The 54,274-nt window shown below is 61.8% G+C and carries 65 protein-coding genes, 3 tRNA genes and 1 pseudogene (2 of these 69 running past the window's edge); 49 read left to right on the top strand and 20 right to left on the bottom strand.

Going from position 1 to position 54,274, the window contains the following annotated elements; all coding sequences use genetic code 11:
- From gatA to recJ, 7 genes are all read left to right on the top strand, one after another.
- A protein-coding gene (gene gatA, locus PU133_RS13470; protein ID WP_404862117.1) for an Asp-tRNA(Asn)/Glu-tRNA(Gln) amidotransferase subunit GatA crosses the window boundary here: on the top strand, positions 1-1,046 show its 3' portion. It extends 436 nt beyond the left edge of the window; the window shows 1,046 of its 1,482 coding nt (coding positions 437-1,482); its start codon lies off the left edge, out of view; its stop codon occupies positions 1,044-1,046.
- Complete coding sequence (locus tag PU133_RS13465) at positions 1,040-1,579, top strand: GNAT family N-acetyltransferase (protein ID WP_404862116.1); 540 nt, start codon at positions 1,040-1,042, stop codon at positions 1,577-1,579. Before gatA ends, PU133_RS13465 begins: the two co-directional genes overlap by 7 nt.
- Before the next feature lie 114 nt (positions 1,580-1,693).
- Positions 1,694-3,196, top strand: coding sequence for an Asp-tRNA(Asn)/Glu-tRNA(Gln) amidotransferase subunit GatB (gatB, locus tag PU133_RS13460; RefSeq protein ID WP_404862115.1), 1,503 nt, complete (start codon positions 1,694-1,696; stop codon positions 3,194-3,196).
- 4 nt (positions 3,197-3,200) lie between these two features.
- On the top strand, positions 3,201-3,692 hold the full coding sequence (locus PU133_RS13455; protein ID WP_126010617.1) for a GNAT family N-acetyltransferase: 492 nt from the start codon (positions 3,201-3,203) through the stop codon (positions 3,690-3,692).
- Positions 3,693-3,811: 119 nt separating this feature from the next.
- Complete coding sequence (locus tag PU133_RS13450) at positions 3,812-5,032, top strand: LL-diaminopimelate aminotransferase (protein ID WP_404862114.1); 1,221 nt, start codon at positions 3,812-3,814, stop codon at positions 5,030-5,032.
- Between the two features lie 58 nt (positions 5,033-5,090).
- The gene (locus tag PU133_RS13445; RefSeq protein WP_404862113.1) at positions 5,091-6,416 is read left to right on the top strand and encodes a homoserine dehydrogenase; all 1,326 of its coding nucleotides are present in this window, start codon (positions 5,091-5,093) and stop codon (positions 6,414-6,416) included.
- 59 nt (positions 6,417-6,475) lie between these two features.
- Positions 6,476-8,278 (top strand): single-stranded-DNA-specific exonuclease RecJ, encoded by a 1,803-nt coding sequence (recJ, locus tag PU133_RS13440; protein ID WP_404862112.1) that lies wholly within the window; start codon positions 6,476-6,478, stop codon positions 8,276-8,278.
- A 95-nt stretch (positions 8,279-8,373) separates the two neighbouring features.
- Here the strand turns inward: recJ and PU133_RS13435 are convergent.
- From PU133_RS13435 to PU133_RS13425, 3 genes are all read right to left on the bottom strand, one after another.
- Positions 8,374-8,448: transfer RNA gene (locus PU133_RS13435), tRNA-Glu, on the bottom strand.
- Positions 8,449-8,599: 151 nt separating this feature from the next.
- Entirely contained in the window at positions 8,600-9,841 is a 1,242-nt protein-coding gene (locus PU133_RS13430; protein WP_404862111.1) for a D-Ala-D-Ala carboxypeptidase family metallohydrolase, read from the bottom strand.
- Positions 9,842-10,031: 190 nt separating this feature from the next.
- On the bottom strand, positions 10,032-10,472 hold the full coding sequence (locus PU133_RS13425; RefSeq protein WP_404862110.1) for a VOC family protein: 441 nt from the start codon (positions 10,470-10,472) through the stop codon (positions 10,032-10,034).
- A gap of 187 nt (positions 10,473-10,659) precedes the next feature.
- Here PU133_RS13425 and PU133_RS13420 point away from each other — a divergent pair, with 187 nt between their 5' ends.
- The gene (locus PU133_RS13420; protein WP_126010611.1) at positions 10,660-11,238 is read left to right on the top strand and encodes a cold-shock protein; all 579 of its coding nucleotides are present in this window, start codon (positions 10,660-10,662) and stop codon (positions 11,236-11,238) included.
- A 15-nt stretch (positions 11,239-11,253) separates the two neighbouring features.
- Positions 11,254-11,760, top strand: a complete 507-nt coding sequence (locus PU133_RS13415; RefSeq protein ID WP_126010610.1) for a DUF192 domain-containing protein — start codon at positions 11,254-11,256, stop codon at positions 11,758-11,760.
- A gap of 56 nt (positions 11,761-11,816) precedes the next feature.
- Here the strand turns inward: PU133_RS13415 and PU133_RS13410 are convergent, their stop codons facing one another.
- Entirely contained in the window at positions 11,817-12,584 is a 768-nt protein-coding gene (locus PU133_RS13410; protein ID WP_404862109.1) for an EAL domain-containing protein, read from the bottom strand.
- Positions 12,585-12,769: 185 nt separating this feature from the next.
- On the opposite strand from PU133_RS13410, the gene PU133_RS13405 reads away from it, so the two are divergent.
- The 7 genes from PU133_RS13405 (at position 12,770) to PU133_RS13375 (ending at position 18,074) form a co-directional block, all read left to right on the top strand.
- Positions 12,770-12,846 (top strand) — tRNA-Pro (locus PU133_RS13405).
- A gap of 47 nt (positions 12,847-12,893) precedes the next feature.
- On the top strand, positions 12,894-13,199 hold the full coding sequence (locus tag PU133_RS13400) for an ETC complex I subunit (RefSeq protein ID WP_126010608.1): 306 nt from the start codon (positions 12,894-12,896) through the stop codon (positions 13,197-13,199).
- Positions 13,200-13,220: 21 nt separating this feature from the next.
- Positions 13,221-13,297 (top strand) — tRNA-Arg (locus tag PU133_RS13395).
- A 194-nt stretch (positions 13,298-13,491) separates the two neighbouring features.
- Positions 13,492-15,015 carry a DGQHR domain-containing protein gene (locus tag PU133_RS13390; protein WP_404862108.1) on the top strand — a complete coding sequence of 508 codons (1,524 nt, stop codon included), beginning with the start codon at positions 13,492-13,494 and terminating at the stop codon, positions 15,013-15,015.
- The gene (locus PU133_RS13385; protein WP_404862107.1) at positions 15,015-16,280 is read left to right on the top strand and encodes a hypothetical protein; all 1,266 of its coding nucleotides are present in this window, start codon (positions 15,015-15,017) and stop codon (positions 16,278-16,280) included. Before PU133_RS13390 ends, PU133_RS13385 begins: the two co-directional genes overlap by 1 nt.
- Positions 16,277-17,416 (top strand): DNA adenine methylase, encoded by a 1,140-nt coding sequence (locus tag PU133_RS13380; RefSeq protein WP_404862106.1) that lies wholly within the window; start codon positions 16,277-16,279, stop codon positions 17,414-17,416. Before PU133_RS13385 ends, PU133_RS13380 begins: the two co-directional genes overlap by 4 nt.
- Before the next feature lie 97 nt (positions 17,417-17,513).
- Positions 17,514-18,074, top strand: a complete 561-nt coding sequence (locus PU133_RS13375) for a hypothetical protein (RefSeq protein ID WP_404862105.1) — start codon at positions 17,514-17,516, stop codon at positions 18,072-18,074.
- A 3-nt stretch (positions 18,075-18,077) separates the two neighbouring features.
- Here the strand turns inward: PU133_RS13375 and PU133_RS13370 are convergent, their stop codons facing one another.
- The 10 genes and pseudogenes from PU133_RS13370 to PU133_RS13325 form a co-directional block, all read right to left on the bottom strand.
- Positions 18,078-19,184, bottom strand: a complete 1,107-nt coding sequence (locus PU133_RS13370; protein WP_404862104.1) for a hypothetical protein — start codon at positions 19,182-19,184, stop codon at positions 18,078-18,080.
- Positions 19,177-19,446 (bottom strand): hypothetical protein, encoded by a 270-nt coding sequence (locus tag PU133_RS13365; protein ID WP_404862103.1) that lies wholly within the window; start codon positions 19,444-19,446, stop codon positions 19,177-19,179. The genes PU133_RS13370 and PU133_RS13365 overlap by 8 nt, the downstream gene beginning before the upstream one ends.
- 85 nt (positions 19,447-19,531) lie before the next feature.
- A pseudogene (locus PU133_RS13360) lies at positions 19,532-19,860 on the bottom strand (HNH endonuclease signature motif containing protein).
- Between the two features lie 10 nt (positions 19,861-19,870).
- Complete coding sequence (locus PU133_RS13355; protein WP_404862102.1) at positions 19,871-20,158, bottom strand: hypothetical protein; 288 nt, start codon at positions 20,156-20,158, stop codon at positions 19,871-19,873.
- Entirely contained in the window at positions 20,155-20,772 is a 618-nt protein-coding gene (locus PU133_RS13350; protein ID WP_404862101.1) for a hypothetical protein, read from the bottom strand. Before PU133_RS13350 ends, PU133_RS13355 begins: the two co-directional genes overlap by 4 nt.
- Positions 20,772-21,056, bottom strand: coding sequence for a hypothetical protein (locus PU133_RS13345; protein ID WP_404862100.1), 285 nt, complete (start codon positions 21,054-21,056; stop codon positions 20,772-20,774). The genes PU133_RS13350 and PU133_RS13345 overlap by 1 nt, the downstream gene beginning before the upstream one ends.
- Positions 21,053-21,319, bottom strand: a complete 267-nt coding sequence (locus tag PU133_RS13340) for a hypothetical protein (RefSeq protein ID WP_404862099.1) — start codon at positions 21,317-21,319, stop codon at positions 21,053-21,055. Before PU133_RS13340 ends, PU133_RS13345 begins: the two co-directional genes overlap by 4 nt.
- Before the next feature lie 424 nt (positions 21,320-21,743).
- Entirely contained in the window at positions 21,744-21,938 is a 195-nt protein-coding gene (locus PU133_RS13335; protein WP_404862098.1) for a hypothetical protein, read from the bottom strand.
- 97 nt (positions 21,939-22,035) lie between these two features.
- Positions 22,036-22,317, bottom strand: a complete 282-nt coding sequence (locus tag PU133_RS13330) for a hypothetical protein (protein ID WP_404862097.1) — start codon at positions 22,315-22,317, stop codon at positions 22,036-22,038.
- 18 nt (positions 22,318-22,335) lie between these two features.
- Positions 22,336-23,085, bottom strand: a complete 750-nt coding sequence (locus PU133_RS13325; protein ID WP_404862096.1) for an XRE family transcriptional regulator — start codon at positions 23,083-23,085, stop codon at positions 22,336-22,338.
- A gap of 20 nt (positions 23,086-23,105) precedes the next feature.
- Between PU133_RS13325 and PU133_RS13320 the strand changes: the two genes are divergently transcribed.
- From PU133_RS13320 to PU133_RS13290, 7 genes are all read left to right on the top strand, one after another.
- Positions 23,106-23,360 (top strand): hypothetical protein, encoded by a 255-nt coding sequence (locus PU133_RS13320; RefSeq protein WP_404862095.1) that lies wholly within the window; start codon positions 23,106-23,108, stop codon positions 23,358-23,360.
- A 271-nt stretch (positions 23,361-23,631) separates the two neighbouring features.
- Positions 23,632-24,135, top strand: a complete 504-nt coding sequence (locus PU133_RS13315; protein WP_404862094.1) for a hypothetical protein — start codon at positions 23,632-23,634, stop codon at positions 24,133-24,135.
- On the top strand, positions 24,132-24,368 hold the full coding sequence (locus PU133_RS13310) for a hypothetical protein (protein WP_404862093.1): 237 nt from the start codon (positions 24,132-24,134) through the stop codon (positions 24,366-24,368). Before PU133_RS13315 ends, PU133_RS13310 begins: the two co-directional genes overlap by 4 nt.
- Positions 24,361-24,861, top strand: coding sequence for a GcrA family cell cycle regulator (locus PU133_RS13305; RefSeq protein WP_404862092.1), 501 nt, complete (start codon positions 24,361-24,363; stop codon positions 24,859-24,861). The genes PU133_RS13310 and PU133_RS13305 overlap by 8 nt, the downstream gene beginning before the upstream one ends.
- A gap of 2 nt (positions 24,862-24,863) precedes the next feature.
- Positions 24,864-25,196 carry a helix-turn-helix domain-containing protein gene (locus PU133_RS13300; protein ID WP_404862091.1) on the top strand — a complete coding sequence of 111 codons (333 nt, stop codon included), beginning with the start codon at positions 24,864-24,866 and terminating at the stop codon, positions 25,194-25,196.
- Positions 25,196-26,374, top strand: coding sequence for an MT-A70 family methyltransferase (locus PU133_RS13295; RefSeq protein ID WP_404862090.1), 1,179 nt, complete (start codon positions 25,196-25,198; stop codon positions 26,372-26,374). The genes PU133_RS13300 and PU133_RS13295 overlap by 1 nt, the downstream gene beginning before the upstream one ends.
- The gene (locus PU133_RS13290) at positions 26,367-26,693 is read left to right on the top strand and encodes a hypothetical protein (protein WP_404862089.1); all 327 of its coding nucleotides are present in this window, start codon (positions 26,367-26,369) and stop codon (positions 26,691-26,693) included. Before PU133_RS13295 ends, PU133_RS13290 begins: the two co-directional genes overlap by 8 nt.
- A 74-nt stretch (positions 26,694-26,767) precedes the next feature.
- On the opposite strand, the gene PU133_RS13285 is transcribed toward PU133_RS13290, so the two are convergent.
- Complete coding sequence (locus tag PU133_RS13285) at positions 26,768-27,832, bottom strand: hypothetical protein (RefSeq protein WP_404862088.1); 1,065 nt, start codon at positions 27,830-27,832, stop codon at positions 26,768-26,770.
- Between the two features lie 68 nt (positions 27,833-27,900).
- Here PU133_RS13285 and PU133_RS13280 point away from each other — a divergent pair, with 68 nt between their 5' ends.
- From PU133_RS13280 to PU133_RS13270, 3 genes are read left to right on the top strand one after another with little or no spacing between them, the layout of a single operon-like run.
- Positions 27,901-28,797, top strand: coding sequence for a DNA adenine methylase (locus PU133_RS13280; RefSeq protein ID WP_404862087.1), 897 nt, complete (start codon positions 27,901-27,903; stop codon positions 28,795-28,797).
- Positions 28,794-30,149: a hypothetical protein gene (locus PU133_RS13275; protein WP_404862086.1), complete on the top strand. Its 1,356-nt coding sequence runs from the start codon at positions 28,794-28,796 to the stop codon at positions 30,147-30,149. Before PU133_RS13280 ends, PU133_RS13275 begins: the two co-directional genes overlap by 4 nt.
- Positions 30,130-30,783: a transcription termination/antitermination protein NusG gene (locus PU133_RS13270; RefSeq protein WP_404862085.1), complete on the top strand. Its 654-nt coding sequence runs from the start codon at positions 30,130-30,132 to the stop codon at positions 30,781-30,783. Before PU133_RS13275 ends, PU133_RS13270 begins: the two co-directional genes overlap by 20 nt.
- Positions 30,784-30,952: 169 nt before the next feature.
- Here PU133_RS13270 and PU133_RS13265 read toward each other — a convergent pair whose 3' ends face one another.
- Complete coding sequence (locus PU133_RS13265) at positions 30,953-31,771, bottom strand: hypothetical protein (protein ID WP_404862084.1); 819 nt, start codon at positions 31,769-31,771, stop codon at positions 30,953-30,955.
- A gap of 138 nt (positions 31,772-31,909) precedes the next feature.
- Between PU133_RS13265 and PU133_RS13260 the strand changes: the two genes are divergently transcribed.
- From PU133_RS13260 to PU133_RS13190, 15 genes are all read left to right on the top strand, one after another.
- Positions 31,910-32,659 carry a hypothetical protein gene (locus tag PU133_RS13260; protein WP_404864537.1) on the top strand — a complete coding sequence of 250 codons (750 nt, stop codon included), beginning with the start codon at positions 31,910-31,912 and terminating at the stop codon, positions 32,657-32,659.
- Positions 32,660-32,855: 196 nt separating this feature from the next.
- Entirely contained in the window at positions 32,856-33,545 is a 690-nt protein-coding gene (locus PU133_RS13255) for a hypothetical protein (RefSeq protein WP_404862083.1), read from the top strand.
- Positions 33,542-35,581 (top strand): phage terminase large subunit family protein, encoded by a 2,040-nt coding sequence (locus PU133_RS13250; protein WP_404862082.1) that lies wholly within the window; start codon positions 33,542-33,544, stop codon positions 35,579-35,581. Before PU133_RS13255 ends, PU133_RS13250 begins: the two co-directional genes overlap by 4 nt.
- A gap of 2 nt (positions 35,582-35,583) precedes the next feature.
- On the top strand, positions 35,584-35,829 hold the full coding sequence (gene gpW / locus PU133_RS13245) for a gpW family head-tail joining protein (protein ID WP_404862081.1): 246 nt from the start codon (positions 35,584-35,586) through the stop codon (positions 35,827-35,829).
- Positions 35,829-37,535, top strand: coding sequence for a phage portal protein (locus PU133_RS13240; RefSeq protein ID WP_404862080.1), 1,707 nt, complete (start codon positions 35,829-35,831; stop codon positions 37,533-37,535). Before gpW ends, PU133_RS13240 begins: the two co-directional genes overlap by 1 nt.
- On the top strand, positions 37,532-38,446 hold the full coding sequence (locus tag PU133_RS13235; RefSeq protein WP_404862079.1) for a S49 family peptidase: 915 nt from the start codon (positions 37,532-37,534) through the stop codon (positions 38,444-38,446). The genes PU133_RS13240 and PU133_RS13235 overlap by 4 nt, the downstream gene beginning before the upstream one ends.
- 28 nt (positions 38,447-38,474) lie before the next feature.
- On the top strand, positions 38,475-39,050 hold the full coding sequence (locus PU133_RS13230; RefSeq protein WP_404862078.1) for a hypothetical protein: 576 nt from the start codon (positions 38,475-38,477) through the stop codon (positions 39,048-39,050).
- Between the two features lie 4 nt (positions 39,051-39,054).
- Positions 39,055-39,411 carry a head decoration protein gene (locus tag PU133_RS13225; protein ID WP_404862077.1) on the top strand — a complete coding sequence of 119 codons (357 nt, stop codon included), beginning with the start codon at positions 39,055-39,057 and terminating at the stop codon, positions 39,409-39,411.
- A 53-nt stretch (positions 39,412-39,464) separates the two neighbouring features.
- On the top strand, positions 39,465-40,496 hold the full coding sequence (locus PU133_RS13220) for a major capsid protein (RefSeq protein WP_404862076.1): 1,032 nt from the start codon (positions 39,465-39,467) through the stop codon (positions 40,494-40,496).
- 117 nt (positions 40,497-40,613) lie between these two features.
- Entirely contained in the window at positions 40,614-40,967 is a 354-nt protein-coding gene (locus tag PU133_RS13215) for a hypothetical protein (protein ID WP_404862075.1), read from the top strand.
- Positions 40,964-41,296 carry a hypothetical protein gene (locus tag PU133_RS13210; protein ID WP_404862074.1) on the top strand — a complete coding sequence of 111 codons (333 nt, stop codon included), beginning with the start codon at positions 40,964-40,966 and terminating at the stop codon, positions 41,294-41,296. Before PU133_RS13215 ends, PU133_RS13210 begins: the two co-directional genes overlap by 4 nt.
- 14 nt (positions 41,297-41,310) lie before the next feature.
- The gene (locus tag PU133_RS13205; RefSeq protein WP_404862073.1) at positions 41,311-41,640 is read left to right on the top strand and encodes a hypothetical protein; all 330 of its coding nucleotides are present in this window, start codon (positions 41,311-41,313) and stop codon (positions 41,638-41,640) included.
- A complete protein-coding gene (locus tag PU133_RS13200) occupies positions 41,640-42,101 on the top strand; it encodes a hypothetical protein (RefSeq protein ID WP_404862072.1) in 462 nt (153 codons plus the stop codon). The genes PU133_RS13205 and PU133_RS13200 overlap by 1 nt, the downstream gene beginning before the upstream one ends.
- 60 nt (positions 42,102-42,161) lie before the next feature.
- Positions 42,162-42,578: a phage tail tube protein gene (locus PU133_RS13195; RefSeq protein ID WP_404862071.1), complete on the top strand. Its 417-nt coding sequence runs from the start codon at positions 42,162-42,164 to the stop codon at positions 42,576-42,578.
- Positions 42,578-43,006: a hypothetical protein gene (locus tag PU133_RS13190; protein ID WP_404862070.1), complete on the top strand. Its 429-nt coding sequence runs from the start codon at positions 42,578-42,580 to the stop codon at positions 43,004-43,006. Before PU133_RS13195 ends, PU133_RS13190 begins: the two co-directional genes overlap by 1 nt.
- Before the next feature lie 14 nt (positions 43,007-43,020).
- Here the strand turns inward: PU133_RS13190 and PU133_RS13185 are convergent, their stop codons facing one another.
- Positions 43,021-43,956, bottom strand: a complete 936-nt coding sequence (locus PU133_RS13185) for a hypothetical protein (protein ID WP_404862069.1) — start codon at positions 43,954-43,956, stop codon at positions 43,021-43,023.
- A 33-nt stretch (positions 43,957-43,989) separates the two neighbouring features.
- Here PU133_RS13185 and PU133_RS13180 point away from each other — a divergent pair, with 33 nt between their 5' ends.
- The 3 genes from PU133_RS13180 to PU133_RS13170 are packed head-to-tail and all read left to right on the top strand — an operon-like array spanning position 43,990 to position 46,486.
- Entirely contained in the window at positions 43,990-45,180 is a 1,191-nt protein-coding gene (locus PU133_RS13180) for a hypothetical protein (protein WP_404862068.1), read from the top strand.
- A gap of 2 nt (positions 45,181-45,182) precedes the next feature.
- Complete coding sequence (locus tag PU133_RS13175; protein WP_404862067.1) at positions 45,183-45,821, top strand: hypothetical protein; 639 nt, start codon at positions 45,183-45,185, stop codon at positions 45,819-45,821.
- The gene (locus PU133_RS13170) at positions 45,821-46,486 is read left to right on the top strand and encodes a hypothetical protein (protein WP_404862066.1); all 666 of its coding nucleotides are present in this window, start codon (positions 45,821-45,823) and stop codon (positions 46,484-46,486) included. Before PU133_RS13175 ends, PU133_RS13170 begins: the two co-directional genes overlap by 1 nt.
- Positions 46,487-46,497: 11 nt before the next feature.
- Here PU133_RS13170 and PU133_RS13165 read toward each other — a convergent pair whose 3' ends face one another.
- Complete coding sequence (locus PU133_RS13165; RefSeq protein WP_404864611.1) at positions 46,498-46,752, bottom strand: hypothetical protein; 255 nt, start codon at positions 46,750-46,752, stop codon at positions 46,498-46,500.
- Between PU133_RS13165 and PU133_RS13160 the strand changes: the two genes are divergently transcribed.
- From PU133_RS13160 to PU133_RS13145, 4 genes are read left to right on the top strand one after another with little or no spacing between them, the layout of a single operon-like run.
- Positions 46,636-46,920 carry a GNAT family N-acetyltransferase gene (locus tag PU133_RS13160; RefSeq protein ID WP_404864536.1) on the top strand — a complete coding sequence of 95 codons (285 nt, stop codon included), beginning with the start codon at positions 46,636-46,638 and terminating at the stop codon, positions 46,918-46,920. The two genes, PU133_RS13165 and PU133_RS13160, sit on opposite strands and share 117 nt — an antisense overlap.
- 21 nt (positions 46,921-46,941) lie before the next feature.
- Positions 46,942-52,023, top strand: a complete 5,082-nt coding sequence (locus PU133_RS13155; RefSeq protein WP_404862065.1) for a phage tail protein — start codon at positions 46,942-46,944, stop codon at positions 52,021-52,023.
- Between the two features lie 48 nt (positions 52,024-52,071).
- Positions 52,072-52,314 carry a hypothetical protein gene (locus PU133_RS13150; protein WP_126010566.1) on the top strand — a complete coding sequence of 81 codons (243 nt, stop codon included), beginning with the start codon at positions 52,072-52,074 and terminating at the stop codon, positions 52,312-52,314.
- A gap of 30 nt (positions 52,315-52,344) precedes the next feature.
- Positions 52,345-52,578 (top strand): hypothetical protein, encoded by a 234-nt coding sequence (locus tag PU133_RS13145; protein ID WP_404862064.1) that lies wholly within the window; start codon positions 52,345-52,347, stop codon positions 52,576-52,578.
- Here the strand turns inward: PU133_RS13145 and PU133_RS13140 are convergent.
- Together PU133_RS13140 and PU133_RS13135 are read right to left on the bottom strand one after the other, a co-directional pair.
- Positions 52,569-52,940, bottom strand: coding sequence for a hypothetical protein (locus PU133_RS13140; protein ID WP_404862063.1), 372 nt, complete (start codon positions 52,938-52,940; stop codon positions 52,569-52,571). The two genes, PU133_RS13145 and PU133_RS13140, sit on opposite strands and share 10 nt — an antisense overlap.
- The gene (locus PU133_RS13135; RefSeq protein WP_404862062.1) at positions 52,937-53,380 is read right to left on the bottom strand and encodes a hypothetical protein; all 444 of its coding nucleotides are present in this window, start codon (positions 53,378-53,380) and stop codon (positions 52,937-52,939) included. The genes PU133_RS13140 and PU133_RS13135 overlap by 4 nt, the downstream gene beginning before the upstream one ends.
- Positions 53,381-53,479: 99 nt before the next feature.
- Here PU133_RS13135 and PU133_RS13130 point away from each other — a divergent pair, with 99 nt between their 5' ends.
- A protein-coding gene (locus tag PU133_RS13130; protein WP_404862061.1) for an N-acetylmuramidase domain-containing protein crosses the window boundary here: on the top strand, positions 53,480-54,274 show its 5' portion. The gene runs 366 nt beyond the window's last position; the window shows 795 of its 1,161 coding nt (coding positions 1-795); it begins with the start codon at positions 53,480-53,482; its stop codon lies beyond the right edge, outside the window.

Raw genomic sequence — 54,274 nt, 5'->3', positions numbered from 1 at the left:
GCGTCGAAGGCTCCAACAAGAGCCTGGTGCCCGGCGGCTCCTCCGGTGGCTCCGCGGCAGCCGTTGCCGCCGAACTCTGCGCCGGCGCTACCGCGACCGACACGGGCGGCTCCATCCGCCAGCCGGCGGCATTCACGGGCACGGTCGGCATCAAGCCGACCTATGGCCGTTGCTCGCGCTTCGGCATCGTCGCCTTCGCATCCTCGCTGGATCAGGCCGGTCCGATCGCTCGCGACGTGCGCGATGCGGCGATCATGCTGCGTTCCATGGCCTCGACCGATGCCAAGGACACGACCTCGGTCGATCGCGCGGTTCCAGACTACGAGGCCGCAGTTGGGCGCTCGGTCAAGGGCCTGAAGATCGGCATTCCGAAGGAGTACCGCGTCGACGGCATGCCGGGCGAGATCGACGCGCTCTGGCAGCAGGGCATTGACTGGCTGAAGGATGCCGGCGCCGAAATCGTCGAGATTTCGCTGCCGCACACCAAATACGCGTTGCCTGCCTACTACATCGTTGCACCGGCCGAAGCCTCGTCCAACCTCGCGCGTTACGACGGTGTGCGCTACGGCCTGCGCCAGCAAGGCCGCGACATTTTGGAAATGTACGAGAAGACCCGCGCCGAAGGCTTTGGCGAGGAGGTCCAGCGCCGAATCATGATCGGTACCTATGTGCTTTCCGCCGGCTATTACGACGCTTACTACCTGAAGGCGCAGAAGGTCCGCACGCTGATCAAACGTGATTTCGAGACCGTCTTTGCCGATGGCGTCGATGCGATCCTGACGCCGGCAACGCCATCTGCAGCCTTCGAGATCGGCGATGCCGAAATGGCAGCCGATCCGGTCAAGATGTACTTGAACGACATCTTCACGGTCACGGTGAACATGGCTGGCCTTCCGGGCATCGCCGTGCCGGCGGGCACCTCGACGGATGGACTGCCGCTCGGTTTGCAGCTGATCGGCCGGCCCTTCGACGAAGAGACGCTCTTTGCCGCAGCCAGCGTCGTGGAGAAGGCTGCCGGCCGCTTCACGCCAAAGCGTTGGTGGTAATCCGACCAGCCAAACGCAGTGATGCCGCGAAACTCGCGGAGATCGGATATCGTGCCTGGGAAGACCGCCTGTCGGTTTGGGCATCGGGCCAGACAAACGTCGCGAGCCTTCGCCGCAACGCGATGGACTCCTATCTCACCTTCACGAGCCGCAGCTGGTCGCTGATCCGTGTTGCTGAGGAAGATGGCATTCCGGTGGGCTGGGGCGCCCATGAAGACCCACTCGACGTGGAAACAGCCAGGCCCAACGCCATTTCAGATCTCTGGATCGATCCCGACTTTCAGCGGCGCGGTCACGGCGCGAAGCTGCTCAGCTGCCTCGAGGATGAAATCGTCGAGGCGGGACACGAGACTGCCGAGCTCGAAACCCATGCCCGCAATCACGAGGCGATCGCGTTCTATCGCCGCTATGGCTATACGGTGATCTGGCTTTCGACGGTCTATTCCGCATCGCTCGACCGCGACATTGAAAAGGTCGGAATGTCGAAGCGCCTGGTGCATGAGCCCGAAATTGAGATCTACGGCCCTGCTTGATGGTATTGCGTCGCAGGGAAAGCGGATCGGCAGCAGCGCCAAAGTCCTTGCGCCGGGCAGCCCGATGTTCTAGCCAAAACCCATTCCCTCAAGGCCATTGAAGAGCGTCACCGCATGACCATCGTCGATACCCGCACACCCGATCCGAAGCGCTTCATCCCCGGTGCCACCGGCGATTGGGAAGTCGTCATCGGTATGGAGGTGCATGCGCAGGTGACGAGCAAGTCGAAGCTCTTTTCCGGTGCATCGACAGAGTTCGGCAAGGCGCCGAACGCCAACGTCTCGCTCGTCGATGCCGCGATGCCCGGCATGCTGCCGGTCATCAACGAGGAATGCGTGAAGCAGGCGGTGCGCACCGGCCTTGGCCTCAAGGCCCAGATCAACAAGCGCTCGATCTTTGACCGCAAGAACTATTTCTACCCGGACCTGCCGCAGGGCTACCAGATCTCCCAGTTCAAAGACCCGATCGTCGGCGAAGGCAAGATCGTGATCTCGGTCGGACCGGACCGTAAGGGCGAGTTCGAAGACATCGAAATCGGCATCGAGCGGCTGCACCTGGAACAGGATGCCGGCAAGTCGATGCACGACCAGCATCCGACCATGTCCTATGTGGACCTGAACCGCTCGGGCGTCGCGCTGATGGAAATCGTTTCCAAGCCGGATCTGCGCTCTTCCGACGAGGCGAAGGCCTATCTCACCAAGCTGCGCACCATTCTGCGTTACCTCGGCACCTGCGACGGCAACATGGACGAAGGCTCCATGCGGGCCGACGTCAACGTGTCCGTGCGCAAGCCAGGCGGCGACTTCGGAACGCGCTGCGAGATCAAGAACGTCAACTCCATTCGCTTCGTCGGCCAGTCCATCGAATACGAAGCGCGCCGCCAGATCGCCATTCTGGAAGAGGGTGGCTCGATCGACCAGGAGACGCGCCTGTTCGATCCGGGCAAGGGTGAGACCCGCTCCATGCGCTCCAAGGAAGACGCGCACGACTATCGCTATTTCCCCGATCCGGACCTTTTGCCGCTTGAGTTCGACGATGCGTTCATCGAAGAGCTGGCCGCGCATCTGCCGGAACTGCCGGACGACAAGAAGGCGCGGCTGATCGAGACGGTGGGGCTTTCCGTCTATGACGCCTCCATCCTGGTGTCCGACAAGGCGATTGCCGACTATTTCGAACGCGCCGCCAAGGGCCGCGACGGCAAGCTCGTCGCCAATTGGGTCATCAACGACCTCCTGGGCGCCCTGAACAAAGCCGGTCAATCCATTGAAGAGACTCCGGTTTCGCCCCATCAGCTCGGCGCCATCGTCGACCTCATCAAGGCTGAAGTGATCTCCGGCAAGATCGCCAAGGATCTCTTCGAGATCGTCTGGAACGAGGGCGGCGACCCGGCTTCCATCGTCGAAGAACGCGGCATGAAGCAGGTCACGGATACCGGCGCGATCGAGAAGGCCGTGGATGAGATCATTGCCGCCAACCCCGACCAGGTCGAGAAGGCGAAGGCCAAGCCCTCGCTCGCCGGCTGGTTCGTGGGGCAGGTGATGAAGGCGACGGGTGGTAAGGCCAACCCGCAGGCGGTCAACGCCCTGGTCAAGGCCAAGCTCGGCCTCGAGGACTGAACCCATGTTCTTCGTGCGAACGGCGATGAAGGCCGATCTTCCCGCCGTTCAAACTCTGCTGACCGAAACGTGGCACGCGACCTATGACACGCTCTACGGCGTGGAGAAGGTGGCGGAGATCACGCGTTCTTGGCACTCCGTGGAAGCGCTCCAGACGCGCCTGTCGCGGCCGCAATCGGAATTTCTGGTTGCCGATGACGGCAAGCGGATCGGCGGGATGGCCTATGCGGCCCGCTCCGACAAGGATGTGGTCCTGCTCCACCAGATTTACGTGCACCCATCGCTGCAGCGCCAGGGTATTGGCCGCGATCTCTTCGCCGAGATCGAAACCTGCTTCGACGGGGCGAAGCGCATCCGCCTGGAGGTCGAGCCCGAAAACGAAGCCGCATGCGCTTTTTACCGCGCCCACGGGTTCGTGGAGGTCGGGCGCACCGAAAATTGCGGAGCCGACGGTTCCGGCATCCCGGCGCTGGTGATGGAAAAGCCGCTTACCTGAGCGATCTTCAATGCGGCGCGCTTGCTCGCCACAATGTCCCGCTTGCTTTTGCGCTTGATTGGACGCATGCACGGCGTTCCACTATTCTTGGCCAAACCCAGTCTGATCCGGATAAATCGATGGAAGAGTTTCACAAGGTCCGCCGCCTTCCGCCCTACGTCTTCGAACAGGTCAACCGCCTGAAGGCGAGCGCGCGAGCGGCCGGCGCCGACATCATCGATCTCGGCATGGGAAATCCGGATCTGCCGACGCCGAAGGCCGTCGTCGACAAGCTGTGCGACGTCGTGCGCGATCCTCGCACCCACCGCTACTCGTCCTCGCGCGGTATCCCAGGCCTTCGCAAGGCTCAGGCTGCCTATTACGCTCGCCGCTTCGGCGTAAAGCTGAACCCTGACACGCAGGTCATCGCGACGCTCGGCTCCAAGGAAGGCTTCGCCAATATGGCGCAGGCGATCACCGCGCCGGGCGATGTCATCCTGTGCCCAGATCCGACCTATCCGATTCACGCCTTCGGCTTCCTGATGGCAGGCGGCGTGATCCGCTCCATGTCGGTCAAGCCCGACGACCAGTTCTTCGTCGCGATCGAGCGCGCCGTGCGCCATTCGATCCCAAAGCCGCTCGCGCTGATCCTCAACTATCCGTCGAACCCGACCGCCTACACGGCCGACCTCGATTTCTACAAGGAAGCGGTCGCGCAGGCGAAGAAGCACGACATCATCATCCTGTCGGATCTTGCCTATTCGGAGATCTATTTCGACGACAATGCGCCGCCGCCGTCGGTCCTGCAGGTGCCGGGTGCAATGGATGTGGCGGTGGAATTCACCTCCATGTCGAAGACCTTTTCCATGCCCGGCTGGCGCATGGGCTTTGCCGTCGGCAACGAGCGGCTGATTGCGGCGCTGTCTCGGGTCAAATCCTATCTCGATTACGGTGCCTTCACGCCAATCCAGGTTGCGGCGTCAGCTGCGCTCAACGGCGATGGCTCCGACATCGAAGAGGTGCGCAGCATCTACAAGCGTCGCCGCGACGTGCTGGTGGATAGCTTCGGCAAGGCGGGCTTCGACGTGCCGCCGCCGGCCGCCACCATGTTCGCCTGGGCTCCGATCCCGGAAAAGTTCAAGTCGCTCGGTTCGCTGGAATTTTCGAAACTTCTGGTCGAGAAGGCAGATGTCGCCGTGGCGCCCGGCATCGGTTTCGGCGAGCAGGGCGACGACTATGTGCGTATCGCACTGGTGGAGAACGAGCACCGCATCCGCCAGGCCGCGCGCAACATCAAGCGCTTCCTTGCAACGGCGGACGAGACGATGCACAACGTCATCGCGCTGAACGCACGGCGCTGATGCCTTTCGGCCGCGGGCATCTATCCGCGGTCCTTCCAAGCCGAACGATGGAAATTCCATGTCTGAACCGCTGAAAATCGGGATCGCAGGTCTCGGTACCGTTGGAGCCGCGCTCGTCCACGTCCTCGTGTCGCGCTATGCGCTGCTGGCCGAAGCCTGTGGCCGGCCCATCGAGATCGTCGCCGTGTCGGCGCGCGATCGGGAACGCAACCGCGGAATCGACCTGCGCGCCATGACATGGTTCGACGATCCGATCGAACTTGCAAAGACCGGCGACATCGACGTCTTCGTCGAACTGATCGGCGGCGCGGCCGATCCGGCCTTGAGCGCGGTCGAAGCGGCGCTGTCGCGCGGCATCCACGTCGTCACCGCCAACAAGGCGCTGCTCGCCAAGCACGGCGTGCGGCTGGCGGCACTCGCGGAAGAAAAAGGCGTTCTCCTCAACTTCGAGGCGGCCGTCGCCGGCGGCATTCCCGTCATCAAGGCCATGCGCGAGTCGCTCACGGGCAACCGCGTCAGCCGCCTCTACGGCATCATGAACGGCACGGCGAACTACATCCTGACGACGATGGAGCGTGAGGGCCTGAGCTTCGAGGCTTGCCTGAAGGAAGCGCAGCGCCTCGGCTATGCGGAAGCGGACCCGACCTTCGATATCGAAGGCAACGACACCGCGCACAAGCTTGCGATCCTCACAAGCCTTGCCTTCGGCACCGAAATCGCAGCCGACGACATCTATCTCGAAGGCATCTCCAACATCTCGATCGACGACATCCGTGCCGCCGACGATCTCGGCTACCGCATCAAGCTCCTGGGCGTCGCGCAGCGCACCGACTCTGGCATCGAGCAGCGCGTTCATCCCACAATGGTGCCGAAGGACAGCGTTATCGGCCGCGTCGATGGTGTCACGAATGCGGTGGCGATCGAATCCGACGTGCTCGGCGAACTGATCATGTCGGGCCCAGGTGCGGGCGGTGACGCGACAGCCTCGGCCGTCATGGGCGATATCGCCGACATCGCCAAGAGTCGCCCGGGTATCCAGCACGGCCCGGCGCTCGGCAAGCCGGCAGCCAAGCTTGTCCCTTACAAGCGCGCCAAGATGCGCAGCCATGAAGGCGGCTATTTCATCCGCGTCACCGTGCAGGACAAGGCCGGCGTCTTCGCGTCGATCGCCACGCATATGGCGGAAAACACCATCTCGCTCGAATCGATCGTTCAGCGCGCCAAGCATGCTTCGCCGGCAGGAACCGGTCGCCAGACGGTCGTGCTCGTCACCCATGCGACCACCGAAGCCTCCGTCCGGGCGGCCGTTCAGGCCATGGTCGCAGACGGCTACACGATCGGCGCGCCGCAGGTCATCCGGATCGAGCGGCCGAAAGCGGCTTGAGCTTGAGGCGCGCTTGGCGCCGTTCAGGGCGTCTCGTTTGAAGGGAAACGAAGATAGAGATGGCGCCGATACCGGGTGAGGTCAGCCGGGCATTTCTGGATGTGGAGCGCTCGCTGACCGGCCAGCGCTGGGTTCAGCGCCTCGATCAGGCGGGCCTCAACCAGGCGCTCGCCATCTCCCAGTCCCTCGGCCTTTCGGAGCTGGTCGCCCGCGTGATGGTCGGCCGCGGCGTGTCCATGGCTGATGCTGCCGACTTTCTCGATCCGACGCTGAAACGCCTGATGCCCGATCCGTCGACGCTGACCGACATGGATCGGGCGGCCGAGCGCCTGGCGGCAGCCATCATCATCGGCGAACGCATCGCCATCTTCGGCGACTACGATGTCGACGGGGCGTGTTCGTCAGCGCTGATGAAGCGGTTTCTCGACCATTTCGGCATCCGGAGCGAAATCTACATCCCCGACCGCATCTTCGAAGGCTATGGGCCAAACGTCGCTGCCATCGACGAATTGATCGATCGCGGCAACCGGCTGATCGTGACCGTCGACTGTGGCTCGACGAGCCATGAGTCGCTGGCTGCCGCCGCCGCGCGGGGGATCGATGTGGTGGTGATCGACCACCATCAGGTCGGCAATGTGCTTCCGCCATGCGCTGCACTGGTCAACCCCAACCGGGAGGACGATCTTTCGGGCCAGGGTCACCTCTGTGCTGCCGGTGTCGTGTTCCTGACGCTCGTCGCCACGCTCCGGCTCCTGCGCATGCGCCAGCAGCCGGGTCATCAGACGATGAACCTCCTTTCGCTGCTCGATCTCGTTGCGCTTGGCACTGTATGCGATGTCGTTCCTCTGAAGGGGCTGAACCGCGCTTTCGTAACCAAGGGGCTCGTCGCCGCCCGCCAACTGGCCAATCCGGGCCTCGCCGCGCTGGTGCGCGTTGCCGGTATCGGCGGACCCATCACGCCCTATCATTTCGGGTTCATGATCGGCCCGCGCATCAATGCCGGCGGGCGCATTGGTGATGCCGCCCTTGGCAGCCGACTGCTGACCATTGAGGACCGGGCACAGGCCGACCAGATCGCCATCCAGCTCGACGGGCTGAACCGCGAACGCCAGGCGATGGAAACGGCGATGCTGGAGGAGGCGGAAGCCGAAGCGCTGGCGGAATATGCCAACGGCTCGGGCCCGGCCGTTTTCGTTACGGCGCGCGAGGGCTGGCATCCTGGCATCGTCGGTCTCATCGCTTCGCGCCTGAAAGATCGGTTGCGCAGGCCGGCATTCGCCATCGCTTTTGACAGCCAGGGCAAGGGCTCGGGCTCCGGGCGATCAATTGCCGGGTTCGATCTCGGCCGGGCGGTGCGCGCAGCGGTGGATCAGGGGCTGCTGGTCAAGGGCGGCGGTCATGCCATGGCGGCCGGCCTCACGGTCGAGCGCTCGCGGCTCGGCGCGCTTCGTGCTTTTCTGGAAGAGCAGGCCGCGAAAAAGGTGGCGAGCCTCGTGGCCGACAGCACGTTGCAGATCGATGGTGCGCTTTCAGCGACAGGCGCGACGCTAGCCCTCTTCGATCTTCTCGAATCGGCCGGCCCCTATGGCGCCGGCCATCCGCAACCCATTTTCGCCCTGCCGCGCCACCGCTTGGTGGATGCGCGGACCGTCGGCAACGGCCATGTGAAGATTAGCGCCGCCGCAGCCGATGGCCGGCGTGTCGATGGCATCGCGTTTCGTGCTGCCGACAGCGAACTGGGACAGGGACTGCTTGCCGGGCAGGGGCTGTCGTTTCATTTCGCAGGAACGCTCACTGCAGACCACTGGCAGGGAACGCAACGTGTCCAACTGAGACTGCTGGACGCCGCTCGGGCTGATTGATCGGGATCTGGAAATTGGTTGCTCTGGCAAGCAAGCAGCGCAGCGACCGAACTCGGTCGGCTGTGACGATAATGGCGACTGCTTCAGGAGAGGGGTGGCACGCCCTAGGGGAGTCGAACCCCTCTTTCCAGAATGAAAATCTGGCGTCCTAACCGATAGACGAAGGGCGCATGCCGTGGTCGCCGCGAGGCGATGGGCGTCTTATAGTCAGGTGATCTGGTTCCCGCAAGCGCCAAACCGACCGATTTCGAAAAAAAATGACAGAAGAATGTGGTTTTTTGAGTCGGTGTTTTGTCAAGCCCAAACAAGGGCTTGCATGCATCAGCTGCGACGGCGGCAGCGCCAGTTCCAGTCGCGCTTCGAGCCGATATCCACATGCACGGAATCGGTGTGGCAGTAGGTGCCGACACCACCGCGCCCGGGCAGGCTGCGGGCGAACTCCGCGATGTCCCACTTGCTCACGCCCGGCACCTGAATGTCGGCCGCTTCGCAATACATGTGCCGTGATTCCATCGCGCCGCCGACCTTGCGATTGTAGGCACGATCGCGGAAGCCGGAGGTGACGAGAACCGGCCGGCCGAAATGGGCCTCGATCCGCTTCAGGGTCTGAACCAGTTGAGGCTTGAGGCAGGCGACGTCGACGCGCTCGTGTTGCGTCCGCAACCGGCCGCCGGCAAGTCCGGCGATGCCGGCTGCAGAGGCAAGCCGAACCGTGCCGTTGTCGTCGGAATAGGAATTGTAGTCGAAGCCGTCGCGGTGCTGGAGCTGGTACAGCGATCCGACTTCGCGGACGCCTGGCAGCACCGGTCCATCGGTGTTGGCGACACTCAGACGCGCGCGCGGCGGGCTCGATTCGATGGAAGCCGTGGTGATCTGCGCGGGTGGCGCTTCTTCGGCAAACTCGTCTTCCGACTCCACCGTGTCGTCTTCGGCAGCGCCGAGATCGATGATCGGTTGCGGAGCGCGATCATTCGACTGCTGAATGACCGGGCGCGGTTCGGCATCATCACCGCCATTGCGCGAAAAGAGACGGGCGAACGGGGAAGGGCCCCGGTCCGTCTCTTCCGACAAAGCGTTGACGGGCGCGGATGTCGAAGCCTGCTCGGCCGAGGCCACCTGCTGCGGCTCACCGGCGGTGGCGGCCCGCGCAGTCGGATCCGCAACCTCTCCCGGCGCCGCGGCAGCGACGGCCTGCTCGGTCTCGGCTTGTGGCTGTGGTGCGACGGCTTCGGATGCGACAGTCTCGGCTTCTGGAACCGGAACGGTCTGCGTCGCAGCAGTCTCTACGGCTGCTTCGGCCGCGGCATCCGCTGTGGCGGTATCGGCAGGGGCGCCATCACCCGCTACCGTCGCAGCCGCGTTGCTCACCGGCGCATTGGCGCCAGAGGCACCAACGCTGCTCGAAGGTCGGCTGATCGCCGAAGTGGTGATGGATGGATCGCCGTTGAAACCGAGCTGACCATCGTCGGAGACTGCACATGCCGACAGCAATCCGAGAAGGGCGGTGGCCCCCGCCAGTCGCTTCAGAATATGGGCTGTCTGGCTGCGTCTTTCGACCTGCAATACCCCGTCCCCGCTCGTCCCGCTCTCAATATATGGCGAGCGTTTTAAGCAACTCGGCCGATATTGTCCATGCCCCGTGAGATTTCAGGGTCCAAACCGAATCACATGACCTTTCGGCCGATGAAAATCCGTGCGTTGGACATGGGAGAGCGAGACGGTGGAAACGATATTGTGTCGATGTTCGATGCGATTACCAGCTGCCGGTATTCTGCATCGAAGCCCATGGCTCCTGGCGCGGCAAGGCATCGCCTTTCTGCAGCAATTCGATCGAAATGCCATCCGGCGAGCGCACGAAGGCCATGTGCCCGTCGCGGGGCGGGCGGTTGATCGTGATGCCCGCATTCTGCAGCTTGCTGCAAAGAGCGTAGATGTCGTCGACCACATAGGCGAGGTGACCGAAATTGCGGCCGCCGGTATAATCTTCCGGGTCCCAGTTGTAGGTGAGCTCTACCATCGGTGCGCGCTCGCTCTCGGCCCGCGCCTTGTCCTCGGGAGCCGCCAGGAAGACCAGGGTGAAACGACCCTGTTCATTTTCCATGCGCCGGATTTCCACAAGGCCCAGCTTGTTGCAGTAAAAGTCGAGTGAGGCGTCCAGATCGCGCACGCGCACCATCGTGTGGAGATAACGCATCGGGGTGTCCTTTCATTTTGGTTCGGTCAGCCCGTAGGTAGGCGCAAGCGTGGCGCACACAATGCCGCCTCGTATGATTGGTCCTGTATTCATGGAAAAGTAACACTTGCGCAGAGCGCCCTTTGCGATGCTATTCTGACAGACGAGAATCAAGATTACTTGGCTCGCATGACAAAGGCGGTAGGGGATGGGGGACAGCTCCTCGCATAAGGAATTTCGGCTCGACGACGCGGTCCTTGGCGATCCCGTCGACCTGATGGAGATTTCCGGCACCATCAAATGGTTCGATGTTGCCAAAGGTTTCGGCTTCATCGTGCCTGACAACGGGATGGAAGACGTTCTTCTACATGTCACCTGTCTGCGCCGTGACGGTTACCAGACGGTCATGGAAGGCACGCGCGTGGTATGCGAGATCCAGAAGCGGGATCGGGGCTACCAGGCCTTCCGCGTCCTTTCGATGGATCAGTCTAACCTGCCGCATCCCTCGCAGCTGCCGCCGGCGCGTACCAAGGTTCAAGTGACGCCGACGAGCGGGCTCGAGCGCGCCATCGTCAAATGGTTCAACCGGACCAAGGGCTTCGGGTTCGTCTCGCGCGGCGAGGGCACCGAAGACATTTTCGTGCACATGGAGACTTTGCGTCGCTTCGGTCTTGCCGAACTGCGTCCCGGCCAGATCGTGCTCGTTCGCTTCGGTCCGGGCGGCAAGGGCCTTATGGCTGCCGAAATTCACCCCGACAACGACAGTCCGTTCCCGCAATCGCACTGATCGATCGGAGTGCAGATGATCTTTACCCGCCGCCATCTGGTTGCGAGCGCCGCATCGGCGCTTTTTCTTTTTATCGCAGCACCGCTTCAAGCCCAGGACCAGCAGGGTGAACCCTCGCTGCTGCCGGTCCATGAGGAGCGTCTGGTCATCGAAACCTCCGAAGGCAGCTTCGATTATTCCGTGGAACTGGCCCTCAACGGGCGCGACCGTGCTTCGGGCCTCATGTTCCGCGAGCAGATGGACGATGATCACGGCATGCTCTTCCGCTTCGAGGAGCCACGCCAGATCACCATGTGGATGCGCAACACGCTGATCCCGCTGGACATGATCTTCATCCGCGGCGATGGCACGGTCGCCGGCCATCACGCAGATGCGGTTCCGCTGTCGGAAGCCGTCATCGCCTCGCCCGAGCCGGTGCTGTTCGTGCTTGAGCTCAATGCCGGCAAGGCCGAGGAAATGGGGCTGGCCGAAGGCGATCGCGTCTCCCATCCGATCGTCGCTGAAGCGGCTGGCGCGCAATAGCGCTTGTCGAGAGGGTCGTGCCGCCAGGTGCCCGCTGTTTATACGGTGGGCTCGCGTCAGGCGGCGGTCGCGAACAATCCGTCGAGTTCCGCAGTTGCAGCCAGGCTCTCGAAAGTCGGCCGCGCCAGCACATAGCCTTGCACCAGCCGCACGCCAAGGTCGCGCAGGACCTTCAGCTCTCCAGTCGTCTCCACACCTTCGCACAGCGGCACGACGCCGAGATCGTCCAGCATTGCTAGCGTATGGCGAACGATCGTGCGCTTGACGGGATTGGTGTCGATATCCCGGATCAGCTCCATGTCGAGCTTCACGATGTCGGGCTGGAACTGGGAGAGAAGTGCCAGACCCGCGTGACCGGCGCCGAAATCATCAATGGCCGTCTTGAAGCCCATGTCGCGATAGGTGCGCAGGATATGCAGCACATGCGCGGTATCGAGCCGCTCGTCCTCCGTGAATTCGAAGATGATCCGATCCAGCGGAAAGCCCGTCTTCATGGCGGTGGCCAGCGTCACGCGAATGCAGGCGCGGGGCTCGTAGACGGCATTCGGCATGAAATTGATCGACAGCTTCGTCGGAGCCTGCCGATCGAAAAGCGTGGCCGCGAGCTCGATCGCCTTGACGCGGCACTGCTGGTCGAAGGCGTAGCGGTTGTGGTCCTTGATCTGGCCGAGCACATGACCGGCACCTTCGCCGGAAAGACCCCGGACCAGCGCTTCATGCGCAAACACGTCGCCCGTTGAAATGTCGATGATCGGCTGAAACGCCATGGAGAACGCGACATCGAGGTCGCTTCCGTCGCGACAGCCCGTGCAATTGATTCCCATGAACGCACCTCTCCCGATCAGCCAGAGCGCATTGATAAGCGGGCGAGCCCTAAAATTTCGTTGCAATTGCATGAAGTAACGTCGTCGAATGTAGATGCGCCGTGGCGCCACCGGCGCGATTTCCAAGCATCGGCAGATTTTCTCCTTGCGCGCCATCCGCCGCAAAGGTAGGGGTCTCGCGTCGGCGGAGCGTAGCGCAGCCTGGTAGCGCATCTGGTTTGGGACCAGAGGGTCGCAGGTTCGAATCCTGCCGCTCCGACCAATCAAACTTTCCGGCGACGAGCAGGTTAGGGGAGACGCTGAGGCATCATGACGGCCAGGATCTACCGCCCCGCAAAGACGGCAATGCAATCCGGCAAGGCCAAGACCCAGGATTGGGTGCTTCGCTATGAGCCTGAAATCCCTCGTTCGATCGACCCGATGATGGGTTATACCTCCTCGCGCGACATGAAGCAGCAGATCAATCTGAGCTTCGACACCCGCGAGGCCGCGATCGACTACGCCGAACGCAACGGCATTGCCTATCGCGTCATCGAGCCGAAAGAGCCGAAGCGTAGCCGGGTCGCCTATTCCGACAACTTCCGCTATGACCGAAAGATGCCTTGGACGCACTGACGCCACCGTCAGCGCCCGCACGGCCCCTTAGCTCAGCTGGATAGAGCACCGGCCTTCTAAGCCGATGGTCGCAGGTTCGAATCCTGCAGGGGTCGCCATCAGATCAATCCCTTAGATCGCCGTTATCCGCAGGGTTCCAACATGGCCCTGAGCCAGTTCCAACTTTTGTTCCCGGTTTCTCTTTATTCTGTGCGTCCGGCTGATCAGAACGGTAACGAAGTTGCAGCTTTCGGATGACAAGCTGAAGGTGTTGCGATTAGAAACACACTAAATGGTTGGGGGGGGCGTCAAAGTGGCGGGCAAGATCCAGGCAATCCGTTTCAAGCAGTGGTTGCCAGAATGGGATGATTTTGACTTCGATGCCGAACAGCATCGACGAAAGCCCGATGAGCACATTTTGCTGTTTTCGATGCCAGCGGTCCAGCTGCGGGCTCTCAGCGGCGTGTATAGACGAACTCGCGATCAAGACGGGGGCGAAGGTCTTCAGCGCCTCCACGACCCTAAAAGGTCAGCGGCAATTCGGGACTTTGTCCGCTTCGGTCACCCGTTCAGCAGTCTTCCCCCATCCGCACGGGACGATGTCGCCACTACCATGCGTAAACCTGGCTGGTTGCCGACGGCTATCGTCGTGAACATTCTCACCGCAAAGGATGAGCGCAGAGGACGAAGGGTTGCTAACTCTGACTTAGTGAGCGTTCATGACAGCGGGGAGAATCGAGCAGAGCTTGGGCTTCCGTATCTTGATCGCCTTGAACAATGGGAACCGGCAGACCTTGAGCCTTTCGAGGTAATCGATGGACAGCACCGACTGTGGGCGTTCGACGAGGCCTTCAAAGATGGCAGTCTTCCGGGAGACTTTGAGCTTCCAGTAGTTGCATTCACTGGTTTGGATGTGGGCTGGCAGGCATATCTGTTCTGGTCAATCAACGTTTCTCCCAAACGCATAAATCCGAGTCATGCGTTTGACCTTTTTCCGCTTTTGCGATCAGCGGAATGGCTCGAAACGTTGTCGGATTTGCGCATTTATCGCCAAGCGCGGGCGCAAGAATTGACTGAGATTCTGTATACTCAGCCGGAGAGCCCCTTTCACAATCGAATTAACATGTTGGGCGAATCGACGAAGACAGCTCCTCCCGGTGCTGGAGTAACCCAGGCGGGCTGGGTCCAGGCGATTACCACCAGCTTTCTGTCTACAGGTAGTGGGCGATCGGCTAATGGTCTGTTCGCGGCTGAAATAACTCCGAGCAGGGGGCCGCTTCCGTGGTCTCGACCGCAACAAGCCGCTTTTCTTATCGCATTGTGGAGCGCTATACGCCGGTCAATTCTGGACAGCCAGCACATTTGGATCGACAGTCTGATACGACCGAACGGGCAAGAACCGCTTGATCAGATCCGTATAGAAGCATTTGCCGGCAGCCGTACCATGCTCAATCAGGAGCAAGGTGTGCGTGGTGTGCTCGCGGTTGCCAATGAGCTTTTCTTTTCCCTCGCACAGCTCAATCCTGACCTGTTCGAATTTAACTCCAAGATCATCGCGGGCACGGCAACTTCGCCTGAGGACGTGACAGTCGCTTTAGAGGAATTGAGCAGCTCTGAGTTGATGAGCAGGATCCATGATTTCGCATCGGGGATCGTTAGCTTTGACTGGAGATCGGCCGATGCGCCGGGCTTAAGTGACGACCAACGCATGCTGAAGCGTGCTTTCCGTGGAAGTAGTGGCTACGTCGCTCTGCGTGAGCAGCTCTTTCGGCATTTATCTGTCGGTTCGAAAGAAGTCGCGCAGGTCGCGGCCGAAGCTCTGAAGCGTTTGATCTAATGGCAGCTCAATTAGGTACCGCAGAAAAAGCTGCGTTGGCGCAAGCTGATCGTACATCTGTGATTGATGCATTGAGTCGATTTCGCAACGGGGTTTGTCCACCTTGGCTGCCACCTTCGCATCCATTTCAGAATGGTACGCCGCCCAACGCATCCGTAGCATTCTCCAATGTATCCAGCTCGGATATGATTGAAATGGTCGCCGTCCGCGGTCCTCTCCACGCAATAGATGGGTGGAGTTACTTAGGAAGGGCGATTTCAGCTCTGCTCAGTGGGCAGACACACGTCGTCAGGCATCTTTCCTACTATGCGGAGCTGAGGGCCGCGCTCTCAATTCTCGCGAGTTCCGGAGTTGGAATATTTAATCGCCAACATGTGGTGATTGATTCTACGGGCGCAGCTCACACGTTTTCACAGAAACCGACACATCAGATCGCATGGCTCACTCTCGCTGAATGGGCTGTCCATTCTTCAAGTTTGGAGCGTCTAATCAAGCCGATGGCCTTCGCGGGGGCGTCGCTGTTGGACCCATTTGACGACTTCTTCCCCGCCCAGCGCTCAACAGCTGCGGGCGAGTTGATGGAACGCTGGGGCTTCGATCTACAGCAAGGAATGGTGGATCGGGACGAACGTAATTGGTCAAGTTATCAGCCAACTGCGCTTCAGCCTGCACAGACCACCCCAGCCCAAGACTCTGAATTTCTGAGGATGTTTTGGCACGCATGTCGACCGAGCAGCATCGAGCTGGAGCGTCACTTGCTTCGCATTCTTCTGGAGACAGAGGCACTGGGCCAAGGCTTCCATCTATACGAACTGCCGTCTCGCTATGATCGGTTACATGAAAACATCAAAGCCGTGATTTCCTTCGAATTCTTGAAGCGCGAACTTGAACCTATTGATCACGACTTTCTCTGCTGCGTAGCCAGTTCCACTTTGCCGGCTCCTCCGTATGCAATGATGTCTAGAGCAGCGCTCCTTCTAAAATTGGCGACCGGCATGGCTGAAGAAAACTTGCGGAGTGCCGGCGTCCAACCCGTGAAGCATTTTGACAACTGGTGGCAAGATTTCGGCGTGAGCCACGGGCTTTGGCGACCGGGTCTGCCGCCGGCAACTACAGCAGATCTCTGGGATGATATCGACGCGGCAATCGAAGACATTGCTTCGGCGCCAACGGCTCATAGGCATGAATGGGTCTCCGCAATGGCAGGCAACGCCATTCGCATGTGCGAAACAGAGCGTGTCGCCCTTTGGGGGCTCTTTCCATGAAATACATGGGTTCGAAACGTGCTATGCTCGGCAATGGTCTTGGCGAGGCGCTTGGACGCTCCTTGGACGGAGCAAATCGCGTGCTAGACCTCTTCACCGGCTCGGCGGCAGTTGCGTGGTATGTGGCCGAGCGGTTCAGGAAAGAAGTTCACGCAGGTGATCTTCAACAGTACTCAACCGTGATTGCGGCCTCCGTGATTGAACGTACTTCGCCAATTTCAGATTTTGATTGGCTGGATCGCTGGATGACTCACGCTGAGGCAGCCGTGATGGGCGATCCAAGGTGGCGGGATATCCAAGAACTACAAGATTGCTTGCATAGGCACCCAGTCACGCATTCAGCCGCCAGCGCACGGGCGATTGATTTTGATGACAAGTGGCCAATCAGCAAAGCGTATGGCGGATATTACTTTTCTCCGTGGCAGTCGATGTGGCTCGACGCGCTGCGCAAAAATCTACCTGACGTGGCTGATCAGCGAAATGTGGCTTTAGCTGCTCTGATACAATCCGCTAGTCGTTGTGCCGCCTCGCCAGGGCATACCGCTCAACCGTTCAAGCCCAACGAAACAGCCGGACGCTTCCTCATCGAGGCGTGGCAAAGAAACTTACCGGAGATGGTCCGGGTTCGCGTATCAGAGATCGCTCCTAGGACGGCGTTTAAAAAAGGCCGCGCGTACTGTCTGAATGCTCACCAACTTGCCGAGACAGCCCGTCCAAACGACCTGGTATTCCTCGATCCGCCATATTCAGGGGTGCATTACAGTCGCTTCTATCATGTCCTTGAGAGCGTCGCCCGAGGCGAAGTTGGTGAAGTGTCTGGGTCCGGTCGCTATCCATCAAAAGACGAGCGTCCGACGTCAGAGTATTCGATGCTGAGCACCTCGAAGCATGCCTTCGACGATTTGCTTGCTATTCTAGCTAGGCAGAAAGCGAACGTGATTGTTACGTTTCCAGCCGGGAAGGCATCAAACGGGCTCAGCGGCGACGACGTTAGGGCCATCGCTGCCGATCATTTTCGTATTCAGGAGGCTATCGTCACCTCTCGGTTTTCGACCATGGGCGGGGATTTGAAGCACCGAGCAGCACGACAAGATGCTGACGAGCTAATACTCACACTATCATCTAGAGCTGGGTGATGATCCTTATGCATAGGGCTCGATAGCGTAGCGCCTACATTTGACGATGGCGCCGCTCGCGACAGCGCATCACAATCGACTTTAGATGGAACTTAATATGACGGCAAAGAAGGATCAGATTGAGATCCTAAAGTACCTTCATCAACGCCTTGCCAGCGGTGATGAGAGGTATTGTACAATCTCAACTATTAGGAAAAACACGGGCCTCGAACACCCCAGTCAGTATATATTAGCCTTGACTGACGATCTTGAAGCGGCTGGTCTTGTCATCACGCGTCAAGCTTATCAAATGGCGGGGGGAAAGTTATTTCAGATTACTGCTGCCGGCTACGATGCTGTTGAACAAGGAAACGTTTCGATCAGTTTCGACAGTTCAGCATGGACTGGACGGATCAACTTATCCGATAGTCAGAAGGCTGAGATCCAAAAGATCCTTGGTGAAATCCGAGCCATCGTGGAAGGCTCAAAGCTGTCAAATGCGCAAACGGCCAATGCCATTGCATTGATCGAAGCTGCCGAAACTCTGATCGAGACCCCCGATCCGCTTTGGCCTGAGATACTCCGCCTGCTGCGCTCACCCATACTCGGGAATGTCACCGGAGTTGGCAGTCTGCTAATGGGCATCGTGGCAATGTTAATGGCCGCTGCTAATTCGTAGACGCTATTCGCCTCTTAGTAGCGAGCGCCCCTTAAGCCGAGCCGCATCGGCCTGTCTTACCGCGCTTAGATCCACAGGCTGATACGTCTTATGCAACGCATTTGAAGTCGAGATCGTGTTGCCCATTTTAGCGGATAGCGTAGCGGGATCCGCGCCGCCGATATTCGCTTCAATCGCTCCGGACCGCCGCATGTCGGCTAGAGTTCGGCGATCGCCCGGGAAGCACGCCTCGCGCACAACGGCGAAGTCATCTGGCATCGAAAAGCGGGAGTAAGGCGCGCCGGAGCGGTTGCGCAGGATCGTGCCGACCTCGGCCGGGTGCTTTGCGAGATACGCATCGAGCAGCGCGAGCGTGCGCCGGCCCATAGTGCCAATGACGTCGCGGCCGGACTTGGCGCGCGCTAGGTCGAAGTGGCGGCTTGCTTTCGCGCCATTGAGGTCTGCCATCGTCAAGCGGCGAAGATCCACCGGTGAGAACTGTGTGTCCCAGGCGAGAGCGATCGCCACGGCCATGCCATGGTATCCGAGCCGCCATGCGCGCTTGGCGAGCCAGACGGCTTCCCAGTGGCGCCATGATGCCTTCCGGGGCGCCGGTGCGACGTTGCGGATTCCAAGCGATGGGTCGTTCTTGCCGCCGCAGATATTGAAGGCCGCGCAGATCCGCCAGAGGGCACGCCATATCTTGATGGTGCGATGAGCCTCGCGCAGCGAAACGTTGTTCATGATCAGTCGCCGAAACTGCGACAGTGTCTCAAGTGAAATCTCGGGGCTCGTCGGGGATAGGTCGCCAAAGACGGGCTCGATCCGCGCCCATGCCCGTTCCCACTCTTCGCGCGTCCTGGGCTTCTTCGCCGTCCATTCGTCGGTCCGACGGTAGCGGTCGAAGGCATCGCCGATCGAGTTTGCAGGCCATCTCGGCTGCGCGTCCTGCGCGCGGCCCTGACGGTGACGCTGCCAGCGCTCGTTCCAGTCCTGCGCGATCTTCCAGGCGGCCGGTCCGTCGGGACCGCAGCGGATGATGGTGAAACCAGCGGCCTTCATCGTTGGCGTCGGCTGCCAGTAGCCGCGGCCCTTCTTCACCGAATAGTACGGGATCTTGATCTTACCCACCCATCCGCTCCAGCCTGGCTCTCACGAGGCCGGAATCCTGCGCATGGGCTTCGACTGGTGGCAAGCCCCTGCGATGACGGCGCGCACGCCATTCGTCGATCGCGTCCAAGTCATAGTTGCCCGTATCAGGATCGGAGGGCGGGAAGCCACGCGAGAGCAATCGGGGCAGGAGCTGTTCGAATTGCTCCAGCTCTAGCCCCAGCCGGCGCGCTGCCTTTTCCGGCGGCACATCGCGGGGGTCGACGAGAAACCGAATTCCCATGATTCCCTCCTAGATCAGCGGGCCGCGCCGATCGGCGCTGGCGCATGCGGGGCTGGTGTGGGTGCATCGCCTTGCGCGGCACCGTTCATTTCGCGGCCACCAATCGGCGGGCGGACGCGCGACGCATTTGGTTGCGCTTGTGAGTCACCATTTCGAGATGATCGGGGTCCGGGTTCACGCAAAGCCGATTTCGGCACTTGTGGTCGATCTGCTTCTTGCCGGGTACATAGCCGTGCTCATTGGTAAACATCACGCGGTGGACTGCACGGTTTGCCCTGAGAGGGTCATTCGCGGGTATCCAGCGCCTCGGCCGCTCTCGCCCGAGGTCGGGCCAGTCCAGATCCAACATCCGGTTGCCTCGTCGACCACCACATTGGCCAGCACCTTGGCTCGGATGTCATCGCGGCGACACATCGCGGCTCTCCTACAGGAGCGGGCCGCGCCGATCGGCGCTGGCGCATTCGGGGCAGGTGTGGGCGTAGGGATCGGCCTTCGCGCCGCCTGCGATGCGAGGCGGCTTGCCGAAGAGGTCGCTCGTGTCGCGATCGCGGCCGGCGGCTGCTGCGGCCGGGATCTTGCGGACGATCCAACCGGCCGCCTTGGCATCGGCGATCATTACGCGAAAGTCTTCCTCGGCGTAGGTGTTCGGATAAGCGGCGGGGCAGGCGTCGCAGGTGATTTGCATGTGCTTGTCGTGGCGGGTGATGCTCATGCCGCGCGTCTCCATGCTTCGAATCGGGCGCGCAAGTCGCGCCAGCGGGCGGCTGCGGCTTCGTCGGTGTTGAGGTGTTTGCGGCTGGTGATGGAGAGTGCCCAGCGCAGCAGCTCGGCAGCGGCGCCTGCGTTGGGGCAAGGCTTTTCCATCAGCTCGCACAAGAATTGCCGGAAGGCGGGCTCGTCGCACTTCATCGACGCCTCGGCGGCGTAATTTCGGTGCCGATTGTCATCGGGAATGGTCTGGTGCGACGACTGGCTGGCATCGCGTGGCGCGTGAAGGTCCGCCGGCGGGGTCGATGGCAATCCCGCCAATTCGAGCGCTTTGCGATACCAGCCAATTTCGCGCTCGAGCCGCTTGATGCGGCCGGCGGCCCGTCTGACGAGGCCGACGAGAAACCAGATGTCATCATGTGCACGGGCAAGGAATTCGGCAAGCCCATGGCCAACATGACGATCGAGCACGGCGATGCGGCCGCTCTCGCTGGTGGCCGGTTCCACGCCTTCCAAGGCGAGGCTGCGGTCCTTCTCGACGACAAGCGTGAGCGTACAGCCGTCGCCCATGCGGGCTTCGATCGCTCTCAATCGCCTGGCGTCTTCGGAGGGCTGCATCAGACGCGGCGCTCCAGCTCGTAGGCGCGCGCATCCATGATCGTCTGCTGTGTGAGCTGACCCATCGCAAAACCGATCACGAAGATGGCGCCGACAAGGATCGTGACGAGGACCGCATCGGTAATGCTCCTGGTCTGCATCGCGGCTAGTTGTTTGCCCTCTTCGGTCGGCATGACCATGGGCGGAAGCGTCTCGTCGTTGGCCGGGCGGCCCACCGGATGCTCGATGTCGTCGAGGCAGGCATCGACCAAAGAAAAGCGAGTGCCGTGGATCGGCGCCTTCATCGCACGACACTCCGCACCGAAGCGCGGCGGGCGCGCTTGGCGGCGACGGGCGCCAGGCGGGCGATGAGCGCTGGCGAAGCTCCGGTGCGGCCGGCGAGCAGCTCGACGGTGACGCTGACACCCGACCCGGCGAAGACGCGCATATCGTCGGCCATGCGATCGATGAGGCATTCGCGCATGTGCGTCAGGCAACTGGGTGCGCAGGACTGGCGGGGTGTGCGGCCCTGCGGCTGTGCAGCTGGGCGATACTGAGTGCGGATCATCGCAGTCTCCTGAAAAGAGGAGACCGCGCAGCTTACCTTGGGAGGAGAGCGAGGGGCCGCGCGGCCGTTCCGCAGGGAGGGGAACGATGCGGACGATATGCGGACAAGTGACCGCTGTCAATCAGAATGCGGACATCTGACCGCAATTTGTGTTATGGATGGTGGTCGGCGACGAATCGGCGATCGCCGCAACGAGGGCTCAGGGATGCCAGCAGACGATTTTACGATCGGATCTATCGAACCCGCTTGTCAGCACTTTCAGTTCTGCGGACTTGTCGACACGCGTAGTCGAGAGCGCGGCATGCAGTGCGCTAAGCAGGCGGCGCGCTGTATGCTCGGCGGCGCCATTGTCTGGTTCACTGGTGTGGTGGGGTTAGCGCTGATCCTGGCGCTGTACTGATCCAATTTATCAAGCAGGATCGGTTCAGCCGGCTGCGTAAGTTGCGATGGCGAAGGTAAGGCCGGAGATGGCCAGAGCGACCCCGAGAACCGTCGCGATCATGCCCCAGAGACCATTGACGGTTGGCATGGATCCGAGCTTGACGAGGATTTCGTCCAGCTTGTTTTCGATACGGTCGAGGCGTTGCTCGGTCATGTCGGCCCTGACTTCCAGTCTCACGACGCGTTCCATATCGCCAAATGTGCCCCCGCCGCTGCCGTCTTGCAAGGGGTCATTCTGCCTCTGGTCTGGCCTGAGGCTCCCGATCCATACGGCTTCAGGCATCGGAAGCATCCAATTCCGCGACGACCTTTTCGCGCAGGATCGGCGCCGTGAAGGCGCAATTGTCGCAGACCAGCAATAGAAATGCCGTCGCCTGCATCCCTCCGGATATATGATCTCCACGTGGCGTCAGCGGGAACTGGTAGGATCGATCGCGCGTTTCGCCGACAAGGGACCATCGTTTTGAGCTGCACATAGGGCACGTTGGCGAAATGCCCTTCTTGTCGACGAATTTCTTGTAATCCTCACTCTGCAGATCGCGATCTTTCATCGTCATCCCTTCAATTCTCGAAGCTTAAACACCGTAGATCTCGTTGGCCGTCAGCACCTTGTGGATGGCGACCACGAAGGGGCGGGGCAGCTCGACATCGGCCTTTGGATTGTGCTTGCCGATGACGACGGCCGACTCCGTGCGCTTGCGGAATATGCCGATCGTGGCCTCGACCGGGTCATGCTCGGCATTGCGGGCCTGCACCACGATCGCGTCGCCGAGACGCGGCGGCTTGTGCGGATGGATGTAGACCAGGTCGCCGGGGTTAAACTGCGGCTCCATCGATGTGCCTTCGACGTAGAGCGCGTAGATGTCCCTGGCGGTCGCGAGGCTCGGCGGACGGCGGACATAGTCAATGACGGCTGTCTCAATCTGAAACGCGCCGCGTAGATGCGATCCGGCTGCGGTGCCCATGACTGGCACGTCCTTGGGCATCTCGTAGTGGCGAGGGATGGGTGCCGTTGCTTCGCGCACATCCGTTCGAATCGCGCTAGGTGCCCTTTCGGTGCCGTTGATGAGCCAATCCGGAGACACGTCCAAGGCTGAAGCAATCTTGCTCAGGGTTTCAGCTTTCGGTGACGCATGCGGTCGGTCGAAGAGCTTTTGGAAATAACCGCGATCTAGCCCAGCGGTCCTGGCCGCCGCTTCCAGAGATAGCTGTTTGTCGTCAATCGCTTGTCGGATTCGATCGTGCATGCTTTGGCTCATTTGCGGATTATCGTCCGCTTGTTGCATAAATGAAAGCGGACAGGTGACGCTTGACAATGCGGACATCTGACCGCATTCATTCGAGCATGAACTTGCGAGAACAACTGCTGCTCACTTCCGCGCGATACGGCGATGCGTCCAGAATTGGGCGCAAACGCGTATCCACGCTCGTTCTCAATCGGGGTTCAAAGCTCGACGACATCGCCGAAGGCGGTGATCTGGCGACCGGGACGTTCGAGCGCGCCATGCAGTGGTTCTCCGACAACTGGCCTGCCGATGCCGTGTGGCCGGCAGACGTTCCGCGCCCGGTGCCGGTTCAGGTCGAGGAGGCTGCCGAATGAGCCTTCATCGTTTCCGCAGCGTGGGGAAGTCGTTATCGGGTTTGACGCCTTGCGCGCCTGCGGCGTCGCGGTGGGTTCATACCCGGAAGATCGTCGGTTCGACTCCGGCCGCTGCAACCAGCCTTGCGTCTGCATCTGCACCCCCTTCGTTGCGCGGCCCCTGATGGCGTTCGCGTGAGCTGAATTCACCACTTGCCGAACAATCCCACCACGGGATTTCACGCCGGATAATCCCGGCGCGGGATTTCGTGTGCCTAGACGAGGGCACATCATGAGCGAACTGACGAAAGCGCCGTTTTCCGATGCCTGGTTTCACCGGCTGAAGGCGGCACAGCGCGACCTGATCAAGCGCTGCGGCGGGATCGACCGCGCTGCCGAGGTGACATCGGTTTCGCGCAGCCAGGTCGGCCGCTGGAACAATGCCGTCGATCCGGATCTGGTGACCATTCCAGCGCTGCTGATGCTCGAAGCCGAATGCGGGCAACCGCTGATCACGTCCGTGCTCGCGGGCATCGGCGGGCGCCGGCTGGCCGATCCTGACGAGCTGGACGCCGGCGGCGCAAGCTCCTGCGCGCTGACCGCCCACGCCGAAACGATTTCGCGGGCAGGGGAACTGATGCAGGTCGGTGCACGTGCTCTCGCCGACGGCAAGCTGACGCCGGCAGAGGCGACCGAAATGGACCGCGCGGCCTCGTCGATGGAGAAGAGCGTGGCAGATCTGCGCACGGTTCTCTCACGCGCCAAGGTGTTGCGCGTCGTAGGTGACGAGCGATGAGCGCGGCCCGGATCAACCAGACGCGGCCGGGGCTCTATCGAAGCCGCAAGCTTGCGGCCCGGGATCCCAACAAGGCTGCACGCGTGGATGTCGAAGCCGGTTCACCTCGGCGATCGCCGCTTCGCCGGCATGTCGATGTGCTCGATCAGGCGATTGGCTTCTGCGCGGTCAATCCTGTCGCCGACCGGCTGCCCGGCGGCCTCTTTATCGGAGGCTGGGCCAGCAATGGTTGATTGGACCAGCAGCATGGCGGAAACCGCCAAAGATATGCGCCGCGAGGGCATGAGCTGTGGGCTCATCGCGCAACGCCTCGGAGTGAGCCGCAATGCCGTGATCGGCAAGCTCAACCGCATGGGTGTGCCTTCGCCGCGCGAGCCCGGTGGCCATGGCGGACCTGGCACCCGTATCCAGCTCGGCAAGCGTGAGGCGCCAGAGACGCCGCGCGGACCGAAGGCCGTGAAGCTCAAGGATGGTCTGCCGCCTTCTGTCAAAGCGTCGGCAGCCGGCCTGGATGCAGAACGGCTGGCGAAGGACATCAGTCTTGCGCAGCTCGGAGGCTTTCAGTGCCATTTCCCGGTGAGCGGTCATCAGGTGGCTGCCGATGAGCACCGGTTTTGCGGCCTGCCGGTGGCGGACCGCGACGCCGGCGAACTGAAGCTCAACCGTCGCTACTGCCAGCATCATGCCGCTCGGGCCCGTGCGCGCGACGGACAGGGTGGGGTCTAACGATGGCGGCGCCCTTTCAGAAGATGGTCGGCGTGCAGGTGAGCGTGACTGCGCGGGCAAAGGCCGTGCTGGATGCCCAGGCACAGGCGCGGAACTATTCGACCTCCGCATGGTGCGGGCTGCTCTTCGACATGGCGTTCGCGGCGGTCTGCGCGCGCGAGAAGGGCGCCATTCATACCGATGCGGATCTCGACGCAATCGTCGGCGCCTGCTTGCTGCTGCATGCACGCGCGGAGTGGGACACGGCGGAAATTGCCCAGAAGCTGGGCGTCCCTGAAGCGACCGTGGTGCGCATCCTGGACACTTGGCGCGATTATCGACGGGGCGAGGTGTGATGGAAGCGCACCCGCTCGCCGATCTCTTCCCGATGATGAGCGACGACGACTTCGTGCGCTTCGCCGACGACGTCGCTGATCGCGGGCAGCGCGAAGCGATCGTGCTGCTTGATGGCAAGATCCTCGACGGTCGCAACCGTTTCAAGGCGTGCGAGAAGTGGGGACTGGTGGCGGAGACGTGCGAGTTCGAAGGGGATGATCCGCTCGGCTTCGTGCTCTCGAAGAACCTGCACCGACGGCACCTGACCGAAAGCCAGCGTGCCATGGTCGCGGCCGGGCTGGTCGACTGGGAAACAGGCATCAATCAGCATTCGGGTGGGTGTGCAAATTTGCCCGCCCGCGAGGCTGGGCGCCGGCTGTCGATCTCGGAGCGCGCCGTCAAAGCGGCCAAGCGTATCCGCGAGCGCGGCGCCGACGAGCTGGTGGAAGCGATCCGCGATGGGCGGGTTTCGGTTCATGCCGGCGAAGCCATTTCCGAGCTGCAGCGCGAGGCGCAAGCCGAGGTGCTCCGGCAGGAAGAGAAAGCGATCGTCGAGCGTGCCAAAGCGATCCGCGCCGAACGGCAAAGGCTGCGCCACCAGGTGCGCATCGAACACATGGCCTTTGTCAGCAACGCGGGCGCCGCGACGGCCGGCCCGGTCGGCAAGAACTATCCGATCATCTATGCCGACCCGCCGTGGAAGTTCGGCGTGCGATCGGAAGAGACCGGCCGCGAGAAGAGCGCGGAAAACCACTATCCGACGATGCCGACCGACGAGATTTGCCAGCTGTTCGAGAAGATCGGCAGTCCGGCCAAGCGCGACGCGGTGCTCTTCCTCTGGGCGACGAACCCGATGCTTCGGGACGGACTTCAGGTTCTGGACGCTTGGGGCTTTACCTACGTCCACCACTGGATCTGGGACAAGGAAGTTGCGGGCACCGGCTATTGGGGCCGCGATCGACACGAGCTTCTACTGATCGGCAGGCGCGGCGATGTGCCGGCGCCGCTGCCCGGTTCGCAGCCTGAGACGGTCTATTCCGAGCGGAAAGGTAGGCACTCGGCCAAGCCCGACTTCTACGCCGAGACGATCGAGCGGCTCTATCCCAACATGGCACGCCTCGAGCTGTTCTGCCGTTCGCCACGGCCTGGCTGGGATGCCTGGGGCTTTGAGGCAGGCGAGGGCGCTTCCGATGGATGACCTCCTCCCGATCATCGAGGGCCTGCGCGATGCTGCCGACGATGGGGCACGCGCGGACATGCTGCTGCGGATGCCGTTGGAGATCCTGCTCAAACGCGAACTGCAGATCCACGCTGAGCTCACGCGGCTGAACTTCCAGCCCGGACTCGACTGGCTCGCAATCGAGATATCCGCGCTTCGCCGGACGCGCAGTGAGTACGGCGAACTGGGCTTTTCAACGGATAGGGCACTTCTCGGCGCGCGGCTTTCGCTCGCCTCGGTGCGTGACAAGCGGGATTTGGCGCCCGCGACAGGGGGCGCAGTTTCATGCAGCGGATGATCATCGACAGTTTCGCCGACGGCGGTGAAGCCATACCGTCAGCCCGGATCCTTGCTCATGCCTGGGCGGCTGCACTAATTGCTATGGCGCTGGAGATTGAGAACTTCGTCCGCAATGAAATCACGACCTTCTTTTGTCATGAGCCTCTCACCTGCAAAGACGTTAGAAAACTGGCTCGGGACACTGATAATTCGGCTCGCCCAGTCAATTTCAGTGACACCTATCGGAGGCCGATCGCTCCAATAAAAATTGTTCCGAGGACGCAGATCAGGCATGTCGTCTATGCTTTCAATCCCAAAATTTACGGCCCCGGAAAAGTCGCAAGACTGGAACGTGTTTTCCTGAATCATGTAGCCGATCTCCTCGATTTTGCAGTTTCGAAAAAAGCAGGATTCGAAATCGGACATGTCTTTGATGCTTGCTTTCGAAAAATAGACTTTTTCAAAAGTGCTGTGCCGACAGGCTTCATTGAAGTGGGGATACTGTGTGTCCATGCGCCCTCCATAATATCTGACGAGGCGCACGCCCAAAATTGGTACCCAGATAGATCTCGGCGCGAAGCGTTTGTTATCCTTGTTCGGTCCTTCGAACTTCAAAGATCGGGCGGCCTGAAACCCCAAGCTGTGGCCAGAACCCAACGCATCGATCGCAGCAATAGCCAACGGACTTCTGTGATCGGTTGGATGAACTTGCTCCAAATAGTCGGCGATCAAATTCATCGCCTGTTTCGCAAAGAGCCTGTGTTGAGTTTGAACAACGGCTTCCAGCGATGCCAATCCGGCAGATTGTTTGCCAGTCTGAGAGTCGAAGACCAGCGCTGCACCGTCCTGCAGCAACTTCGCCCAGTTGGCTTCCTCTGTTGCTCGAAGCTGATCCCGCGCTGTGTTCGTCTGACGCTCATTGATCTTGCCCCGCCAGATGACGGTGCAAAAAGTCACTACGGCCGCTCCCGCGGTGACAAACGCAGCGGCCACTGCGGTTCGCTTTTGGGCCAGTTCGATCTCTCCTGCCAAAATGATCCATCCAGCAGCGATAAACATCCAAACGATCAGCATCACAGCCGAGGCGAGTGCAATTGCCTCCCACGTCCCCTCCTTTATCGTGGGCGTTTCGCTTACAGGGTCGCCGTCAACGCTCATCTCAAAGTCCCCCAGTCAAGTGCCGTGAACGATAGTCGGTTGTTTTCAGACGGCAAGCGGGTGCAGACATGAAAGCACTTGATCGGCCAATCCTGCGCTGGCACGGCGGCAAGTGGCGCCTCGCGCCGTGGATCATCGGCCACTTTCCGCCGCACCGGGTCTATGTCGAACCGTTCGGCGGGGCGGCCAGCGTGCTGATGCGCAAGCCGCGGCTTTGGGCTGAGTGCTACAACGATTTGGACGGCGACGTGGTCAACGTCTTCCAGGTGCTGCGCGATCGCGTGGCAGCTGCGGATCTACGCGCCCGGCTGGCGCTGACACCTTTTGCTCGAGCTGAGTTCGACGCGACCTATAAGCCGGCGGCCGACCCGATCGACGCGGCGCACAAGACGATCGTGCGTAGCTTCATGGGGCATGGCTCCGACAGCGTCTCGAGATCCTGCCGGACCGGCTTTCGCGCGAAGATGAGCGACAACCGCGCATTTGCATCGCAGGCCTGGAGCAACTACGCCGACGCAGTCCCGTTCTTCTGCGAGCGGTTGCAGGGCGTGCTGATCGAGCAGCGCGACGCGCGGGAAGTTATGACGCGTCTGGATGGCGTCGACACGCTGCACTACGTCGACCCGCCTTACATGATCGCCACGCGATCGTCGCTCGCGGGCGGGCGCGGTGCGACGCACGGCTATCGGCACGAGCTGACCGACGACGACCACGACACCCTTCTGGAGTTCCTGGACGGATTGCGGGGCTATGTCGTGCTCTCCGGCTACCCATCGGAAGACTACGACCGTGCGCTCGGCCATTGGCGGCGCGTGGAAATGCGCGCGCTGGCCGACGGTGCCAAGGAGCGAACCGAAGTGCTCTGGATCAACCCTGCCTGCGCAGCCGCGCTGGACGCGCAGGCAGGCGGGCTGGGCATGCCGCTCTTCGGTGTTCTCGACGATGCAAGGGAGGCTGCGGAATGAGTGCACGCCTCCTCGGGCTCGGCTTTGGCTGCGACATGGGTACGCCCTGCCGCAAGCTGATCCTGCTCAAGCTGATCGACGCCTGCGACGACGATGGCAGCCGGATATTCCCGGCGGTCGCAACGATCGCGCGCGCGGCGCAGTGTTCCACACGGCAGGTGCAGCGCGAGCTCTCCACGATGGTCGATATCGGCCTGCTGGCGATCGTGCGCGCCGGCGGCTGCGGCCCGAAATCGACCCGTGAATATGCGATGGACCTGACCGTACTGCGGCGGATCGAGGCGGACGGGTGGAATGCGGTTTCGGCGCAAGCGCCTGCAAATAAGGGTGACACCGTGTCACCCTTAGCGGATGACGACGATGCGCCTAAGGGTGACATGGGTGGCACGCCAAGGGTGACACCGGCGACAGATAAGGGTGACTCCCATTGTCACCCAACCCCTCCTTACCCCTCCAAAGACCCCTCAGAGAGAGAGGCGCGCGAGCGCGGGATCGATTCCGATCTGGAAGGGCAGGACGAAAGCGAGACCGTCCAAGTCGACAGCCCGAAGGCAGATGAGCCGAAAGCCGATGAGGTGAAAACGGGCGATCGACCGGGAACGGCCGATTTCGAGAAGCGCGTCATGCGGCTCTGCAACGGTCGTGGCTTCGACGCTGGACCGTGGAAGAACTGGGACACCTCGTCGCCTGGGCATGTGGCGCGGCAGTTCGCCAAGCTGACGGCCGACGAGCGACTGGAAGCCGAGCGGTGGCGGGACGCCTATCTGCGGGACGTGGAGCGGCGCAAGAAACAGCCGATCCCGATCGCGAACTATCTGCGCGACAAGCTCTGGAACGGGCTCGACCCGAAGATCCTGGAGCGCGCGGAGAAGGCGGCGCTGGCGGCAAAGGGCCATGCGCCAAGCGACCAGGCGGCGCCCTTTGGCAAGGCTTGGGGCGCGCATCGGTTCATCCACATGCTGCAGCCGCATGGACCGCTGCCGAAGCCCTCGCTGTTCATCCAGACCATGATCGAACGGGGCGGCGACGAGGGTGAGCGCTATCGGCTGCAGCACCTCGCGACGCATGGCTGGCCGCTTGTGAACCGCATGCACACCGCCGCGGCACAAGGGCGCGGATGGCAGGTAGGCGCGGCGGCGCTGGCGCTTGGCGAGAGCTTCGAGAAGGTGCGCAGCGGTTCGGCGGAATGGGAGGCGTGGCGGGCGCTGCATGAGCGGCGGGGCTGGCCTTGGCTGCCGGATGGGCCGGACTGGATCTGGATGCCGGCGGGCAAGGATCCGGACGCGGCGATGGTGGAATTCGAGAAGGCAGTGAAGGCGAGGGATGCGGACGATGATGATGAAGCGGCTTGAGACGGGATTCGCCGATGCCGATGCGGCGCTGCGCAGGATGCAGAAGACGGCCAACCTTCGCTCGATCGAGGCGAGCTTCCTCACGATGGCAAACCGTCAGCAGCCAGGCGAACGGCGCTGGTATGCGCTCGTGGTGCAGAACGGCCATGAGAAGGACGTGGCGGAACGGCTGGAGAAGGCGGATATCCACAGCTGGATTCCTATGCGCATTAAGAAGGGTCGACGCATTCGAGGACGGAAGAGGCCACCGATCGAGGCGCCTGTGATTGGCGGGTTCGTGTTCGTTGAAGTGGTGCCCGGGGCGGCATGCTTTGCTGGTCTGCGCGGCCTCAAGGGTGTGATCTGGATCGTCGGTGCGGGCGAGACGCCGATGCCGATCCGGATGAAGGAACTGGAGCGATTCAAGGACTTGGCCAAGGGTGGCGCATTCGACAAAGGCGGGTCGCATGACCCCGACGCGCTTCGGGCGGGAGACAAGGTGACGATCGTCGATGGTCCATTTGGGACGTTCGACGGACGTATCGAAGCGCTGGGCTCAGGTGCGATGAAGGATGCTGCTCTGGTGCTGCTCGACGTGTTCGGTCGTCCATGCCCCTCATGGATGCCTCTTGCGCTGATCAAGCGACTCGATTAGCGAATCTGACCCAGGACGACCATCGATCTGTGTGCAGCGACTGAGGGCAGCGGCGAGACCGCTGACAAGTGAGGCGAAAGCCTCCTCGCCGAGCGCCTGGTGATCCAGCCAATCCAGATGCGATTGGCACCAATGGCGGCTTGTGGCCGCGATCGAGACGGCATGAATTTCAGTCTTGATGTTTGCCTAGAACACGCGATCCCTTTTCAACGATAATGTGTGGCAACATTTGTTCGGCGAGCGAGTCAATGTTCTCGGGCCGGAGCTGAACTTCGCCCTCAAATTGTTGAAGCGATTTTTCTATGACGTACTCTACGTCGGACACTAATTGTATGATGCTCGTTCGCACCGACGAGTAATCAGCAATAACGCCATAGAAAACAAGTAAAGCAGCAAGAGATCCGCCACTTATAACTAATTGTCCATCTACAACTCTTAGAGAACCTAAATGGGCTGTACCACCTTTTATCGATAGGTCGCCTTGGTATCGATCTCGGAGTGTTCGATTAATTTGATCGATTAACGGGCGCGCTATCGTATCAGGGTCGACATTCAGCCTCCTGTCGATGTGTAGAATCTTGTTGGGGATGTAAAATCCAACGCGGGCCAGCAAAATTCTGTCGGGAAGACTTGGTGCGACTGTTGCCGGCAATCGAGGCAGTATAGCGTCCGGCACAGGGCTTTGCAGCGCAGCCGAAGCACTTCTCTCGGTGCTGTCTGTAGGTTTGTCATCCTCGTTTGGGACGGGCCGCCGGGCTTCGGGGCCGGGAATACCCGCTTCTGGTGGCTGGATGTTCGATCGATCGGTGTCGTCGTCCTCTACCGTCACACCATGATCATCCATTGCCGAAGCCAATATTGCACGGATAGTCTCGGCGAGGCTTTGGTTTATCGACTGAGCGTAAGCATCCAGTCGTCGTCGCAGCAATCTGTCGAACCTTATCGAATAAGGGTGATTGGGCTTACCTTCATCGTCACGATTGACCAAATGCGCTCTCCTTCAAGAATTCGCTGGCAACCTATTGTTGAATGTCTAAGGGATCGTTGACCTCCCAGGCTGCAACCAAACGCGGTATGATCGTCACGAGTAAAGCCACTCTCAGTCAGAAGACTTTTGTTGAAAAAGATGAGCCCTAATGGTTTGCGCTTCGACACGCGGCAGCTTATGCGGCGGATGGGCACCATCGAACGGCAGCAACTGCCTTACGCCACCATGCTAGCGCTCAATGAAACGGTGAAGGGTGCCCGGGTCGCCGTTCAACAGGAGATGAACCGGGTCTTCGACCGCCCGACACCGTTTGCCAAACGCGGTGTCGTCTATGAGCGGGCACAGAAAACGGACTTCCGAGCGTCGGTGGTTCTCTATGGGAGCCGATCGCGGGGCGGGCTACCGCCGGCAGCTTTTCTCGGACCACAGATCGAGGGCGGCATGCGGTCGCTGAAGAGTTTCGAAAAGCAACTCGTTTCACGCGGCATGATGCCTCAAGGCCGTGTTGCGGTGCCAGCGGCCAAGACACAGCTCAATCGCTACGGCAACGTGACGCAAGGTTTTCTCAACCGCGTGATGGCCGATCTTCAGGTCGACTATCGAGGGGCGGGCGCGACTCGGGCGCGGACCGATCAATCGCTGAAGCGCAATCGACACTACAAGCAGGCGCGGTTCTTTGTGCCTAAGCGTGGCTCGCAGCTCTATCCCGGTGTCTACCAACGCGATCCGCGCAATCAGAAGATCTTCCCGGTGCTGCTGTTTGTGCCGGCTCGGGCCTATCGGAAGCTCCTGCAGTTCCATGAGGTAGTCGCGCGCTATGCCGAGGCAAACCTCGCCGAGCACTTCGCACGGGCGTTCGATCGGGCGATGGCGACCGCGAGACGGTAGGCCCGACGGCCGGCAGCTGCCTGGCCCAAGTGACTGACACAGGGCAGATATCGCGGTGAAAGAGCGGCGGGTCCTTCCTGGCCAAACTCGCCGCGCGGGGATTTCGGACGGCTTGGTGTCGGCAGTCTGAGGCGAAATCAAAAGCCTAAAGTCAGAGCCTAAAGACCAATCCTAAAGAGTTGGGTTCGCTAAAGTCATGACCGCCCTGGAGACGGCAGAGACAGTGACGAAGGGCGAGTTCGCAGCGGCGATCGGCGTTTCGCCGGGTCGCGTCTCGCAGTACATCGCGGAACGCAAGATCTTCGGCGCGGCTCTCAGGGGCGAGGGACGCGCGGCGCGCATTCATCTGCCGACAGCCCGGGCGCAACTTCAAAAGACCCTGGAGCCCTCGCAGCATCTCGGGGGCAACGGGCAAGCGCTCCGCGGTTCGCTCTTCGACCCAGTGAGTTCAGCGGGTGAGCGATCGGCGCAGGCTGAGCTTCCTACGCGGCGTCCAGTCGCCGCGGCGCCATCGCTTATTGTCGAGCCGCCGCTCGACGATATCGCGGCCGAGCGGCTGAAACAGATGCGCATCAAAACTGCGCAGGCCGAGCGGCAGGAAGCGCTTGAGCGGGGCCGCTACATGCTGGCGGAGGCCGCGCGGCGCGAGATGGGCAAGGCGGTCGGCGAGGCCTTCAAGGTCATGGAGCGGGGACTGCAAGACATGGCGGCCGAGCTCGCCGAGCAATTCTCGCTGCCGCAACGCGATGTGCATCACGCTCTGCAGAAAGCCTTTCGCACCGTGCGCGTCGAGGCCGCCTCACGGTTTCGTGCACAGGCGGACGGCGAACCAGAACTGGTCGCAGATCCCGCATCGACTGATGTCGACGATGAAGCCGCCGCATGACTGCTCTCTTCAATCCAGCCCGGATCGCTTACGAGGCGCTCGCAGCCGCGACGGAACCGCCGCCGCCCGTCGATTATCTGACCTGGGCGAAGGCCAACATCGTTTTCTCGGAGCGCATCTCTGCGTTTCCCGGCCCATACAACGAGGCGCTCTTCCCGTTCTTCTCGGAAATCCTGAAGGCGCTTTCACCAGACGATCCATGCTCGATCGTGACCCTGCGCAAGTCGGCGCAGGTCGGTGGCACAATCCTCGCCAACATCTTCACGCTCGGCACGATCGACATGGATCCGTGCGATTTCCTTTACGTCCACCCGACCGAAGAGAACGCCTCGCGCTGGTCGAAGACGAAGCTGATGCCGCTGGTGCGCGAAACCGACGCGATCCGAGCGCTCTTCAGCGAAACGAGCCGCGATGGTGGCAACTCGATACTCTACAAGGAACGGGTCGACGGGCGCGGTGCCATCCAGGCTGCCGGTGCCAACTCGCCAGCCGGCCTGTCGATGATTTCGCCCCGAAAGCAAGTCCAGGACGATCTGGCCAAGTGGGCGATGAACGAGGCCGGGGATCCGGAGACCCAAGCCGACAGCCGCTCCAAGGCATTCTTCAACCGCAAGGTCTTCAAGATCTCGACGCCGTTGATCGCCCCTGGCTGCCGTGTGAGCAGCAATTTCAGCACGGGATCGGAAGAGGCCTATCACGTCCCTTGTCCGCATTGCTCGGAGCTGCAGGAACTTCGCTGGGAAAACATGCGGGATCACCTCGATCCCGATCGGCCGGAGACCGCGCACTTCGTCTGCATTCACTGCGGCTGCGAGATCCACGAGCGCCATCGGGTCTGGATGGTGGACCCGGCCAACGGTGCGCACTGGGTGGCGAAGTATCCGGAGCGGGCGCGCTATCATCGGTCCTTCCACATTTGGGTCGCCTATTCGCCACTGGAATCCTGGGAGGCGCTCGCGCGCGCCTGGGTGAAGGTGCAAAGCGGTGGGCCGGATGACCGGGAGAAGTCGGCAGGTGCCGAACAGGTCTTCTGGAACGACTGGCTCGGACTGCCTTTCGAGGTCGACAATCGCGCCGTCGCCTGGGAAGATCTGCGGGATCGGGCCGAACAGACGGGGACGCCTCGCGGTACGGTGCCAGCCGATATGCTGGTGCTGACGCTTGGGATTGACGTCCAGGGCGATCGCGTCGAGTGGCTTCTCCGCGGCTGGGGCCGCAACCGGACAAGCGCAATCGTCGATTTCGGCGTGATCGATAGCAGAGCGGGCAGCCACCTCGCGGAGCGGCGCGAACATAGCGGTCACATCTCCGAGCCCGAGGTCAGAGCAGCACTCGATCAGCTTCTAAAGCGCACATGGCTCGACGAGAATGGCATCGCGCGGTCCGTCGATCTGACGGCGATCGACGGCAACGCCTACACCGAAGACGTCTGGCAATGGGTGCGGCGCCATCCGATCACACAGGTGGTCATGGTGCGCGGTGACAATCGCGACACTGCGCCGATGCTGTCGCAGGTTCGCGAGTTCGACCGCAAGGGCGCGCCCAAAAAGAACAAGTGGGCACGGCGCTTCTTCAACTTCAACGCGTCCGTGATGAAGATGGGGCTCTATCGGAGCTACCGAAAAGACGATCCGACACAGGCTGGCTTCATCGGGTTTGCAGCCGGCCTTGGCGACGACTTTTTCGAACAGGCGACATCCGAGATCCGCATCGCCGAAAAGACGCGGAGCGGCCACGCACGCTACATCTGGAAGCTGCCATCGGGCCGGCGCAACGAGGCGCTCGACATGATGAACCAGGCGCAGGCGGCGGCGATCCGCCTCGGCGTCAATTACTGGACCGACGATCAGTGGGACGCGATAGCGGAGCGCATCGCTGCCATGGAGCCGCCGGTACAGCCAGACCTCGAAGATTTGATCAGCCCGGTCGGCGCGCCGGTTCGCGCGCAGAGTGACGGATCGGCGAAAGGCGGCGCCCTGGTGGCGGCTGCTCTCGCTCGGGCCGAACGCGCTGCCCAACGCAACAGAAAGCGATGACAATGCCGATCAATCAGGTTCTCACGGTGGAGGAGCGCGCCGTCGTCGTCTCACAACTCGCTGAGGCACAGGCAGCTCTGCATCGTGTCGAGATCGGCGGCCAGACCGCGAGCGTTGCCTATGATGGCGAGAGCGTCAGCTACAGCCCGGCCAATGTCGGTCAGTTGCGGCACTATGTGCGGACCCTGGAGGCAAAGCTCGGTCTGCGGACATCCGCACGGGCGCGTTCGCGAGGGGTGCGCTTTTGATGACTGAGACCCGTCCTATCATTTACGGCGCCGATGGCGAGCCCGTTCCTACCCATCTTCGTCGCGCAGCTCGCGTGCGCAACGCTCGCTCCGGCCTTCAGGGCAGCTATCAGGGTGCCTCGCACGATCACCCGTCCTTCGCCAACTGGAACGCCGGAACCTATTCCGGACAGTCCGCCCTATCGTATTCACGGCCGGCGCTGGCCGACCGTCTGAACGATCTTGCCCGCAACGATGGCTGGGGCGCGGCCGGTACGTCGCGCCTCGTCGACAACATCGTCGGCTCGGGTTGGACGCTCTCGGCCAAACCGAACTATCGGTCGCTCAACATGAGCTACGAGCAGGCCGAGGACTGTGCCGACAGGATCGAGGCGCTATGGCGCGACTACACGCAGGATGTTGACAAATGGTGCGACGCCGAGCGCTCCAAGTCGATGGCGGGGCTTCTCGGTCTTGCAGCGCGCAACCGCTTCGGGCCTGAAGGCGAGGCCTTCGGTCTCCTGGTCTGGCACGAGAATGCCCCGCATTTCCAGACCGCGATCCAGATCGTCGATCCTGCCCGCTGCTCAAATCCCATGGGCAGGCTCGATGAAGAGTTCCTGCGTGATGGCGTCGCGATCGACGGCTATGGCGCGCCAACCGGCTATCATTTTCGCAGGTCTCACCCGGGCGACTATTTCCATGGCCGCGCCAATCTCTGGCAATGGGACTATATCGAACGCCAGACCGAGTGGGGCCGTCCGGTCGTCATCCATGCCTTCGAGCAGAAGCGGGCGGGCATGACGCGCGGTGTGTCCGACTGGGCGCCGGTGATGCGTTCGATCAAACAGTCGACCGACTACGAGGACTATGAAAGCCAGGCAGCACTTCTGAATGCCGTGATGGCCGCGTTCATCGAAACGCCTTTCGATCCGGATGAACTGCTCGACGCGCTCGGCAGCGATGGAAGCCAGTCGGCCGTGGCGGGTATGTTCGGCGAGATCGCCAACGCGCAGAAGGCGTTCTATGGCGCGGCTCCGATCGATCTTCCAGGTGTTCGGATCAACACGCTGCAACCCGGCGAAAAGGCGACGCTGACGAGACCCGAGCATCCGAACGCGAACTTCGAAGTCTTCGTCAATGCAGCGCTGCGCAAGATCGCGAGTGCGATTGGCCTGAGCTATGAGCAGCTCACCATGGACTGGTCGCAGGTCAACTATTCATCGGCGCGCGCGGCACTCCTCGAAATCTGGCGCGGCCTTACGGCCAAGAAGGGCGGCTTCGCCTCCCAATTCATGGCGCCGATCTATCGCGCGTTTGTCGAGGAAATCTTCGACAAGGGGCTGATTGAATTGCCGTCGGGTGCCGTCTCCTTCGAGGAAAATCCGGCTGCCTGGTGCCATGCGGAATGGATTGGGCCTGGCCGTGGCTGGATCGACCCGCTTCGCGAAGCCCAAGCTGCGAGCCAGCGACTGGAAAGCCATCTCACCACGCGTCAGCAGGAAGCAGCCGAACAGGGCCGGGACTGGAAAATGGACGCCGAACAGCGGGCGCGCGAAGAGCGCTATTACAGCGAGCTCGGGCTGACGATACCGGAGGCTGGCGGACAGCCGCGGCCGACGTCTCAGAATGCCGATGTCGATCAGGATGAAGAGATCGAAGACGACGTCAACGGTCGCCGCAAAGCCCATGGCATTCCCACGATCCGGAGGAAATCTGCCCGATGATTGCCATGCCGGAAATCGCTGCGCGGATGTTCAACACGCCGCTGATGCTCGACGTCGCCAAGGCCGATGTGATCGCGCGCGCCTTCGGGCCCCGTATCCTTGGGGGGACGGTCGACGTCGACCTTCAGGGCGCCAACGACATGGGCATTTTGCCGCAGCGGCTGAACCGCTGGCGGGCCTCGGACGGGACCAGTGCTGCCACGCCTCACCGGATCGGCGCGGTCGCACTGATCGAGGTCGAGGGCTCGCTTGCCAACAAGGGCACCCACATAGGCCAGTCGTCGGGCGTCACGAGCTATGAGGGTATCGCAGCGCAGCTGGAGGAAGTGGCGAACGATGACAGCATCAAGGGGCTCGTCGTCGAGATCGACAGCTTTGGGGGGATGGTCGACGGCTGTTTTGCCTGCGCCGAGAAGCTGCATCGCCTGTCGCTCCAGAAGCCGACGATCGCCATCCTGACCGATCACGCCTGCTCGGCCGCGTATCTCATCGCGTCGGCCTGCCGCTCGATCATCATTCCGTCGACTGGATTTGCCGGCTCGATCGGCGTCATTTCCATGCATGTCGACATGAGCGGCGCGGCGGCCAAACAGGGCCTGACCGTCACGATCCTGCGTGCCGGCGCCAAGAAGGCGAAGCCGGGCCCGTTCGAAGCGATGAGTGAGGAAGAATACGCCGAGAGCATCGCTGAGATGGAGGCCATGCGTGTCGAATTCGCAGACGCTGTCGGCCGATATCGGGGAGCGCGTCTGACAAAAGACAATGCGCTTGCGACCGAGGCGGCCGTCTATCGCGGCGCCAAAGCCGTCGATCTCGGCCTGGTCGACGCCGTTGCGCTGCCGGAAGACGCGCTCGCCGCGTTCATTGCAGAGATGGACGCCGCCGGCGTTCGAGACTTGAACCACCCCTAAGATACTTCCCAAAACCCAGGAGACTTGGATGTCGCTCATGAGCGCAATCCGGGCCGCAACGCGCGGTACCGGCCGAAACCGTCTGTCCGAAGAGGAAGACGACGACGTCATGCAGGATGACGAGCAGGAAGCTCGCGCCAACGAGGACGAAGATCCCGTAGCCGAAGAGGACGATGACACGTCGGCTGAAGACGAGGAGGAGACATCCGCAGAGGATGATGAGGACGATCCCTCTGCCGAGGATGACGAGACCGACGAGAAGTCGATGTCGGCGCGCGATCGCCGGCTCATTGCGGCGGAGCAGAAGCGGATCGCTACTATCCTGACGCACCCGGGCGCGGAGGCCTTTCCGAAGCTCGCGGCAAAGCTCGCCTTCAGTGCCGACCACCGCATGCCAGCAAAAAAGGCCTGCGCGCTGCTCAGTCTCGACGGCCAGTCGAAAGGCAAGGGTGGGAAGGGCCGCCTCGGCGAACGCATGCAAGGCAAAAGCCCGAAGATCGGCGCCGGCAATGGCGGGCGCCAGCCCAACGACCGGCAGCTTCTGATTGCCGGTGTTCGCAACACCATCTCGGCCATGCACGGCCGGAAGTCCCAGGAGGGCTAATCCCATGGCTGAAGCCACCTTCGCTCCGAACGATCTTCTCGTCTCCGATGTCCAGGTCGTGACCCGCAACATCACGATCGCCCAAGGTCAGGACCTGCCGCGTGGCGCAGTCCTCGGCCGCGTTACTGCAACCGACAGCTACGTGCTTTCGGCTTCGGCCGCGGTCGACGGTTCGGAAGATCCTGCGCTTGTTCTCGCGTTCGACGTCGATGCCACCGCCGCACCGGTCGTCGCAGCCGCCTATGCCGGCGGAGCGTTCGACAGCACGAAGCTGACGCTCGGCGCCGGCCATACGCCAGCAACCGTTGAGGCCGCCTTCCGGGCGTCCGGCGCAGCGCTCTTCGTCCGCGTCCTGAAATAGCAGCATCGGCACCCGCGTCGCCGCATCAAACTTCTCACAGGGGAATACCACCCATGCCCGATATCCTTCTCAATACGGCCGAACTGATCCAGGTTCTGCCGCCACGCGACCGATCGGAGGCGTTTCTTCGCGATACTCTTTTCGGCACGACCGTGCTCTCCGACAGCGAAGAGATCATCTTCGACCGCATCTTGCCCGACCGCGAGCTCGCGCCCTTCGTCCATCCGGATGTTCCGGGCAAGGATTCTGCCAATCGCGGCTTCAAGGCGACCAGCTTCACGCCTGCCTACGTCAAGCCTCAGAATACGCTTCGCCCCCGTCAGAACATGATCCGCATGCCCGGCGAACGGCCGGCCGGCGAGATGACGCCGGCGCAACGCTACGCCTACAATCTCGCCGTCATGGTCGACGACCAGGATCTGCGCATCACCCGCCGTGAAGAGGCCATGTGCTCGCAGGTCATCCGTACCGGCCAGGTGATCGTGCAGGGCGAGGACTATCCGACCCAGACCGTGAATTTCGGGCGGGATCCTGCTCTCAGCATCGCTTTGGCGGGTGCCGCCCGTTGGGGCGAGGCGAACGTCGATCCGTTCGACGACATCGAGCTTTGGGTTCAGCTTCTCGGTGACACCGATGGCTTCACGGCCCGCGAAGTCCTCCTCGGTCCCGGGGCCGCCGGCTACCTGAAGCGCAGCCCGCGATTCCTCGAAGCGCTCGACAATCGCCGCGCCGATGGCGGTCTTTTCCAGCTCGGGCCGGTCTCGACCGGTGCTGAGGGGCGCTATCATACGGTGCTCGGCACGATCGGACAGCTCACCTTCGTCCAGTATTCGCAGCCCTACACCGAGGCCGGCGTGAAAAAGAACTTCTGGCCGGGCTACGGCGTCGGCGTCCTCGATCCGTTCGGCTTCATGGGCCACTTCGCCTATGGCGCGATCCTCGACAACGAGGTGCTTGTCTCGATCGAGCGTTATCCGGACATGTGGACCGAGAAGAACCCCTCGCGCACGATCGTCCAGACCCAGTCGGCACCGTTGCCGATCGCGCCTGAACCCAACGCGTCGCTCTTCGCCCTGGTTCGCTAAGGCGCCCCGACAGAGAGCTTCCCCCATCATTCCAGTGCAATCCTTGGCGTGCGGGGTCTCTCCCGCTCGCCGAGGCTGCGCATAGCAAGGACGAGCCAGACAATGTCGAAGAAAACAGTGAAGCTGAACGTGCAGGTAAAACTTGCCAAGAAAACGTACCATCCGGGCGAACCTGTCCCGGTGGGCGGAAAGGACGGCCTGTCCGATGATGATGTCAGCCGTCTGACTGAGAGTTTTGGCCTCTATGTCGGCGACGCCGTCATCGGCACCCCAGCCGAAACCTCCGATGCAGATATCGCAGATCGCGATCGCCGCATCGCGGTGCTCGAGGCTGAGAAGGCCGAAGCATTGGAAGGGCTGAGGACGGCGAGGGATGAGACGGAAGCCCTCAAGGGGCAGCTCGCTGAAGCTGAGGCGGACACCGGCGTGCTTGCCGCGCGCGTCAAGGAACTGGAAGCCGCCGCACAATGATCCCGCCGCGGCCAACCGTGTTCGATGGCATGGGGGCGGCCATCACGGCCGCCTTCGGCAATGTCGACGCCGTGTTCACGATCGACGGCGTCAGCCAGCCAGCGGTCAGGGCTTTGTTGCGGCAACGTCGCGACATCGATCTGGGCGACGAAGGCGGACAGGCGATCGAGGGAACGCGTCACACCTTGGCGGTCGATGCTCGGCTGCTTGCCGTTCCGCCCGTCACCGGTCGCGACAGCGTGACGATTTCCGGCATCACCTATCGCATTGGCAACCGCCTCGACGATGGCCGCGCGATGCTGCGCTTCATCCTCGATGGCGACATCTGACAAAGGACCTGACCATGAGTGACAATGAAAGCAAATCAGCTTCGCTGGCGGCGCTACCGGCCGGTGCCGCAGCGAGCGCCAACGCGAGCATGCCGGTTGCCGAGCTGGCCAAAGCTCTTGCCTCGGATGGCGAGGGCCCGGCCAAGAAGAAAGCGCGTCAGAACTTCTCCGAGATCGCCGGCGCGCGGATCTGGGAACAGCTTCCGACGCAGTTGAAGACGGCAGCCCGCCTCGATGCGCGACGTCTTGTCGGCCAGCAGCGCGGACTGTTCGACAAGCTCATCGACTCCGGCTATTCCCGGCGCGCGGCCGATCAACTTCTGTCGGACATCGGCCGAAGCTGATGCATCGTCGCTCGCAGATCTTCGGTGCTGTGAAGGGGAAGCTATCGGCAATCCCGAACTTCGCCGCCGCCGGCAAGGTTGAACGCGGGCGGGTGCGCGCAATCCCGCAGGAGATGCTGCCTGCGATCACGCTGACCTGGGCCGATGCGGGCGAGCGCTCCGAGGTCCGACCTATGGCCAATGCGGCCGGGGCAGACGGATATGACCGCCGCCTGGCACTGTCGATCATCGTCCACCTGCGAGATCTCGACCCGGAGGCGGAATTCGACCGGATCTGCGTCGACGTCGAAAGAGCGATGGGCGAGGCCATCACGCTCGACGGCAGCGCGATCGAAGCTCTGCTCCAGGCCACTGAATTTTTCGTCGACCGCGAGACTGGCCTGCCGCTTGGTGTCGGGCGCCTGGTCTACGCCACACACTACACGACGCTCGCTTCCGATCCGGAAGCCGCTGCGCTTTAGGCGCTCGCAAGCGCAACTGACAGCACCCCATTCCATCACCTGTCTCACAAGGAGCCAACCATGCCGCTTCTCGGCCGAAATTTGACCATTTCCCGATCCGATGGCGCCGGCGCCTTCGTCCTCGTCTGCATCACCGAGCAGCGTTCGCTCGAGATCAACAATGAGGAGATCGACATCACGAAGCCATCCTGCACCAATCCGGGCGGGCCGCTGCATGCCGCATTCATGTACGGGATCCAGACGATCCGCTTTACCGGCAACGGCGCGTTCGTCGACGACACGACCTTGCGGCAGCTGGTTGCCGACAGCGTCAACCAGGTCACCGAGACCTACCAGGTGTCGGCGCCGGGCGTCGGAACATTCGAAGGGGACGCGCTCTTCTCGATCACGCTTTCCGGCGAAAAGACGGGCGAGCTGCAGGGCGATTTCCGGTTCGTCATGTCGGGTGACGTCGCCTTCGAGGCGTTGGTGCCGTGATGGAAGCGAACGTCCTGAGAGGCGAGGCACCGCTTCGGATCGGCACCACCGACATCGTTATCGCTGTCGAGTTCGGACGTCTGGCCAAACTGTCCCGGGCGCTCGCCTGTGATTCCATGGACGAGCTCTATCGTCGGCTTCTCGGTTTCGAGCCCTACACGGTTGCCTGCGCAATTCGCATTCTGACGATCCACGCCGATCAGGACGAAGCCGACCGACTGGCGCTTGCCGCGATTCAGCAATTGTCTTCCGCAGAGCAAGAAGCGTGGCGTGTTGCGATCGAAGCCGCGCTGACCGCCCATCTGGAAAAAGGCAGAAGCGTGCGCGAGTCCGTGCCGCTCGTCGAAGACGTAGAGATGATGGTTCGCCAGGCCGAACAGGCGATGGACCAAGGGGGCGGCGGCAGCGCGAGGGCAAAAAAGCCCTGAGCTCGAGCGACGTCTCAATCGCAGATCGCCTGGGCGTGATGTTTCGCGTCGCCACATCCCCCAAGGGCTTTGCCTGGTCGCCTGCCACGTTCTGGGCAGCGACGTTCGCCGAATACGCTCTCGCCATGGAAGGTGCGGCCGGTCGCTTCGATCCAGCACCGATCGTCTCGCGTCAGGACATGGCGTTTCTCGCCCGCGTCCACGGCAAGCGCCCCTCCATCCGCAGTTCCAAAAATTGAAGGCGACCTCCGATGCCTCGTCCCGATATCACGGCTCACATCGATGCCAACGCGCGCGGCTTCCACGATGCGCTGCGCCGCGTCCGATCCGATTCCGACAAGACCGGCCAGGCCGCTGCGCGATCCTTCGCCAACATCACTGCGAAAATTCGCGGTGGCGCCGCGGGGCTCGCGGGTGCGGCTGGTCTTCCGGTCACACTGAGCGTCGCGACCCTGGGTGCTGCTGCGGCGGGTCTTCGGCAAGTGGCATCGAGCCTCGCGCTGGTCGGCGATGAAGCCCGCCGTGCAGGTCTGGATGTGGAGGCATTCCAGGAGCTTAAATATCTCGCCGAGCAAAACCGGATCGGGGTGGACAGCCTCACCGACGGCATCAAGGAGCTGAGCCTTCGTGCCGATGAGTTCATCACGACAAGCAAGGGATCGGCGGCCGAGGCCTTCCAGCGTCTCGGATACACGGCCGAAGAACTGCGGACCAAGCTGGAACGCCCCAATGAGCTGTTCCTCGAGATCATCGGGCGTCTTCAGCAGCTCGATCGCGCCGCGCAGATCCGCGTTGCTGACGAAATCTTTGGCGGAACCGGCGGCGAACGGTTTGTGCAGCTCATCGATCAGGGAGAGCAGCGTCTTCGAGACACCATCGATACCGGTCGACAGCTGGGCGCCGTTCTTGACGAAGAACTGATCCAGCGGGCTGACGAGCTTGATCGTCAATTTGGGGTCGTTGCCAGCACCGTCGGATCTACGTTGCAGAAGGCGATCATTCTTGCGGCCAGTGCCCTTGGACGATTCATCGACAGCTTTCAGGAATTCGAAAACCGTCAGACGAGCTCTCTCCAGACGCGGCTGACCGACATCAGCAAAGAGCGTCTCGATATCGAGAACCGCATTCTGCAGGCGCGGGAAGATCAGGCCAGCCTCAGCGAGAACGCTCGATCCCTTGGCTTCGGTGAAAGGGGTGATGGCGACATTCGGCGGATGCGGGAGGAAAGTGACGCTCTCCTTCAGCAGGAACGCGAGATCCTCACCATCATCGAGGAGCGCCGCAAGGCCGCCTCATCGACCAGAACGGAGTTGCCGGATTTCGTACCGCCTGAGACGCCCGAAAACTCAGGTCGGAGCAGGGCGCCTGACACCAGCAGCATCGAACGTGAGCGAGATGCGGTACGCAAGCTGATCGCAGATCTGCAGGAAGAGCTCACGCTCGTCTATGCCACAGAAGAAGCCAAGCGCGCAGCAGCGTCGTCGCGTCAGGCAGGCGCGGCGGCGACCGATGAAGAGCGCCGGCAGGTCGTCGCCCTCAACGAGCAGATCTATCGCGAGACCGAAGCGCTCGAAGCCGTCGAGGCTGCACGTAAGGATTTTGCCGATGGCATGGATCAACTGTCGACCGACGCGGTCGACGCGCTCGGCAATGTGATTGCGGGCACGGAAGACGCGGCCGATGCATTCAAGAAGCTCGCCATCGAAATCGTGAAGTCAGCTTTGACGGGGAAGGGCGCGTATTCCGATCTCTTCGCCGCCCTCGGTAAGGGCGGCGGCAACGGGGGCGGTGGAGGTGTCGGTGGTCTGCTTTCAGCGATCTTCGGCGGAGCCCCTGCCTTCAAGACGAACACCACTTACGGCAGCTTCATCGGTGCGCCGGGCTTTGCCAACGGCACCGACAGTGCTCCGGGCGGCCTGGCCTGGGTGGGTGAACGCGGCAAAGAGCTCGTCAATCTGCCGCGGGGATCGCAGGTGATTGCGAACCATGATCTGTCGGGGCTGGGTGGTTCGTCCATCAGCGCGCCCGTGTCGATCTCGATCGACGCGCGCGGCGCGGACAGCGAGGGCTTGGCGCGCGTCCAGGGACAGCTTTCCCGGCTGGAGGCAGAGCTGCCGGCGCGCATCACGCGGCAAGTGCAGCAGATGCCGCGCGATCGGATCAAGGGATACTGATCATGGCGATCAGCTACCCCATGGACCTGCTGGCCGAGTTTCCCGGCTGGACGCCGGACTTCGATCTGTTCTGGCGGCGCGAGCAGAGCCGTACCGCTGGCGGTCGAACAATCGTCAAGGATATCGGCGGGCCGCTTTGGCGGCTTTCGGCAGTGTCGCGGACGCTCACGATCAATGAGCTCGACGCCTGGCGGGCTCGCCTCGACGCGCTCGAAGACGGGCTTCAGACGTTTCGCGGCTACTCCATGTCGCGCTGCTATCCGATCGCGCACCCGAACGGCGCGTGGCCAACGGGCGAGGCCTTCTCGGGCGCTGCCACGATCGGCAGCGTCGGCGCGAACCGTAAGGCCGTTTCGCTCTCTGGTTTTCCCGAAGGCTATACGGTCTCGGTCGGCGATATGCTGCGGATCGGAGATCAAGATCTCCACCGGGTGATGGAGGCGCGGACCGTTACCGCGCTGGGTAACACGTCTTTGCTGGAAGTCCGGCCGCATCTTTGGCCTGGCGTCGCTGCCGGCGTCCCGGTATCGGTGCTTCGACCTTACTGCATCATGGCAATCGAGCCAGGTTCGATCGTTTCGCCGGCCGATCCTTCGACCGGTCGCGGTTCCATCAGCTTCCGCGCGGTGGAGGCTCGCTGATGCGGTCCGTCTCCCCAGAGGTTCTGGCTGCACTGCAGGCGCGTCGGCTGGTCGCCCGTGATTTTCTCTGGATCGTGGCACGCGACCGGGAAACCGGCGCGCTTGTTCCAGACGGTAACTGGTCGGGTCTCGGCAACGTCTCGGCCGAGATCATCCATCCGCTGACTGGCCTCGTGGAAAGCCGTGACTGGTATGGCTCCGGCACGCTGATCCAGATCAGCGACATTCCAGCCGTCAACAATCTGTCGGTTCAGGCTGTGACGATCCGGATCAGCCAGATCATCGACCGCGTCCAGGATCTTGTGCGCGGATACGACCTCAAGCAGGCACCGGTCGAAATCTATCGCGGGCTGTTCAATCCGGACACGCGCCAACTCGTGGCGCCGGCCTTCTGCCGCTTCATTGGCTTCGTCGATGTCGTCGAGATCAACACGCCGACCGAGAACAGCGAAGGCGGCGTCGATCTGCGATGCGTTTCGCATACGCAGGAGCTGACAAGGGCATCGACCGAGACGCGCAGCCATGAAAGCCAGAAGCTGCGCGATCCTGAAGACGAGTTCTGCCTCGATGCCTCGACGGCCGGTGAGTTCGAGATTTTCTGGGGCACAGTCAAGGGACGCGTGCCATCGGCGCCGAAACGCAAGAAGTTCCTCGGCATCTTCTGATGATCCGGCAATCAAGGATTGAGGATCGGCTGGCGGTCGTTGCCTTGCTGAAGCGGTTTCACGCGGCTGCCTCGCTGCCGTTCGACTTCAGCCCGGCTCACGCTGAGCGACAGTTCCTGGCCTATCAGGCGGCGCCGGATCGGCTCTGCCTGGTAATCGAGGGTGATGATCGTCCAGTGGGTGTTCTGATGGCGCACGCTGTCGATCATCCATTCGCTGCGATCCGCATGGCCGGTGAACTGTGCTGGTGGATCGATCCCGCCCATCGCGGCCGCTCCGCGCGTTCGATGATCGCTGCCTATGAGCAGTGGGCCGCGGGACAGGGCTGCACGATCATGTCGCTTGCCGGACTGGGGTCAGACCCGAAGCCGGCCGCACTCTATCAGAGGCTCGGCTACCAGCCGGCCGAACTGCATTTCTCGAAGACGCTTTAGTCTCCGCATCCAGGACAATTCATGGCCATTTTCTCGGGCATCGCAGCAGCGATCGGCACGGCGTTTAACGCTGTCTCGACCTTCATCGGCGGTCTCGGCACCATTGGCTCGTTCGTGCTCAAGACGGCCGTCGGCGTCGGCACAAGCCTGCTTGGCCAGGCGCTCGCCGGAAAGCCGGCAGAGCAGAAGTTCTCCGTCACGACCGAGCTGCAGGCCGGCGGCGACCTGCCGCGCTCGATCATCTTCGGCTACACGGCAACCGCCGGCTCGCTCCAATATGCGAACACCTGGGGCCGGCTTGGCGAGACCGACAACGCCTTCCTGACGCAGGTGATCCAGCTTGCCGACTATCCCGTGCAGGATCTGGTCGAGCTTTGGGTCAACGGCGAGCTCTGCACAATCGGCGAGACGCCGCATCCGGAATATGGCTTTCCGGTCACCGAGTACTTCAAGGACGGTCACGACAATCTGTGGATCCGGTTCTACGACGGTACCCAGACCGCAGCCGATCCGTTTCTCGTGTCGCGCGTGTCGAGCGCCAACCGGCCCTATAGCGACAAGCGCGTCGGCCGCGGCATCCCTTACGTCGTCGTCACGTCGCTGGTCACGAAGAACCTCTTCTCCGGCATTCCGTCCTTCCGCTTCGGCCTGCATGGAGCAAAGCTCTATGATCCGTCACGCGACAGCACTGTTGGCGGCGTGGGTTCGCATCGCCGGGGCGATCCATCAACCTGGGGCGGGGACGGGGATTTTCTGCCGGCGGTGCAGCTCTACGCACTTCAGAGCGGTATCACCTATGGTGGCGAGTGGCTCTATGGCCTTCAGAACATGGCCGCCGGGCAATTTCCGGTCTCGCACTGGATCGGCCAAATCGAGAAGTGCCGCGCGGGCATCGAAAGCGCCGACGGCACCGTCCCGACCTATCGCTCCGGCGGTGAGGTGGAGGTCAACGTCGCGCTCGGAGAAGCGATCGACGCCTTCCTGACGGCGTGCCAAGGCAAGGTCTCCGAGATCGGCGGCGTCTACAAGCTGCACCTGGGTGCGCCTGACGCGCCGGTCATGTCGTTCACCGACGACGAAATCCTTTCGACGGAAGAGCAAAGCTTCACGCCGTTCTTCGGACTCGCTGACACGATCAACGGCATCTCGGCACGTTATCCGTCGCCGGCCGATGGCTGGAACATGAAGGTTGCGCCGCCGCTCTATCGCGCGGATCTGGAGGCGCTCGCCGGCAATCGCCGCCTGATGGCCGATGTCTCGCTCGACTTCGTGCCCTATGCCGAGCAGGTACAGCGGCTGATGAAGTCGGCGCTGGAGGAAGCGCAGCGTGCCCGCCGGCACACCTTCGTGCTGCCACCCGCGTTCTGGCCGCTCGAGCCGGGCGATATCGTCGCCTGGACGAGCGCGCGTAACGGCTATGTGAACAAGCTCTTCCGCGTCGATGGCGTCGTCGATCGCGCCAACCTCGATGTCATGGTCGATCTGACGGAAGTCGATCCGGCCGACTATGACTGGAACAGCGGTGCCGAGTTCAAGCCGCCGGTCTCAGGTTCTCTCGGGCCTGTGCGTCCGACGCCGCAGGTCATCGTCGACTGGTTTGCGCAGGCCTGGCAGATCAACGACGCGAGCGGCACGGGCCGGCGACCAGCGATCCGCCTTTCGTGGGACGGCAACCAGCCCGACGTCGATGCCGTCGCCTTCGAGGTTGCTCTCGCCGAGACACTGGAGGTCATCTATCGCGGCCGGACCGACGAACCGGAAGCCGGCGCGATCGTCATCTCGCAGGGGCTGTTGCCGATCGAGGACTATCTCGTGCGTGGTCGCTACGTGCCGCGCTCTGATCGTGACACGGCCTGGTCAGGCTGGTTGTCAGTCCGCACTCTCAACATCGCCTTTACCGGCAGCGACATTCTCGACGCGACGATCACCGAGCTAAAGCTTGCCGATCGCGCCGTCTCCTCGGCGAAGATCCAGGTGGCGGCCGTCATCCAGGAGTTGATTGCATCGAATGCGGTGGTGGCCTCGAAGATCGCGGATCTTGCCATCACGCAGCAGAAAGTCGCAGACAACGCGATCAGCGTGAACAAGATCCTGAACGGTGCGGTGACCGCTGCGAAGATCCAGGACGCCGCGATCACGCTGACGAAGTTCGCGTCGGGGCTCCGCCCGGTCGAGAATTTCTCCGGAAGCCTGCCCGCGACCGGCAACAGTGAAGGCCGCGTCGGCACACTCAATGGGCAGCTCTACCGTTTCACCGACGGCGGATGGACTAAGGCAGTTGAAGCCGTCGACATCAGCGGCGAGCTGGTCAGCGCCCAGATCGCCAACAGCGCCGTTACCCAGGCGAAGATCGCGGCAGCGGCCATCGATGCGAGCCGGCTTCAGAACAACGCCGTCACCGAGCTGAAGATCGCGACCGACGCGGTCACTGCTGCAAAGCTTGCGACCGGCTCGGTGCTAACCGACAAGCTTGCCGACAATGCCGTCGTGCTTGCCAAGCTTGCATCCAATTCCGTGGATGCCGCGAAGCTGGTCAACGGCGCGGTTACCCAGCTGAAGATCGCGCTGAATTCGATCAACTCGGACCGGATCGTCGACGGCACCATCATCGAAACGAAGATCGCCGGGAATGCCGTGACGACGGGCAAGATCGCGGCCAACTCCGTCACATCGGCAGAGATCGCTACCAACGCCGTCGTTGCGGGAAAGATCGCAGCCGGGGCAGTGACCGCGATCGCGATCCTGGCCGGCGCAGTGACCGCCGATGCCGTTGCTGCCAACGCGATCACGACCGCCAAGATTGCAGCTGCGGCCGTCACGGCCAATGAGCTGGCCGTAGGTTCGGTCATTGCGGGCAAGATCGCCGCCAACGCCGTGACGACTGCGTCGATCGCGGCGGGTGCGGTGACAGCGAATGAGATCGCTGCCAATGCTGTCGTGGCGGGTAAGATTGCGGCCGATGCCATTTCAGCACGCGAAGTCGTCATCTCCGACTTTGAAAACCTCGTGCCTGACAGCAGCCTGACGTCGGTCGCCTCCTGGATCTACAGCACTGAAATCAACTTCACCGCCAACTCGAATGTCGCCGCCTTCAAGAATCCGGTGGTTGCCCGGTTCAATCCAGCCGGCGGCGCCGTGGGCAGCTACGCGCAATTTCGATCGAAGCGATTCCCTGTTGAAAGCGGCGTCGAGTATCAGCAGATCTGCGACCTGTGGCGGGCAGGTGCGGGCGCCGCAACGGTCTGGGTGCGGCTAAACTACTACGACGCTTATGGCGACCTCGTCCCGAGTCCGAACTCTTATGCCACGACCTATGCGGGCACGATCGCCGCGGGCAGCGCGCGATTTGAGGCGACGCTGATCCCGCCCGGGACCGCCGCGTTTGCCGAGTTTGCCGTGTATTTCGAGCGTAGCCTGACAACTGCTCAGACAAATGTGACCTATATCGGCGTCTTCCGCCGGAAGAATGCCAACCTCATCGTCGACGGCGCGATTATAGCGGACAAGCTCGCGGCCAACGCCGTAGTCGCTTCGAAAATTGCGACCAACGCCATCACTGCCGACAAGATTGCAGCAAATGCGATCGTCGCGGGCAAGATCGCAGCCAACGCGGTGACGACTGCCACCATCGCTACCGGCGCAGTGACAGCAACTGAGATCGCCGCTGGCGCAGTTTCCGCAGCGAAGATGGCGATCGGGTTCGGCGGCAATCTCTTCTACAACACCGACTTCTCCCAGGACCTCGATCACTGGAACTTTGCCGCGACGGCCGATTGGGGTGGCAACGTCAATTTTCAGAAAAGGACGCTGGTCACGTCTTGGGGCGGACCTTCAGGCACAATGATGGTTCACCAGACCAACAATGTGTCATCGGGCTATTGCGACGTCCTGATCCGAAGAGAGATCGGCGCGCCGAACACGGGCGGGCTCTTAAACCGCGTGCCAGTGACGCCCGGTAAGACCTATGAGCTTTCGGCGCAGCTTTCGCTTCATCGCTGCAACGCGATCTTCTACCTGCAATGGTACGATGCCAGCAACGCTTCGATCACCGCGCCAAACACAGGCACGATTCCTGCCGGTAGCTTCTCTGCTACAGATCCCGACAGTTGGCCACGATACGGAGTGCGAGGCGTTGCCCCTGCGAATGCGGTGTCTGTTCGACCCATTATCCGGAAGCTGGGCACACTACCGGGCGATGCCGACAGCTATATGTTCGTCAACAAACCGATGCTCGCCGAAGTGCCAGCCAATGCGTCGGAGCTTGCGCAGTATGTGCCCGGTGGCGGCACGATGGTCGATAGCAACGGCATCGTCACCAATGCCGTCACTGCCGACAAGATCCTTGCGGCCTCGATCATCGCTGGCAAGATCGCCACCAATGCCGTCACGACGACGACAATCGCGGCCGGTGCAGTCACGGCCAACGAGCTGGCCGCAAACTCGGTCATCGCGGCCAAGATCGCCGCCGGCGCGATCCTCGCAGCGAGCATCGGCACCCATGCCGTCACGGCCGACAAGATCGCTGCCAATGCCGTGACGGCCGATAAGATCCTGGCCGGGTCAGTGACGGCTGCAAAGATCAGTGTCGGCAGCCTAGCGGCCATCAGCGCCGTTCTCGGAAATGTCGATATCTCAAATGCCAACATCGGCTCGCTGATCGTCGGTGAGAGCAATATCGGCTTCAAGTCGATGACCGAGCCGGCTGCGATATCGAATGCGGGTTCTTACTCGGGTCTAAGCCGCAACTATACAACTGTCGCGACATTGAACACGCCGAAGCTCGTCGGTGGCTTCGTCCAGGTCGATGGGTCCTTCACACTCTCGACAAACGGCGCAACAAGCAGCCGCACCAACATCCAGGCTCGAATTTTTCGTGTCGACACAGGGCAAGAGATTTGGGTGAGCCAGCTTTATACGCTGCAAGGTCAGAACCAGGGACCGAACAGCGCCAACGTCTCGATAGTCCGCGATTTTGCGATGGACACAGGGGAGAGCCCTGGATCATCGGGTCAGTACGTCCTTCAAATCCTCAACTCCAACATGGGCGGCACAGCGACGGCAAGCTGGAGCCTCGTAGGCAAGCTGCTGCTCTGGAAGAAATGAGCTCTGCCGCTCGCCAACCATTCACCCTCGAAACACAAAGGACCTCTGATGTCTGACAAGGCAAAGCGGCCGGCTGCCGACACGGCAGTCGTCGACGAACTGCAGCGCGTGATCGCGGCCAAGGATCAGGAGCTGGCGACCACCTATGCGCTGATCAACCATTACAAGCGCCGGGTCGACGATCTCGATGTGAAGCTGATCGAGACCGCGATGCAGCTGCACCGCACGCAGCAGGCCATCGGCGCGGTCGACCAAGGCAATGAAGCGCCGGCCGAAACCACCACCCACTGACGCTACGCGTCCGCAACTGGAGACTAGACCATGGAAACGAAGACTTATCGCGTGAAGATGACGGACGGCAGCGAAGTCGAACTGGCGAACGTCGTGAAGGCGAGGGCGGATGGCTCCGGCCGCCATTTCGAGATGGCAGATGGCGACGTCATTTCGTTCAATGATGGGCAGACGCTCTGGGCGATCCCGACCTCGGCCACGATGACGCAGCCGGCGCCAGTGACGACTGAGTCGGCCGCTGAAACCGATCCCGATCAGCCCTGACGAGCTTGCACCTGACGCAGCAACTCTGCCCGGCCTCGGTCGAAGTTGTTAGTATCGGGCTTCATGGCCTGGGGATCGAAGGGGCCATAAAAGCCTTCAAGGCGCTCCTGATACTCTGCCAGATGCAGATTGAACCGGACGTCGTTCAACGTGCGGGACGCCATGATCAAGAAAGCCACCCATTCTTTTGGTGGCCGGTCGCCTGGCAGGGCAGCGGCACGGCGGCATTCGATGGCTATTCGATGGGGAGTTCGTTCCTGAATGCGCCGATGCGCCTCAATGGCATCATCGCCCGGCATTGCCGGATGCAGCTGATCGGCGATCTCGTTCAAGATCGAGCGGATCTCGGTGTTCGCATTCATCGTATTTCCCCAGATCTCTGCGAAGCTGTCGGTGCCCACCGAACTTTGCCATCCAGATGCTCGAAATCATTTTCGATTTCGCCCCCCAGATAGCGCGCATGCGCCACTGTCTCGATGGACAGATCCTGGTTCGCTGCCAGATCGATTTCGGAGAAGGGGCCATAGTAAACCGCCAGGCGCTCCTGGAACTCGACCAAGTCAATCTTCAACTGGTCATCGGCTAAGGTGCGGGATGCTCCCAGTAGGAAGGCTACCCATTCCTTTATGAGGGGCTCTTTGCCCAATCGACCAGCAGCACGTCGACATTCGAAAGCTATGTGGCGTGCCGATCGATCCTCGGCGCTGACATGTGTTTGAAGTCGACCATCACCTTGCGCGGCTCGATCAAGTCGATCGGCCATCTCGGTCAAGATTGCGCGAATCTCGAAGTTCTCATTCATCCGAATTCCCCCGAAGCCCGGCGCAAGAGTAGCACCGGCTGAATTCCGCGCAACCCAGGCGCGTTATCGCTGGGCCATCCCCTATCTCTGGAGATTATCATGAGCGACTGGAATTCGTTCCGGGGCGCGGCTCGACGTCTGGATGACATCGATCTGCCGCGCATCGGTCATCGCATCGGCGTGGGCGAAGACGAGCTGCACGCCTTCATGGATGTGGAGGCGGCCGGCTCCGGCTTCGATCGGCAGGGCCGGCCGAAGATGCTGTTCGAGCCGCATGTCTTCTATCGCAACCTGGCGCCGGCCAGACGAACGAAGGCGGTTAAAGCGGGGCTCGCCTATGCCCGCTGGGGCGAGAAGCCATATCCGGGCGACAGCTATCCGCGACTGGTCGAGGCCATGGCGATCGACGAGACTGCGGCGCTCAAAGCGGCATCGTGGGGGCTTGGCCAGATCCTCGGCGAAAACTTCGCCATGGTTGGCTACGAAAGCCCGCAGGATATGGTCTGGGCTTTCATGGAAGACGAGGAGCATCATCTCGAAGCCATCGTCGACTTCCTAATCGCGGCCAAGCTCGACGATCACCTGCGCAATTATCGCTGGGAGGATCTGGCGCGCGGCTACAACGGGCCGGGTTATGCCAAGCACAACTACCACGGCCGCATGGCTGCGGCTTACGCCAAGTGGACGAAGATCCCGGACACGCACTGGGTGCCGGCCGTCGATGCTCTGCCGCCGATCGCCGTCAAGATGGTCTCGCCTAGCATGCGTGGCGCACCGGTGCGTGCGCTTCAGATGCGGCTACAACGCCTCGGGCACTATGCCGGCGCGGTCGACGGCGTCTTCGGGCCGGTCACCGATGCGGCACTCCGGTCCTTCCAGCGCTCCGCCGGCATC

Source organism: Georhizobium sp. MAB10, from assembly GCF_045012825.1.
GTDB lineage: Bacteria > Pseudomonadota > Alphaproteobacteria > Rhizobiales > Rhizobiaceae > Georhizobium > Georhizobium profundi.
The sequence above is the reverse complement of the archived record's forward strand: the minus strand, read 5'-3'. Positions and strand labels throughout refer to the sequence as shown.

Excerpts from the sequence above, each read along its gene's own strand:
- gatB (WP_404862115.1), top strand. The coding sequence starts at position 1,694 with ATGACCATCGTCGATACCCGCACACCCGATCCGAAGCGCTTCATCCCC.
- PU133_RS13455 (WP_126010617.1), top strand. The coding sequence starts at position 3,201 with ATGTTCTTCGTGCGAACGGCGATGAAGGCCGATCTTCCCGCCGTTCAA.
- PU133_RS13450 (WP_404862114.1), top strand. The coding sequence starts at position 3,812 with ATGGAAGAGTTTCACAAGGTCCGCCGCCTTCCGCCCTACGTCTTCGAA.
- PU133_RS13445 (WP_404862113.1), top strand. The coding sequence starts at position 5,091 with ATGTCTGAACCGCTGAAAATCGGGATCGCAGGTCTCGGTACCGTTGGA.
- recJ (WP_404862112.1), top strand. The coding sequence starts at position 6,476 with ATGGCGCCGATACCGGGTGAGGTCAGCCGGGCATTTCTGGATGTGGAG.
- PU133_RS13425 (WP_404862110.1), bottom strand. The coding sequence starts at position 10,472 with ATGCGTTATCTCCACACGATGGTGCGCGTGCGCGATCTGGACGCCTCA.
- PU133_RS13420 (WP_126010611.1), top strand. The coding sequence starts at position 10,660 with ATGGGGGACAGCTCCTCGCATAAGGAATTTCGGCTCGACGACGCGGTC.
- PU133_RS13415 (WP_126010610.1), top strand. The coding sequence starts at position 11,254 with ATGATCTTTACCCGCCGCCATCTGGTTGCGAGCGCCGCATCGGCGCTT.
- PU133_RS13410 (WP_404862109.1), bottom strand. The coding sequence starts at position 12,584 with ATGGGAATCAATTGCACGGGCTGTCGCGACGGAAGCGACCTCGATGTC.
- PU133_RS13400 (WP_126010608.1), top strand. The coding sequence starts at position 12,894 with ATGACGGCCAGGATCTACCGCCCCGCAAAGACGGCAATGCAATCCGGC.
- PU133_RS13385 (WP_404862107.1), top strand. The coding sequence starts at position 15,015 with ATGGCAGCTCAATTAGGTACCGCAGAAAAAGCTGCGTTGGCGCAAGCT.
- PU133_RS13380 (WP_404862106.1), top strand. The coding sequence starts at position 16,277 with ATGAAATACATGGGTTCGAAACGTGCTATGCTCGGCAATGGTCTTGGC.
- PU133_RS13375 (WP_404862105.1), top strand. The coding sequence starts at position 17,514 with ATGACGGCAAAGAAGGATCAGATTGAGATCCTAAAGTACCTTCATCAA.
- PU133_RS13365 (WP_404862103.1), bottom strand. The coding sequence starts at position 19,446 with ATGGGAATTCGGTTTCTCGTCGACCCCCGCGATGTGCCGCCGGAAAAG.
- PU133_RS13355 (WP_404862102.1), bottom strand. The coding sequence starts at position 20,158 with ATGAGCATCACCCGCCACGACAAGCACATGCAAATCACCTGCGACGCC.
- PU133_RS13350 (WP_404862101.1), bottom strand. The coding sequence starts at position 20,772 with ATGCAGCCCTCCGAAGACGCCAGGCGATTGAGAGCGATCGAAGCCCGC.
- PU133_RS13345 (WP_404862100.1), bottom strand. The coding sequence starts at position 21,056 with ATGAAGGCGCCGATCCACGGCACTCGCTTTTCTTTGGTCGATGCCTGC.
- PU133_RS13340 (WP_404862099.1), bottom strand. The coding sequence starts at position 21,319 with ATGATCCGCACTCAGTATCGCCCAGCTGCACAGCCGCAGGGCCGCACA.
- PU133_RS13330 (WP_404862097.1), bottom strand. The coding sequence starts at position 22,317 with ATGACGATGAAAGATCGCGATCTGCAGAGTGAGGATTACAAGAAATTC.
- PU133_RS13325 (WP_404862096.1), bottom strand. The coding sequence starts at position 23,085 with ATGTCCGCATTGTCAAGCGTCACCTGTCCGCTTTCATTTATGCAACAA.
- PU133_RS13320 (WP_404862095.1), top strand. The coding sequence starts at position 23,106 with ATGAACTTGCGAGAACAACTGCTGCTCACTTCCGCGCGATACGGCGAT.
- PU133_RS13315 (WP_404862094.1), top strand. The coding sequence starts at position 23,632 with ATGAGCGAACTGACGAAAGCGCCGTTTTCCGATGCCTGGTTTCACCGG.
- PU133_RS13310 (WP_404862093.1), top strand. The coding sequence starts at position 24,132 with ATGAGCGCGGCCCGGATCAACCAGACGCGGCCGGGGCTCTATCGAAGC.
- PU133_RS13305 (WP_404862092.1), top strand. The coding sequence starts at position 24,361 with ATGGTTGATTGGACCAGCAGCATGGCGGAAACCGCCAAAGATATGCGC.
- PU133_RS13300 (WP_404862091.1), top strand. The coding sequence starts at position 24,864 with ATGGCGGCGCCCTTTCAGAAGATGGTCGGCGTGCAGGTGAGCGTGACT.
- PU133_RS13295 (WP_404862090.1), top strand. The coding sequence starts at position 25,196 with ATGGAAGCGCACCCGCTCGCCGATCTCTTCCCGATGATGAGCGACGAC.
- PU133_RS13290 (WP_404862089.1), top strand. The coding sequence starts at position 26,367 with ATGGATGACCTCCTCCCGATCATCGAGGGCCTGCGCGATGCTGCCGAC.
- PU133_RS13285 (WP_404862088.1), bottom strand. The coding sequence starts at position 27,832 with ATGAGCGTTGACGGCGACCCTGTAAGCGAAACGCCCACGATAAAGGAG.
- PU133_RS13280 (WP_404862087.1), top strand. The coding sequence starts at position 27,901 with ATGAAAGCACTTGATCGGCCAATCCTGCGCTGGCACGGCGGCAAGTGG.
- PU133_RS13275 (WP_404862086.1), top strand. The coding sequence starts at position 28,794 with ATGAGTGCACGCCTCCTCGGGCTCGGCTTTGGCTGCGACATGGGTACG.
- PU133_RS13270 (WP_404862085.1), top strand. The coding sequence starts at position 30,130 with ATGATGATGAAGCGGCTTGAGACGGGATTCGCCGATGCCGATGCGGCG.
- PU133_RS13260 (WP_404864537.1), top strand. The coding sequence starts at position 31,910 with ATGAGCCCTAATGGTTTGCGCTTCGACACGCGGCAGCTTATGCGGCGG.
- PU133_RS13255 (WP_404862083.1), top strand. The coding sequence starts at position 32,856 with ATGACCGCCCTGGAGACGGCAGAGACAGTGACGAAGGGCGAGTTCGCA.
- PU133_RS13250 (WP_404862082.1), top strand. The coding sequence starts at position 33,542 with ATGACTGCTCTCTTCAATCCAGCCCGGATCGCTTACGAGGCGCTCGCA.
- gpW (WP_404862081.1), top strand. The coding sequence starts at position 35,584 with ATGCCGATCAATCAGGTTCTCACGGTGGAGGAGCGCGCCGTCGTCGTC.
- PU133_RS13240 (WP_404862080.1), top strand. The coding sequence starts at position 35,829 with ATGACTGAGACCCGTCCTATCATTTACGGCGCCGATGGCGAGCCCGTT.
- PU133_RS13235 (WP_404862079.1), top strand. The coding sequence starts at position 37,532 with ATGATTGCCATGCCGGAAATCGCTGCGCGGATGTTCAACACGCCGCTG.
- PU133_RS13230 (WP_404862078.1), top strand. The coding sequence starts at position 38,475 with ATGTCGCTCATGAGCGCAATCCGGGCCGCAACGCGCGGTACCGGCCGA.
- PU133_RS13225 (WP_404862077.1), top strand. The coding sequence starts at position 39,055 with ATGGCTGAAGCCACCTTCGCTCCGAACGATCTTCTCGTCTCCGATGTC.
- PU133_RS13220 (WP_404862076.1), top strand. The coding sequence starts at position 39,465 with ATGCCCGATATCCTTCTCAATACGGCCGAACTGATCCAGGTTCTGCCG.
- PU133_RS13210 (WP_404862074.1), top strand. The coding sequence starts at position 40,964 with ATGATCCCGCCGCGGCCAACCGTGTTCGATGGCATGGGGGCGGCCATC.
- PU133_RS13205 (WP_404862073.1), top strand. The coding sequence starts at position 41,311 with ATGAGTGACAATGAAAGCAAATCAGCTTCGCTGGCGGCGCTACCGGCC.
- PU133_RS13200 (WP_404862072.1), top strand. The coding sequence starts at position 41,640 with ATGCATCGTCGCTCGCAGATCTTCGGTGCTGTGAAGGGGAAGCTATCG.
- PU133_RS13195 (WP_404862071.1), top strand. The coding sequence starts at position 42,162 with ATGCCGCTTCTCGGCCGAAATTTGACCATTTCCCGATCCGATGGCGCC.
- PU133_RS13190 (WP_404862070.1), top strand. The coding sequence starts at position 42,578 with ATGGAAGCGAACGTCCTGAGAGGCGAGGCACCGCTTCGGATCGGCACC.
- PU133_RS13175 (WP_404862067.1), top strand. The coding sequence starts at position 45,183 with ATGGCGATCAGCTACCCCATGGACCTGCTGGCCGAGTTTCCCGGCTGG.
- PU133_RS13170 (WP_404862066.1), top strand. The coding sequence starts at position 45,821 with ATGCGGTCCGTCTCCCCAGAGGTTCTGGCTGCACTGCAGGCGCGTCGG.
- PU133_RS13165 (WP_404864611.1), bottom strand. The coding sequence starts at position 46,752 with ATGGGCGGGATCGATCCACCAGCACAGTTCACCGGCCATGCGGATCGC.
- PU133_RS13155 (WP_404862065.1), top strand. The coding sequence starts at position 46,942 with ATGGCCATTTTCTCGGGCATCGCAGCAGCGATCGGCACGGCGTTTAAC.
- PU133_RS13150 (WP_126010566.1), top strand. The coding sequence starts at position 52,072 with ATGTCTGACAAGGCAAAGCGGCCGGCTGCCGACACGGCAGTCGTCGAC.
- PU133_RS13145 (WP_404862064.1), top strand. The coding sequence starts at position 52,345 with ATGGAAACGAAGACTTATCGCGTGAAGATGACGGACGGCAGCGAAGTC.
- PU133_RS13140 (WP_404862063.1), bottom strand. The coding sequence starts at position 52,940 with ATGAATGCGAACACCGAGATCCGCTCGATCTTGAACGAGATCGCCGAT.
- PU133_RS13135 (WP_404862062.1), bottom strand. The coding sequence starts at position 53,380 with ATGAATGAGAACTTCGAGATTCGCGCAATCTTGACCGAGATGGCCGAT.